We start from the raw sequence: 44,461 nt of genomic DNA on the forward strand, positions 1-44,461 counted from the left end.
CGACGACATCGACCCACGCAGGCGGCCGAGCGCACTGTTCAGAGCCGCGCCCATCGCCCCGATCTCGTCGGTGCTGTCCACCTCGAGGGTCTGGTCCAGCCGGCCCTCGGCCAAGTCGCGGAGCACTGCAGCGGTGTGCTGCAGCGGGCGAGTGAGCAGTCGCGAGATTCCCCACGTGAGCCCGAGCGCTGCGAGGACCCCGATGGCCAGGCTCCAGGTGACCCCACGACGCAGGGTTGCCTCGTCCGCGGCCGCCTGCTTCACCGAGGCCGCGACCAGGGTGTCGGTCTCGGCCCGGACCTTCTCCAGGGTGCCGTCCAGCTTGTGGTTCTCCTCGGCGACCTGCGGCTCCAGGCGGCGTGCCGCTGCCGGGTCGCTCGCCGCGGTCTTCACGAACCCGGCGATGAAGTCGTTGTTCACCTTCAGATCGGCCTCGAGCTGCGAGACCTGCTTGCTGAGGTTCGGCGAGAGCTTCATCGCCTTGAGCTCGGCCACGACAGCCTGGACCGACGCGATGTCGTCGGTGGTGTCCTTCTGGACCGCCGCCACGTCGGCCTCGAGAAGCGCTCGATAGGCGTCGGCCTTGAGCTCGCTGTTGCGGTTGTCGAGGTGGTAGAGAGTCCCGGACAGCAGCTTCATCTCACCCCGCGTCTTCGTCGAGTTCGAGAAGTTGGTCAGCTGCGTCAGTGCGACCCAGCTGATCACCACACTGGGGATCAAGCAGATGAGCGCCAGCACCGCGAGCTTCTGGGCGGTCTTCAGGTTGCGGAACAGCCCGGTGACCCTGCGGGCCGGTGCGAGGTTCGTGGAGGTCATGGCAGTGGGTCCTTCGTTCGGGGGGTGGGTGGTGCTGGTCAGGGGTGGGGCGGGGTCAGGCAGCGGCGACCACGCCGGCGGCGCGTTCGGTGTCGAGCACGAGCAGAAGACCGTCGTCGAGCTTGCAGACCTGCTCGACGAGCGCGCGGACGGCGGCCGGCACGGTGTCGGGCGCCGGCTCGAAGCTCGCCGCCGGCGGCTCGAGCACGTGCCCGATCCGGTCGACGACGAGGCTCACGGCGCCGTCGACGGTGCGGACCACGACGTTCACCGCCGAGGACTCGTCGTCGTTCGGCGGCAGGCCCAGCCGGGTGCGCAGGTCGATCGTGGTGACGATCTGGCCACGCAGGTTCAGCAGCCCGCGGATCTCGGCGGGCGCGAGCGGTACGGCGGTCACGCGCTGGCTGCGCAGGACCTCCTGGACGTTCTCGACCGGGACCCCGAAGAGGTGGCCGTCGAGCAGGAACGTGCAGAACTTCTCGGCCATGTCAGACCCCCACTGTCTCGGGAACGTCGCCGAACACGGCCGGGTCGAGACCCGCCACCGCCCGGCCCATGTCGACCAGCTCGGTCACCTTGCCGTTGATCACCGCGGATCCGCGGTGACCCCCGGTGTCGAGCCGGCTGCGCACGCTGAGCTCCGCGTCGACGGTGTCGAGGATCTGCCGGACCACGAAGCCCACCTGGACTCCCCGGTGGTCGCACACGACCACGTTGACCGGAGCGTCCTCGTCGCCCTGCGACCCGTGCGCACCGAACACGCCGTCCATGTGCACCAGCGGAAGGAGCCCCGCCCGGTACTGCACGACGTCCTGGTGGCCGATCCGCTCGATCCGCTCGCGCGGGAACTCCTCGAGCCGGTCCACGTGGGCCAGCGGCAGCGCCGCCTGGCGGCCGTCACCGAGCCCGACGAGGAGGAGCTGGGAGCGCTCGTGCGCGGCCTGGCGCTCGGCCGCCTCGCGGTCGGCCTTCTGGACAGCCGCGTCGGAGAGCACACCGGCGCCACGGGCCAGCGCGATCGCGTCGAGGATGAGCGCGACCTGTCCGTCGCCCATGATCGTGGCGCCCGCGAAGAGCCCGAGGTGCCGCAGGTGCTTGCCGAGCGGCTTGACCACGATCTCCTCGGTGTCGTTGATGTCGTCGACGACGAGACCGAACTGACGGTCATCGGCCTGGAGCACGGCGATGTAGGTGGTGCCGGCCTCGGCCTCGGGCAGGCCCAGCTGCTCGCGCAGCGACACCAGCGGCAGCAGCCGGCCACGCAGCCGGTAGACCGGCGTGCCCTGGATGTCCTCGACCAGGGTGCCCTGGGTGCCGTCGATGCGGACCAGCTCCAGCAGGTTCACCTGCGGCATCGCGTAGCGGTTGCCGCCGGCCGAGATCATCAGGGCCGGGATGATCGCGAGCGTCAACGGGATCTTCACCCGGATGGTGCTGCCCGCGCCGGGCTCGCTGTGGACGTCGACCAGGCCGCCGATCTTCTCGATGTTGGTCTTGACCACGTCCATGCCCACACCGCGTCCGGAGACGTTGGTGACCTTCTCCGCGGTCGAGAAGCCGGGCGCGAAGATCAGCCCGAGCGCCTCGCGGTCGGTCATCCGCGCCGCCGCGTCGGGGGTCAGGATGCCGCGGGAGACGGCCCGGTCACGGAGGCGCTGCGGGTCGATCCCGGCGCCGTCGTCGCAGATCTCGATGTTGACCTGGCCGCCCTCGTGGAACGCCCTCAGGGTGAGCGTGCCCTCCGCCGGCTTGCCGGCCGCGACCCGAGTCTCCGGGGTCTCGATGCCGTGGTCGACCGCGTTCCGGACGAGGTGGGTCAGCGGGTCCTTGACCGACTCGAGGATGGTCTTGTCGAGCTCGGTGTCGCGGCCCTCCATCTGGACCTTCACCTGCTTGCCGAGCTGGACCGAGAGGTCCCGCACCACGCGGGGCAGCTTGTTCCAGACGGTGTCGATCGGCTGCATGCGCGTCTTCATGACGCCCTCCTGCAGCTCGCCGGCGATCAGGTTGAGGCGGTGGGTGGTGCGCAGCAGCTCGGGGTCCTTGCGCGTCGCCGCCCGCTGGACCAGCTGGTTCCGGGTGAGCACGAGCTCGCCGACCAGGTTCATCAGGGAGTCGAGGAGGTCGACGTCCACGCGGATGGTGCTGTCCGCTGCACTGCGGCGTACGTCGGCGGGCGCGTCGGCCGCAGCATCCACGGGAGCCTCGACCGCAGCCTCCGCCACAGTCTCCACGGGAGCCTCCACCGGAGCCTCGACCGCCACGTCAGGGACGACGACGTCCTCGACCTCGGCGGTGGGCTCGGCCACGGGCTCGTCCACGACGTCCGGCTCGGCGGCGTCCTCGACGACGTCCTCGGTCGTCTGCGGGGTCTCCTCGACGTCGTCCTGGACGTCGTCCGTGGTGACCGCCGGCGGCTCGGCCGCGACCGCCTGCTTGCCCTCCTGGAGGGCGGTGAGCAGTGCGATCAGGGCGGAGTGGTCGTGGTCGCCCTCGGCGCCCGTCCGCTCGATGTCGCCCAGCAAGGAGCGCACGGCGTCGACCATCTCGAGCAGCCCGCTGGTGACCCGCGGGGTCATCGCGAGCTCGCCGTCGCGCAGCCGGCTCAGCAGGTTCTCCCCGACGTGGGTGACCGACTCGAGCTGGTGGAACGCGAGGAACCCGCTGGTGCCCTTGATCGTGTGGATCGTGCGGAACACGCTGGAGAGCAGGTCGCGCGAGCCCGGGTCCTGCTCGAGCTCGACCAGGTCGTGGTCCAGCTGGTCCAGGTTCTCGTGGCTCTCCACGAGGAACTCCTGGATGATCTCTGCCATGTCGTCCATGGCCGGGTCGATTGCCATGCTCAGCCGATCGTCAGGTCGAGAAGGTCGGTCAGGGTGTTCATCAGGAGGGCTCCCCCAAGGGCTCGGTGAGGCCGGCACGGGACCGGACGGTCGTGGAAGGTCAGGCAGCGACGAGGCCGAGAAGCGCGAGCTTCGCGGCGATCGCGTCCGGGGTGAACGGCTTGACGAGGTACTCGTGTGCTCCGGCCGCCAGGGCCCGCACCATCTGCGCGTGCTCGCTCTCCGTGGTCACCATCATCAAGGTGACCCCGCGGAACTCCCGTCGAGACCGCAGCTCCACGACGAACTGGAGCCCGTCCATGACGGGCATGTTCCAGTCCACCAGGGCGACGTCGGGAGCACCGTGCTCGACGACGTGCGTCAGGGCTTCCTGTCCGTTCGCCGCTTCCGAGACCTCGAAGCCGAGCTCGACGAGGACACGACGGAGAATCGAACGCATGGCGCGGGAGTCATCGATCACGAGTGCTTGCACGACTGGTCCATCGGCCGTGCCCACCGTCGGCTGAGCAACTTCCGGTACAAATCCGGGTCCGCCGGTTCAGCGGACCCGGGGCAGGCTCAGGCGTCGTCGTCGTCGGCGAGGGTCTCGCCGTGGGTGCCCGGGCGGGGCGCCCAGGGCAGCTCCTTGGCGGGCCGTACGACGATCAGCCGGTCGCCGCGGGCCAGCTGGGTGACCGTCGGGTCGAAGTAGCGGTAGACCCGCTCGTCGCGCAGCACCGCGATCACCTGGTCGGGCAGGGACTGGGGCGCCTTGCCCACCTCGGACACGAGCAGCTCCCGCTCGGCGACCTCGAGCCCCTCGCCGTAGGTGAGCAGGTCCTCGAGGACCGCGGCGAGCGGGGGCGAGATCGAGGACATCCCGACGAGCCGGCCGACGGCGTCCGAGGACGTCACGACGGCGTCGGCACCGCTCTGCCGCACCAGCGGCACGTTGTCCTGCTCGCGGACGGCCGCGACGATGTACGCCTCCGGGCTGAGCTGGCGGACGGTCAGGGTGGCCAGCACGGTGGTGTCGTCGCGGGGCGTCGTGATGATCACCTGGCGGGCGCGCTCGACACCGGCACGGCGGAGCACCTCGCGGCGGCTGGCGTCGCCGGTGACGACCGCGAACCCGCCGGCGTGCGCCTCCCCGAGAGCGACGCTGCTCGGGTCGACGATCACGATGCTCTCCTTCGGGACACCGTTGTTGACCAGCGTGTCGACCGCGCTCCGGCCCTTCGTGCCGTAGCCGATCACGACGACGTGGTTCTCCATGTGCTTCCTCCAGCGGGCGATGCGCAGGCGCTCGCGACCCTGCGCCGCCAGCACCTCCAGGGTGGTGCCGATCAGCAGGACCACGAACGAGATCCGGAGCGGGGTGATCACGAACGCGTTGATCATCCGGGCGTGGTCGTCGACCGGGACGATGTCGCCGCTCCCGGTCAGGCTCAGCGTGATCGCGGCGTAGTAGATCGCGTCGACGATGCCCACTCCGTGGCCGCCCGGGGCCGCGTTGTCCCGATAGGCGCTCCGATCGACGTACACGAGCGTGGCGGTGACGACGAGGATCAGCACGGCCAGACCCAGCCGGCGGCCCAGCTCTCCCCAGAGCGAGCGGGACGAGGCGGGGAGCTTGAGCTGACCGGGGATCAGCTTCGCGTCGGAGTCCGGCACCCCGTTACTCCTGGACCACGGTGCCGTAGATCACGACCCGGTCCACCGGCTTGGCGCCCTTGACCCCCGAGGTGTCCATCGTGACGAAGCGGAAGGTGTCGCCCTTGCGGGGCGTCGTCGAGCCGGTCGAGTGGCTCCAGGTGCCGCAGAGCACGCCCTTGTCGCTCGCCGCGGGCTCGTCCTTGACGGAGTCGCCCTCCAGGCACAGCTTCGCGGTTCCGCTGTCGAAGCTCACCACCTTCGCCGTGGTGCCGTGGTGGTGGTCGGGCCCGACGACGGCGCCGGCGAGGTAGCCCGCGAGGAGGCAGAACGCTCCGCCGGCGAGGAAGACCGGAGTCGGCAGGGTCACGTTTCCCACAGGCAGAGCATGGCACGCAGGGTGCGGGCGCTCGCGCACCGACCCGGCCGGTCGCGCCCGAGTACGTCCGGAGAGTCAGCGCGCGCTCAGCGCCGGCGCGGACGCAGCTGGATCACCGTGGCCGGCGTCGGCCGCTGCCAGGTGTCCTCGATCGTGATCCGGTCGTCCGCCCAGCGGCGCAGCACGACCCAGTGGCCCGGTGCCGGCAGGCAGGTGCGGTCGCAGGCGATCCGGGCGAGCATCGCGCCGCCGTAGCTGGCGCGCACCTCGCCCGCGTCGGTGAGGACCCGGGCGACGCCGGGCTCTCCGCCCACCACGCAGCCCACCCACGGCTCGAGGCGGGAGACTCGTTCGGCGCTCACGGCCGCGCCGCTCCTGCGGGAATCACGCCTCAAATGTAAGCCCGCCGGCACCCGGTTGCATGTGATTAACCCGTGCTCTCGTCATCCGGACCACGCCACGGCAGGACCGCGTCGAGGCTCAACCGGCGCAGCAGCTCGGAGCGGGCCGAGGTGACCTCCTTCTGCGGCCAGAGCTGGTCGAACGCGGCATTGAGAGCGGCACCGATGAGTACCGCAATGGAGAGGATGTAGAGCCACAGCAGCACCGCGATCGGCGCGGCCAGCGGCCCGTAGATCGACGTCGAGCCCTGGGCCGTCCCGACGAGCACCCACCGGAGCACCGCGGAGCCCACGATCCAGCAGAACATCGAGAAGACCGCACCCGGCACGTTGTAGCGCCAGGCGGTGCGCACCGGCACCGACACGTGGTACAGCGTGGCCAGGAAGCAGACGCACAGGATCACGACGGTCGGCCAGTAGAGGTGGTTGAGGACGTCGAGGCGCTGCGGCAGCGTCCGGGCGACCACGCGCGGGCCGGCGACGACCAAGGGGATCGTCACGACGCCGGTGACCATCCCGAGGACGTAGAGCAGGAAGGACAGCGCCCGTGTGCGGATGATCCCTCGGTGTCCACCGAGGCCGTACATGATCGTGATCGTGTCGACGAAGACGTTCAGCGCGCGTGAGCCCGACCAGAGCGCGAGGACGAAGCCGATCGAGATCACGTCGTACCGGCCGCCGCGGAGCACGTCGTTGAGCGTGGGGCGGATGATCTTGTCGACCGTCTCCGGAGTGAGCGCACGCGACGCGAGGTGCAGCACGGTGTGGCGCACGTCGTCGATCTGGCTGTTGTCGAGCTGGGCGAACACGTAGCCGATCGAGCCCGCGAGGGCGAAGATCAGCGGCGGCAGCGACAGGATCGCGAAGAAGGCCGCCTCCGCGGCGAGCCCGGTGACGCGGTACCTCATGCAGGTGCCGACCGTGGCCACGATGACGCGCCACGACGTGTGCCGGAAGGCGACCAGCGACCAGGAGCGGGCGGGCGTGCCTGCGCCGCTCTCCGCTGCCATGCGCCCAACGGTACGGCCCCGTGCCCGCCTCGCCCGGCAGGCCGCCACCGGTCGGTCCGGGCCGCGGGTCAGGTGCCGTACACCGGCTCGGGGTTCGCGCCCTCGGCGATGAGCGCCCTGATCGCCTCGCCGACCTCGGTTGCCTCCCAGCGCTTGCCGCGGTCGTTGCGCGGGCCGTGCGTCCAGCCCTGTTCGAGACAGATCTGCCCGCCGTCGATCTCGAAGACCCGCCCCGTCACGCCGGCGGCGTCCTCGGAGGCCAGCCAGGCGACGATCGGGGCGTTGTCCTCGGGAAGCGCCATCGCGGACGTGTCGAAGGCGCCCTCGGTCATGCGCGTCCTCGCCACCGGGGCGATCGCGTTCACCGTGACGCCGTACCGGCCCAGCTCGGCGGCTGCGACCAGGGTGAGCCCGGCGATGCCCGCCTTCGCCGCCGAGTACGTCGCCTGCCCGATGCTGCCCTGCAGACCGGCCCCGGACGAGGTGTTGATGACCCGCGCAGCGCGCGGGCGGCCCTCCTTGAACTCCGTGCGCCAGTACGCGCCGGCGTGGCGGAGCGGGGCGAAGTGCCCCTTCAGGTGGACCCGGATGACCGCGTCCCACTCCTCCTCGGAGGTGTTGACCAGCATCCGGTCACGCACGAAGCCGGCGTTGTTCACCAGGACGTCCAGGCCGCCGAAGGTGTCGATCGCCTGCTGGACCATCGCGGCGGCCTGCTCGAAGTCGGCGACGTCGGCGCCGTTGGCCACCGCCTCGCCGCCGAGCTCCTCGATCTCGGCCACCACGTCGTCGGCCGGTGAGTCCGCCTTCTCCCCCGCCAGCGAGACCCCGAAGTCGTTGACCACGACCTTGGCGCCCTGCCGGGCGAGCTCGAGGGCGTGCGCACGGCCGATGCCTCGACCCGCGCCGGTGACGATCGCGACGCGACCTTCGAGAAGACGACTCACTGCTGCTCCTTGGGGACGGACTGATCACTCAACGGGGACGAACAGGCGACTGAAGGGTGACGAACTGGCTACTCGACGTGCAGGCTCTGCTGGACGACGAGGAAGGCCGGCGGCTCGCCACCGCCGTGGCAGGCCACCTGCGCCCCGCTGACGTAGGAGGCGAGGTCGCTGGCGAGGAAGGCGACCACGTGACCGACCTCGTCGGGGCGGGCCATCCGGCCGAGCGGGATGGTGCGCTCGATCGCCGCGACCTGCTCGTCGCCGCCGTAGTGGTCGTCGGTGTGCTCGGTGCGGCACAGCCCGACGTCGACGGAGTTGACCCGCACCTTCGGGGCCCACTCCACCGCGAGCGACCGGGTCAGCGAGTCGACGCCCGCCTTCGCGGCGCCGTACGCCGCCGTGCCGGGTGAGGGTCGCAGCGCGCTGACGGAGGAGATGTTGACGATCGAGCCGCCGGTCTCCTGGCCCTGCATGACGGCGTTGGCGGCCTGGGCGACCAGCAGCGGCGCGTGCAGGTTGAGACCGAGCACCTTGTCGTGGAACCGGGGAGACGCGTCGGCGGCCAGCGCGTACGGCGACCCGCCGGCGTTGTTCACGAGCACGTCGAGCCGACCGTGCCGCTCGACGACGCGTCCCACGAGCGCGGCGACCTCCTCGGGGTCGCGCACGTCGCACTGCTCGTGGGTCGTGCCCGGAAGTGCGTCCGCCGGGTCGACGGCCGAGCGGGCACAGGTGACGACCGAGGCCCCGGCGGACACGAGCGCGGCGCTGATCCCACGGCCGATGCCGCGCGAGCCGCCCGTGACGAGCGCGACGCGACCGGTGAGGTCCAGGGGCAGAGCCATGCTGGTAGAGTACCAAGCAAGTGCTTGGTAGGGCGAGAGAGGTCCACATGTCTGCTGTCACCAGCGAGCTGCGCGACGACGGGATCCGCGTGATCACGATGAACCACCCACCGGTGAACGCGCTCACCGTGCAGGGCTGGTTCGACCTCGCCGCCGCGCTCGACGAGGCGAGCGCCGACCCCGCCACGAAGGTGGTCGTGCTGCGCGCCGAGGGCAAGGGCTTCAACGCCGGCGTCGACATCAAGGAGATGCAGAACACCACCGGCTTCGACGCCCTGATCGGCGCCAACAAGGGCTGCTTCGCCGCGTTCAAGGCGGTCTACGAGTGCGCCGTACCGGTCATCGCGGCGGTCCACGGGTTCTGCGTCGGCGGCGGAGTCGGCCTGGCCGGCAACGCCGACATCGTGGTCGCCAGCGACGACGCCTACTTCGGCGTCCCCGAGGTCAAGCAGGGCGCGCTGGGCGCCGCGACGCACATGGCCCGGCTGGTCCCCCAGCAGATGATGCGGGCGCTCTACTTCACCGCGCGGACGATCCCGGCCACCGAGCTGCACCGCTTCGGCACGGTCTACCGGATCGCGCCGCGCGAGGAGCTGCTCGACGTGGCCCTCGAGGTCGCCGCCGACATCGCCGACAAGGACACCCGCGTGATCCGTGCCGCCAAGGAGGCGCTCAACGGGATCGAGCCGGTGGACGTGAACAAGAGCTACCGCTTCGAGCAGGGGTTCACCTTCGAGCTCAACCTCGCGGGCGTCTCCGACGAGCTGAGGGACTCCTTCGCGGGCACCGACAAGGCCGGCACCAGGGCAGGGAGCAGATGAGCAAGCCGCGCACCAAGCAGATGACCGTGGACGAGGTGGTCGCCGAGCTCTCCGACGGCATGACGATCGGGATCGGCGGGTGGGGGCCACGGCGCAAGCCGATGGCCCTGGTCCGCGCGATCCTGCGCTCGGACCTCACCGACCTCACCGTGGTCACCTGGGGTGGTGCGGACGTCGGCCTGCTGGCGCGGGCCGGCAAGATCCGCAAGCTGGTCTACGCCTTCGTCTCGCTCGACTCGGTCCCGCTCGAGCCCAACTTCCAGCGGGCGCGCCAGAACGGCACGATCCCCGAGGTGGTCGAGCTCGACGAGGGCATGTTCCAGACCGGCCTGTACGCCGCGGCGCAGCGGCTGCCCTTCCTGCCGATGCGCGCCGGCCTCGGATCCGACGTGCTGGTGAACAACCCGTGGATCAGGACCGTCGCCTCGCCGTACGCCGACGAGAACGGCGACTTCGAGGAGCTGACCGCCGTGCCGGCGCTGAAGCTCGACGTCGCGCTGGTGCACCTCAACCGTGCCGACGCGCACGGCAACGCGACGTACCTCGGGCCGGACCCGTACTTCGACGACCTGTTCGTCCAGGCCGCCGACCGGGCGTTCGTGTCCTGCGAGCAGATCGTGGACACGGCGGGCCTGACCGTCGACACCCCCGTGCAGCGTCTGCTGGTCAGCCGGATGAGCGTGACCGGGGTCGTCGAGACGCCCCGCGGCGCGCACTTCACGACGTGCACGCCCGACTACGAGCGTGACGAGAAGTTCCAGAAGGCCTACGCCGCGGCGGCCGGTGGCAGCGACGAGGACTGGGCGGCGTTCGAGGAGCGCTTCCTGTCCGGTGACGAAGCCGCGTACCAGGCCGCGGTCGCGGCGTTCCACGCCGAGCAGGAGGCGACGGCATGAGTGAGGTTTCGGCAGGCTCGACCACCGAGGGCGCTTCGACCACCGGGGGCGCGTCGACCACCGAGGGCGCCTCGACCGGCGCCAGTCGTGCCGAGGTCTGCGCTGCCGCGATCGCGGACGCGTTCAAGGACGACGGCGAGATCTTCGCCAGCCCGATGGGCACGCTGCCGATGCTCGGCGTCCGGCTCGCCAAGCTCACCTCGAACCCCGACCTGGTGATCTCCGACGGTGAGTCGCTGTTCCTCGCCGGCGTGCCGCCGCTGTTCGCCAAGGGCGACGTGGTCGAGGGCTGGATCCCCTTCCGCCGGGTCTTCGACGTGGTCGCGTACGGGAAGCGCCACGTGATGATGGGCGCCACCCAGGTGGACCGGCACGGCAACCAGAACATCTCCGCGATCGGCGACTTCGCCCGGCCCCAGCGCCAGCTGCTCGGGTCCCGTGGCGCTCCGGGCAACACGGTCAACAACCGGACGTCGTACTGGGTGCCGCGGCACACCACGCGGGTGTTCGTCGAGCAGGTCGACGTCGTCAGCGGCGTCGGCCCGAAGCGCGCCAGGGAAGCCGGCCCCGCGGCGGCGAAGTACAACGACATCCACCGGATCGTCTCCAACCTCGGCGTCTTCGACGTCCGCGGCCCGGACGACACCGTGCGGCTGCTCAGCGTGCACCCCGGCGTGAGCGTGGACGAGGTCGTCGAGAGCACCGGGTTCGACCTCGCGGTCGAGGCCGACGTGCCCACCACCCGGGAGCCCACCGAGTCCGAGCTGATGATCGTCCGCAACGTGCTCGACCCCAGGAACCTGCGCGACCGAGAGGTCCCGCCCGTGGAGGTGGCTCGATGATCGAGCAGCTCCTCCGCACGCCGCTGACCGACCTGGTCGGCGTCCGGCACCCGGTCGTGCAGACCGGCATGGGCTGGGTCGCCGGTCCGCGGCTGGTCTCCGGCACCGCGAACGCCGGCGGCCTGGGCATCCTGGCGTCGGCCACGATGACCTTCGAGGAGCTCGAGAAGGCGATCGTCGAGGTCAAGGAGCGCACCGACCAGCCGTTCGGCGTCAACCTGCGCGCCGACGCGGGCGACGCCGCCGACCGCTGCCGGCTGCTGATCGACCACGGCGTGAAGGTGGCCAGCTTCGCGCTGGCTCCCAAGCCGGAGCTGATCGCGATGCTCAAGGAGCGCGACATCGTCGTGATCCCGAGCATCGGGGCACCCAAGCACGCGAAGAAGGTCGCCTCGTGGGGCGCCGACGCGGTGATGATCCAGGGCGGCGAGGGCGGCGGCCACACCGGCAACGTGCCGACCACCCTGCTGCTGCCGACCGTGCTCGACGCGGTCGACATCCCCGTGGTCGCCGCCGGCGGGTTCTTCGACGGCCGCGGCCTCGCGGCTGCGCTGTCGTACGGCGCGGCCGGCGTCGGCATGGGCACGCGGTTCCTGCTCACCCGCGACTCGACCGTGCCCGACGCCGTCAAGCAGCGCTACCTCGCGGCCGACCTCGACGGCACGGTCGTCACCGCCAAGGTCGACGGCATGCCGCACCGGATGCTGCGCACCGAGCTCGTCGAGTCGGTCGAGGAGGGCAACGCGCTGAAGCGGCTCGGGCCGACCGCCCGCCGCACGCTCGCGTTCAAGCGGATGAGCGGGATGTCGTGGCGCCAGCTGGTCGCCGACGGCCGCGCGATGAAGCACGGACAGGACCGCTCCTGGGCGCAGATGGTGCTCGCCGCCAACACGCCGATGATGCTCAGGGCCGGACTGGTCGAGGGCGACGCCGGGGCCGGCGTGCTCGCGTCGGGCCAGGTGGTCGGCGTGATCGACGACCTGCCCAGCTGCGAGGAGCTGATCGACCGGGTGGTCACGCGCGCGGCTGCCGAGCTGCGCCGCACGCAGGGCTACCTGGCCTGATCCGTCTCGAGAGGAGCCCCGCCGAAGCAGAGCTCGTTGCCGTCGGGATCCCGGTACGTCGCGTGGCGCACGCCGTTCGCGTAGGTCTCCTGCGCGGTCGGTTCGAGGCCGCGTGCGGCGGTCGCCGACAGGCGTCGGTCGAAGTCGTCGACGAAGAGCGTGCTGCGCGCGTGCCCGGCGTGCTCGGGCCGCACCTCGACGTACAGGTAGCGGTGCTCGGCGATCTCCCAGACCGCCTCCGTGTCGTTCGGGTAGAAGGCGGGCTCGGAGCCCAGGAGGCGCTCGTACCACGCCACGGCGCCCTCGAGCTCGCTCACCGGGACGCCCGCGAACAGGTCGACCGTCATGATCCGACGCTAACGTCTCTGCGAGGATCGGGCGCATGAGCGAGCTGCGCGGGACGGCCGTCAACGCCGCGGTTCGCTACGCGCTGGGCGCGGTCGGCGCCCGGCAGCTGCGGACGGTGCCCCGCACGGCGTTCTACGACCCGCCCGCCGAGGTGCCGGCCCGGCCGGGCACGCTGATCCGCAGCCAGGAGGCGAAGTTCTACCTCGATCCCTGGCGGCTGCTGCGCGCACCCGCCCGCGCCGAGCGGGTCATGTACAGCAGCACCGACCGGCTCGGTCGGCCGATCGCCGTGACCGGCACGGTGCTCTCCCCCACCCGCCCACGCAGCAAGCGCGCGGACCGCGGGCTGGTCGCCTTCGCCGTGGGCACGCAGGGCATGGGCGACCAGTGCGCGCCGTCGCGGCAGCTCGCCGCCGGGCGCGAGTACGAGTCGGTGTTCATCGCTGGGCTGCTCGCCCGGGGCTTCAACGTCGTGGTGCCCGACTACCAGGGGCTGGGCATGGCGGGCACCCACACATACATGTCACGCGAGGTGCAGGGGCACGTCGTGCTCGACGCCCTGCGCGCCGCGCAGGACCTCGACAACCCCGACATCCCCCGCGACGGCCCGGCCGCGATCGCCGGGTACTCGCAAGGCGGTGCGGCCGCGGCCTCGGCGGCCGAGCTGTGGCACGACTACGCACCCGAGGTCCAGGTGCTGGGAGCCGTCTGCGGTGCGGTGCCCGCCGACCTGCGGCTGCTCGCCGCCGCGATCGACGGGAGCCCGTACTTCGCCTTCCTGGGCTACGCGCTCGTCGGCCTCTCCGCGGACTACCGCGTCGACCTGTTCCCGCTGCTGAACGACCGCGGCAACGAGATCGCCGCGCAGCTGGAGAGCCAGTGCATGTTCGAGTCGCTGCGCCGGTACGCCTTCACGCGGTCGGAGACCCTCACCCGGGACGGCCGCACGCTCGAGCATGTGCTCGCGCAGGAGCCGTTCGCCCGGATCGTCGAGGAGCAGGAGCTGGGCAACGGCCGGGCCCCGCGGATGGACACGCTGGTCTCCCACAGCAAGCTCGACGACGTCGTGCCCTACGAGTGCGGCCGGGCGCTGGCCGAGCGGTGGGCCGCCCTCGGCGCACACGTGCGGTTCTCCACCAACTACGCGCCCACCCATGCGGCAGCCGCGGTCGCGTCGTACGGCAGCGCGTTCACGTTCCTGCACCGCCGGTTCCGCGGCCTCCCCACCCAGGCCAACACCGCGGCGTACCTGCACGGCCTCAAGGACGACGACCCGGCTCGTTGAGTTGGGGGAAACTGCCCCTCGAGTTCGGCGAAAGCGTCATCACGACACACCTGCACCGGGCGGTTTCCCCCCACTGGCAGGGCGATTTCCCCCAACTCAACGGAGGCGGCGCTGGAACTCGACGGTCCGGCCGACGGGGCGGTAGCCCAGGGCCTCGTTGACCGCGATCATGTGCCGGTTGGACTCGGCGTTGTCGGTGTAGATCCGGGTGAGCTGGGGCTCCACCTCGGCGAGCCAGAGCAGCATCTCGGCCTTCATGAGCAGGCCGAGGCGGTGGCCGCGGTGGGCGCGGACGACGCTGGTGTCGTGCTGCTCGCCGATCTCCGGCTGCTCGGAGTCCACGACGACGACGGTGTGGCCCGCCAGCTCACCGGTGGGCCGGTGCCGGGCGACCACGCGGCGGAACCGGAGCCCCGACTCGACCTGCGCGCGCTCGTAGGCGCGCACCCGGTCGACGCTGTAGACCTCGTCCTCCCACTCGAGGTCGTCGACCGGGGCGTCGTTGATCGCGGCGGTGAGGTCGACCAGCGCGGGCAGCAGGTCGTCCGGGGAGCTGCCCTCGACGCGGAGCAGCTCGTAGTCCTGCGCGTGCGCTGCCGCGGCGTCCCGGATCGGCCCGAGGTCCGGCGCCTCCGCGACCACCTGGAGCCGACGGATCTCCGCGCTCCTGCGCTCGTAGCCGAGCGCGGTCGCCACCCGGTGCAGGCCCGGCTCGTCCCAGCCGGACAGATGGATCAGGGGTCGATCCATCGCGGCGGCCAGCTCCTCCAGACCGTGCAGCATCGCAGCACCGTGGCCCCGGCGCCGGAGCCCTGGTGCGACCGTGAGGCGCAGCCAGGCCAGGTCGAGGTTGTCGTAGTCGCTGGCGTCGATCGCCGCCGCCCCGACCGGCGTGGCGCCGTCGTAAGCGACGAACCAGCGGCCGGGCTCGCCCTCCCAGCTGTGCCGCATGTACTGCACCTGCCGGTACGCCGTGCGCACCGGCTCCCACGGCGAGTCGACCGCTCTCGCACGGTTGGCGACGTCGAGGAAGGCGGTGAGGTGGTCCGCCTCGTCAGGTCCGAACTCGACCAGCTCCATGATTCGAGTGTCGCGGAGCCGCCCGGCCGGGTCGAACGGGTTTCTAGAGTCGCTCGATGATCGTGACGTTGGCCTGGCCACCGCCCTCGCACATGGTCTGCAGCCCGTAGCGGCCGCCCGTGCGCTCGAGCTCGTTGAGCAGGGTGGCCATGATCCTGGTGCCGGTCGCACCGATCGGGTGGCCCAGCGCGATGCCACCGCCGTTGACGTTCACGTGATCCAGCGGCACGTGCAGCTCGTCGGACCACGCCAGCACGACCGAGGCGAACGCCTCGTTGCACTCGAAGAGGTCGATGTCGTCGACGGAGAGGCCGGTCTTCTCGAGCGCGTGCTGGGTCGCGCGGATCGGCCCGGTGAGCATCCAGACCGGGTCGTCGCCGCGCACCGAGAGGTGGTGGATCCGCGCCCGGGGAGTCAGTCCGTGGTCCTGGAGAGCCCGCTCGGAGGCGATCAGCATCGCCGACGACGCGTCGCAGATCTGCGAGGCGACCGCGGCGGTGATCCGGCCCCCCGGCGCGAGCGGCTCGAGCGCGGCCATCTTCTCCAGCGAGGTCTCGCGCGGGCACTCGTCGGTCGAGAACACCGTGCCGTCGGGCAGCGTCACCGGCTCGATCTCGCGCTCGAAGCGGCCCTCGGCGATCGCTGCCCTGGCCCGCGTGTGGGAGGCGAGCGCGAACTCCTCCATCCGCTCGCGGCTGATCGCCCACTTCTCGGCGATCATCTCGGCGGAGTTGAACTGCGAGACCTCGACGTCGCCGTACCGCGCGCGCCAGCCCGGGGACTCCGCGAACGGTGTGGTGAAGCCGTACCGGTCGGCGACCAGCATCGCCGCGGAGATCGGGATCGCGGACATGTTCTGCAGGCCGCCGGCGACCACGAGGTCCTGGGTGCCCGACATCACGCCCTGGGCGGCGAAGTGCACCGCCTGCTGGGAGGACCCGCACTGGCGGTCGATGGTCACGCCGGGCACGTGGTCGGGCAGCCCGGCCACCAGCCACGCGGTGCGCGCGACGTCCCCGGCCTGCGGGCCGATGGTGTCGCAGCAGCCCATGATCACGTCGTCGACCGCGCCCGGGTCGACGCCGGTACGACGCACCAGCGCCGCGATCGAGTGCGCGCCGAGGTCGGCGGAGTGCATCGCGGCCAGGGAGCCGCCACGCTTGCCGACCGGCGTGCGCACGGCGTCGACGATGTAGGCCTCGGGCATTTCAGACTCCTTGTCGTGCGGTGGTTTCGAGGTGGTTCCTGAGGAGGGCGCGCAGCGACCGTCTCGAAGGGCTCGCTGGCGCTCGCACCTCAACCATCGGTCTTCGCGATCCCCTCGAGGAGGATGGTCAGGTACTGGTCGGCGACCTGGGACGGGGACAGCTCACCGCCGGGGCGGTACCAGCGCACCGCCACCCAGACCGTGTCGCGCAGGAAGCGGTAGACCAGCTCGACGTCGAGGTCGGCGCGCAGCTCTCCGGCCTCCACGCCGGCCTCGAGCAGGCCGGTCCAGAGCCGGCGGAACCGGACGTTGCGCTCCTCGAGGTAGCCGAACCGCTCGAACCCGATCAGGTAGGACGCGTCGTTCTGGAAGATCGCGACCTCGCTGTGGTGGTGGTCGATCGCGTCGAACGAGGCCCGCACGACCGCCTCGAGCTTGGCCCGCGGCGACAGGTCCGAGCCGGTGATGGCGTCGTACTCCTTCCACAGCTCGCGCTGGAAGGTGTCGAGCAGCTCGTCGACCATCGACTCCTTGGAGTCGAAGTGGTGGTAGAGGCTGCCGGAGAGGATGCCGGCGGCGTCGGCGATGTCGCGCACCGTGGTGTTCTTGAACCCGCGCTCGGCGAAGAGCCTCGCCGCGATCGCGAGCAGCTCCTCGCGGCGGCCTCCGGCCGGTCGCTCAGGCGTGCTGGCTGCTGACACTGATCACCTCACCGGTCAGGTACGACGAGTAGTCGCTGGCCAGGAACACCATCACGTTCGCGACCTCCCACGGCTCCGCCGCGCGGCCGAACGCCTCCCGCTGCTTCAGCTCGTGGAGCAGTTCGTCGGAGGTCACCTTGGCCAGGAACGGGTGCATCGCCAGCGACGGGGAGACCGCGTTGACGCGGATGCCGTGCGGGGCGACGTCGAGCGCCGCGCACCGGGTGAGGGCCATCACCCCGGCCTTCGCTGCGGCGTAGTGCGCCTGCCCCTCCTGCGCGCGCCAGCCGATCACCGACGCGTTGTTCACGATGACCCCGCGGGTGCCGTTCGCGATCATCCGCTTCGACGCCGCGCGCACGCAGCGGAAGGTGCCGGTGAGCGTGATGTCGAGGACCGTGCCCCACTGCTCGTCGGTCATCTCCAGCACGCTGGCGGTGCCACCGAGGCCGGCGTTGTTGATCATCACGTCGACGCCGCCGTGGGCGTCGGCGATGTCGAGCAGCGCGGTCACCTGGGCCTCGTCGGTCACATCGGTGACCGTCGCCGCGACCCGGTCGGCCCCGAACTCCGCGGCGAGCGACTCACGGGCCTCCGCGACGCGGCGCTCGTGCGTGTCGCTGAGCACCACGACCCGCGCGCCCTCCTCGAGGGACCGGCGCACCGCGGACGCGCCGATGCCGGCTCCGGCGGCGGCCGTCACGACCACCACCTTGTCCTGGAGGAGGCCGTGGCCCGGCACGTACGCCGGCGTGGGCTGCTCGGGACGGGTCGCGGTCATGCTCGTGCCTCCTTCGGGAGGCCGAGCACGCGCTCGGCCAGGATGTTGCGCTGCACCTCGTCGGAGCCGCCGTAGATGGTGTCGGCCCGGCTGAACAGGAACAGCCGCTGCCACGGGTCGAGGTCGTAGCCCGGCCCGGCGGTCAGCGCCTCGGTGCCGCGCACCAGCATCGCCAGCTCGCCCAGGGTGCGGTGCCAGGTCGCCCAGAGCAGCTTCGCGACGCTGGCCGACCCGACGGACTGCTCCGCCTCCCCTTGCTGACTCAGGGTGCGCAGCGCGTTGAGCCGGATCACCTCGAGCTCGACGTCGGCGCGGGCGAGCCGGTCGCGCACGACCGGGTCGTCGAGGCTGCCGTTGCCACGCGCGACCTCGAGCAGCGCGTCCAGCTCGCGGCGGAAGCCGACCTGCTGGCCGAGCGTCGACACGCCCCGCTCGAAACCGAGCAGGCCCATCGCGACCGCCCAGCCCTGCCCGGGCTCACCGACGACCAGGTCGGCCTCGGTGCGGGCGGCGGTGAAGAAGACCTCGTTGAACTCCGCTCCCCCGGTCAGCTGCTCGATGCCCCGGATCTCGACGCCCTCCTGGCGGGTCGGGACGAGAAGGAAGCTGAGCCCGTGGTGCCGCTGCGAGCCCGGTTCGGTGCGGGCCAGCACGAAGATCCACTCCGAGAACTGCGCCAGGGACGTCCACACCTTCTGGCCGTCGATCACCCACTCCTGGGTGGTTGAGCCTGCCGAAACCAGCCGCGCCTTGGTCTGCACGTTGGCGAGGTCGGAGCCGGCGCCCGGCTCGGAGTAGCCCTGGCACCACAGCTCCTCGACCGCACGGATGCCCGGGAGGAAGCGCTGCTGCTGCTCCGGCGTACCGAACGCGATCAGGGTCGGGCCGAGCAGCTCCTCGCCGAGGTGGTTGACGCGCGCAGGGGCGTTCGCCCGGGCGTACTCCTCGTGGAAGATGACCTGCTGCGACAGGCTCAGCCCGCGGCCCCCGTGCTCGACCGGCCAGCCGATGCAGGTCCAGCCGTGCCGGGCGAGGTGGCGGTCCCACTCCAGGCGCTCGTCGTGCGCCTCGAGGTCCTTGCCGGAGCCGCCGAGGCCCTTGAGCGCCGCGAAGTCACCCACCAGGTGGTCCTCGAGCCATGCGCGGACCTCGGCGCGGAAGGCGCGGTCCTCGGGGGCGTCGGTCAGGTCCATGTCTGTTACCCTACCAAGCACTTGCTTGGGTCGCGACCGCCCGACGTGAAGGAGGTCCCGTGTCGACGCCCGGAGACCAGACACCTGGCGACCAGCCACGCACGCTCCCCGGCGTGCTCCGAGCCGCGGCGCACCGCTTCGGCGACCACCCGGCGTACGTCGAGGGTGAGCGCAACGTGTCCTTCCAGGCCCTGCTCGACCACGTGCGCGACGTGGCCCGGGGCTACCTCGCCTACGGTCTCGAGCCCGGGTTCCGGGTCGTCGTCTGGGCGCCGAACAGCATCGACTGGGTGGTCGCCGCGCTGGCCGTCACGTACGCCGGCGGCACCCTCGTGCCCGCCAACTCCCGCTACACCGGTCACGAGGTCGCGGACCTCGTCGACCGCACCGGCGCCGCCCTCGTGGTCGTCGACGACGGGTTCCTCGGCCGCACCCAGGTGGCGGACCTGCGGGCGGCGAGCGCCCTCCCCTCGGTGCGCGACGTGATCGACATCAAGTTCCTGCAGGTCGACGTCGGCGACGTGGACGCGCACGACGTCACCCTGGACGAGGTCGAGGCGCGCGCCGACGCTGTGTCCCCCGACGACGTGGCCGACATCCTGTTCACCTCCGGCACCACCGGCCGCCCGAAGGGCGCGATGTCCGCGCACCGCCAGACCGTCGGCGTCGCCCGGGCGTGGGGCGAGCTCGGCGGCGTCACCGCGGACGACCGCTACCTGGTGATCAACCCGTTCTTCCACTCGTTCGGCTACAAGGCCGGGATCGTGGTGGGTCTGACCACCGGCGCCACCCTCTACCCGGTCAGCACCTTCGACCTCGACCGGACGATGCGCCTGATCCAGGACGAGCGGATCACGGTGCTCCCGGGCGCCCCGACGATCTACCAGTCGCTCCTGGGCGCCCCGAACCGCGCCGACTTCGACCTCTCCTCGCTGCGGCTCGCCGTCACGGGCGCCGCGGTCGTCCCCGTCGTGCTGATCGAGCGCATGCGCGCGCCCGAGCCGGAGGGTCTCGCGATCGACCACGTCGTGACCGCCTTCGGGATGACCGAGGCCGTGGTGGTGACGATGTGCCGCGAAGGCGACTCGGCCGAGGTCGTCGCGACCACCTGCGGTCGGGCGATCCCTGGCATGGAGACCCGGATCGCGGAGAACGGTGAACTGCTCCTCCGCGGGGAGTTCGTGATGCTCGGCTACCTCGACGACCCGGCCGCCACGGCCGAGGCCATCGACCCCGACGGCTGGCTGCACACCGGCGACATCGGCAGGCTCGACGAGCAGGGCAACCTGACGATCACCGACCGGCTCAAGGACATGTACATCAGCGGCGGCTTCAACGTGTACCCCGCCGAGGTCGAGCAGGCCCTGATGCGGCTCGACGGCGTCCAGGACGTCGCCGTGGTCGGCGTACCCGACGAGCGGATGGGCGAGGTGGGCAGGGCGTACGTCGTGGTCTCGGCAGGCTCGACCGCCACCGTCGATGCGGACGCCGTGCTCGCCTTCGCCAAGGAGCGGCTCGCGAACTTCAAGGTGCCGCGCCAGGTGGTGCTGGTCGACGCACTCCCCCGCAACCTCGGGGGCAAGGTGCTCAAGAACGAGCTGCGCACCCGGGCTGTCGAGGCTGCCGGGACCCAGCGAACCGACGAGGAGCGTTGATGGACCTCACCCTGTCCGACTCCGAGCGTGCCTTCCAGGAGGAGGTGCGCGCGTGGCTCGCGGCGAACGTGCCGACCACCCGCCTGCCCTCGATGGACTCCGCCGAGGGCTTCCTCGCCCACCAGGAGTGGGAGGCGCGGCTCGCCGAGGCGCGCCTGTCGGTGGTCTCCTGGCCCGAGGAGCTCGGCGGGCGAGGAGCCTCGCTGGTCGAGTGGGTGATCTTCGAGGAGGAGTACTACCGCGCCGGTGCTCCGGGCCGGGTCAGCCAGAACGGCATCTTCCTGCTCGCGCCGATCATCTTCGAGCACGGCACCCCCGAGCAGCAGCAGCGCTTCCTCCCGACGATGGCCACCGGGGAGAAGGTCTGGGCCCAGGCCTGGTCCGAGCCCGAGGCCGGCTCGGACCTGGCGTCGCTGCGCTCCACCGCGACCAGGGTCTCGGCAAGCTCGACCACCGGCGGTCGTTCGGGCTGGCTGCTGAACGGCCAGAAGACCTGGTCGTCGCGCGCGGCGTACGCGCACTGGGGCTTCGGGCTGTTCCGCAGCGATCCCGAGGCCGAGCGGCACCACGGGCTCACCTACTTCGTCTTCCCGCTGGACGCCGAGGGGATCACGGTCCGGCCGATCGCCCAGCTCGACGGCGAGCCCGGCTTCGCCGAGCTGTTCTTCGACGACGTCTTCGTGCCCGACTCCGACGTGCTCGGCGCTCCCGGGGACGGCTGGCGGGTCGCGATGAGCACCGCCGGCAACGAGCGCGGGCTCTCGCTGCGCTCGCCGGGACGGTTCTGCGCCGCGGCCGACCGGCTGGTGGAGCTGTGGCAGTCCACGGAGGGCGAAGAGGTTTCGCCGCTCGCGGGCGCTCGCACCTCGACCACCAAGGCGGCCGACGGCGTCGTCGACGCCTGGATCAAGGCGCAGGCCTACCGCCTCTACACCTGGGGCACGGTGACGCGCCTGGCCGGCGGCGGCGACATCGGAGCTGCGGGGTCGGTGAACAAGGTGTTCTGGAGCGAGCTGGACGTCGCCCTCCACGAGACCGCGCTCGACCTGCTCGGTGCGGAGTCGGAGCTGGCCGACTCCCCGTGGATGGACGGGTACCTCTTCTCGCTGTCCGGACCGATCTACGCCGGCACCAACGAGATCCAGCGCAACATCGTGGCCGAGCGGATCCTCGGCCTCCCCCGCGAGCCCAAGGGCAGTGTCGCGAAGGAGGGGCAGAAGTGAGGTTCGAGCTCACCGACGAGCAGGCCGGCTTCGGCCGGGCGCTGGGCGACCTGCTGGCCAGGGCCGACACGGTCGGCGTCGCGCGGGCCTGGGCCGAGGGCGACACCGGTCCCGGCCTCGGGCTGTGGAAGCGGCTGGCCGACCAGGGCGTCAACGCCCTCGTGGTCCCGGAGGAGGCCGGCGGCATGGGCGGCTCGCTCGTGGACCTGGTGGTCGCCCACGAGGTCCTCGGCCACCACCTCGCCGTGGGCCCGTGGATCGAGGCGTCCGCCTTCCTCGCCACGGCCCTGACCGGCGAGGCCCTGGAGGCGGTCGCCGCCGGCGCCGTCGCCACCGTGGCCCTGCCGCCGCACGTGCCCTTCGCGCTCGACGGCGACGTCGCCGAGGTGGTGTACGCCGGGACCGCGGACGGGCTCCTCCGCGCACGAGTCGGCGAGATCCGGGCGTCGGTGGACACGACCCGGCGGCTCGCCGAGGTGAGCGCGGAGGCGGGTGCTGACCACGCCGCGGGGCCGGAGGTTTCGAGGCTCGCTGGCGCTCGCACCTCAACCACCGGGGAGGTGGCAGCGTTCGACGTCGCGGTGCTCGCCTGCTCTGCCCAGCTGGTCGGCTGCGGCGAGCGGCTGCTGGCCGACACGGTCGCCTACGCGAAGCAACGCCGCCAGTTCGGTCGCGAGATCGGCTCCTACCAGGCGGTCAAGCACCAGCTCGCCGACGTGCGGATCGCGCTCGACTTCGCCCGGCCGCTGGTCCTGGGCGCGGCACTCGGGGAGGTGCCCGCGTCTGCGGCCAAGGTCGCCGCGGCCGATGCCGCCTACCTCGCCTCGCGGGTCGGCCTGCAGGTCCACGGCGCGATCGGCTACACCCGCGAGTTCGACCTCGGCCTGTGGATCACCCGCGTCCGCGCCCTCGTCGGCGCGTGGGGCACGCCGGCGTACCACCGCGGTCAGGTGCTCGCCACCCTCACGGGATCGGCGCGCTGATGCACCTCGCCCGGACCGAGGAGCAGCAGGAGCTCGCCACCACCGTGCGCGCGCTGCTGACCCGCCGCTCGGACAGCGCTGCGGTCCGCGCGGCGATCGAGACGCCCGAGGGCTACGACACCGGGCTGTGGCAGGCGTTGTGCGAGCAGGTCGGGGTCGCCGCCCTCCCCATCCCCGAGCAGTACGACGGCTTCGGCGCGACCCTCGTCGAGACGGCCGTGGTGCTCGAGGAGCTCGGCGAGAACCTGACGCCCGCGCCCCTCCTCGCCGGCACGCTCGCGGCGGTGCACACGTTGCTCCACGGCTCGGAGTCGGAGCGCGAGGAGCTGCTGCCGGACCTCGCGGCCGGACGCGTCGTGCCGTTCACGCTCGGGCGCGTGGTGCTCGAGCCCGCCGACCGCACCCCGGCGATGGACCAGACCCTGCGGCTGGCCCTCGCCGCCGAGCCGGTCGAGCCGCCCGAGGACGTGCGCGACATCAGCATCGCGCTGGTCTCGGCGCTGCAGGTCGGTGCGATGCAGCGCGGACTCGACATGACCGTCGCCTACAGCAAGGAACGCGTGCAGTTCGGGCGGCCGATCGGGTCGTTCCAGGCGCTCAAGCACCGGATGGCCGACCTGCACGTCCTCCTCGAGGCGTCGCGGTCGGCGAGCTGGGGCGCGACCGCGGCCGCCGCGGCGTACCTGGCGGAGCCCAGCGAGGACCGCGGCGACGCGCTGCACCGGCTGGCGGCCGTCGCCGGCTCGTACTGCTCGGACGCGCTGGACCGGATCGCCGGTGAGACCGTGCAGCTCCACGGGGGAATCGCGATCACGTGGGAGCACGACGCCCAGCTGCTGTTCAAGCGAGCGCACGCGCTCTCCCAGCTCAACGGGCCTGCGCACCGGCACCGCGCTTCCGTGCTCACCTGACCGCAGGCTGACAGCTGAGCGGAGGCAGGGAACTCTCCGAGCTTCTCCTGAGAACCCTCGGGTGCGGCCCAGGCCGCGGCTAGCGTGGGCTCGACCCTCGGAGAACTGCCCGCCAGGAGGGACCAGATGCTCTCGCTGACCGGCCGCCCGCTGCTGGTGCTCACCATCATCCTTGCCGTCGTGGCGATCCTCGGTCTCGTGTTCCTGGTGCTCCGGGCGAGCGGGATGCCGCCGATGGCGCGGCGTCGCCGGGTCGCCTTCGTGGTCGCCGCCGCCGTCCTCGCGCTGCTCGGCCCGGCGTTCGCCGTGGGCGCCACCGCCCTCGTGGTCAACAACGACTACGGCTTCTACACCAGCTGGGCCGACCTCACCGGCTCCGGGCCGGCCCAGGTCGCGATCACGACCGGCAGCCTGGTCCGGCCGGGGCAGGGCACCCTCGAGGTGAGGACGGTGCACGCCCACGCCGGCGGGCTCGACGACCGGGTGATCGTGTGGCTGCCGCCGGGCTACGACCCCCACGCTGCCCGCGCCTACCCGGTCGTGATGTTCCTGCCCGGTCAGCCGAGCTCACCGCAGGGCACGTTCCGCCACTTCCAGTTCGCCCGGATCGCGACCCAGCTGGTGCAGAACCACCAGCTGCCGCCGTTCGTGGCGGTGTTCCCGACGCTGATGATCTCCCCGCCGCGCGACACCGAGTGCACCAACATCCCCGGCGGCATCCAGGCGGAGAGCTGGCTGAACACCGACGTGCCGGCGTACGTCGCCTCGCAGTACCACGTGCAGCAGCCCGGGCCGGACTGGTCGCTGATCGGCTGGAGCACCGGCGGGTTCTGCGCGGCGAAGCTGGTCACCGCCCACCCCGGCCGGTTCGGGTCGGCGACCGCGTTCGGTGGCTACTTCAACCCGATCCAGGACCAGACCACGGGCAACCTGTTCGGAGGCCTGCCGCAGCTCTACGACCAGAACTCACCGCTGTGGCTCTACCGCCACAACGGCGGGCTCGGCGGGTCGCGCCTGCTCGTGGTGGCCGGGCGGCAGGACGCCGAGACCTGGCGCGAGAGCCAGCAGATGCTGGCGCTGACCTCCCAGGACCCCAACGTCAGCCACCTGGTCTTCCCGACCGGCGGGCACAACTACAAGAACTACCGCAGCTACCTCGGCCAGGCCCTCGTCTGGGGCGCCCGGTCCTGGAGCCGGTGAGCGTGCGCAGCCGCGCCGCCGTCGGCGCTCTGCTCCTGCTCGTGTGCGCCGCCTGCGCCGGTCCGGCCGGAGGCGCGAGGGCCGCCCGTACGTCGAGCCGCCCGGCGAGCCCGTCGGCCCCGGCCCCCGCGGCCCCCTCGACCACCGAGACCGGGTCGACGGACCCGGCCGCGCGGACGGTCCGGGTGGTCGGGCTCGGCGACTCGGTGATGGCCGGCACCAACTGCGGCTGCGCCGGGCTCGCCGAGGAGTACGGCAGCGCGCTCGGGTCGCGGGACGGCGACCACGTGCTGGTCACCAACCTCGGAGTCGGCGGCACCGTCACCGACGACCTGCTCGAGAACCTCCAGGGAGACACGGCCACCCGGAGCGCGATCGCGGCCGCCAACGTCGTGCTGGTCACCATCGGCGCCAACGACCTGCTCCCCGAGCTCGACGAGTGGCGCTCCGAGGGGTGCGACGACGCCTGCTTCTCTGGTCCGGCCGCGCGCATGGGGCGGAACCTCACGAAGATCCTGGCGGCCGTGGACGCGGTTCAGGCGGGACACCGTGCCACCGTGCTCGTCACCGACTACTGGAACGTCTTCACCGACGGGGACGTCGCCCGCAGCACCGGCGGGCAGGCCCAGGTCGAGTGGTCCGCCGACATCACCGCCGCGGCGAACGACCAGATCTGTGCCGCCGCCCGCAGCGCCGGCGACACCTGCGTCGACCTCGTGCCGGTGTTCAAGCCCAGCGGCGCGGACCCCACGCGGCTGCTCGCCTCGGACGGCGACCACCCGAACGCCGCCGGCGTGCAGGCGATCGTGGCTGCCCTGCTGGCCGCGACGCCCGCCCAGCGATGAGGCCGCACCGCGTGGCCTCAGGCGTCGGGGCTCGACTCCAGCTGGGCCACGAAGCTCTCGAGGCGACGGTCGGGGACCAGCCAGATGAGGGCGACAACAGTGAACAGCGTCATGCCGATCCAGGGCGTCACGAGCGTCCCGGCGATGCCGGTCACGTAGAGGAGCGGGGACAGCTTGCCCTTGGCGTCCTGCCCGATCGCCTTCTTCAACCGGGACTCGGGACCCTCCAGGCCGATGATGGCCCGCTGGAGCACGACGTACGCGATCGCAGCCGCGAGCAGGTTGACGCCGTAGACGAGCACGGGCACCCGGGCGACGTCGGTCTCACCCATCCAGTCGGTGGTGAACGGGAACAGCGAGAGCCAGAACAGCAGGTGCAGGTTGGCCCAGAGCACGCCGCCGCTCACCCGGTCGCACAGCTGCAGCATGTGGTGGTGGTTCGACCAGTAGATCCCGACGTAGACGAAGCTGAGCAGGTAGATCACCAGGGGCGTGGCGGCGTGGCCGAGCGCCGCCCAGGTCGGGTCAGCCGGCCGGTGCAGCTCGAGCACCATGATCGTGATGATGATCGCGAGGACGCCGTCCGAGAACGCCTCGAGTCGCCCGGTTCCCATGGCTCCGCAGCCTAGGGCCTGGCGGTGTCCACCGGGCCCGGGTCAGGCGACCAGTGTCAGGCGACGATGCGCGGGTCGTCCTTCCGCGGGCGGCCACGGCCGCGCTTGTGCTCGACGACCTGGCCGCCGACCAGGATCTTGCCGCCCCAGACCCCGTGCGGCTCCCGCCGCTCGAGCGCACCGGCCAGGCAGAGCTCCTGCACCGGGCACCCGGCGCACAGCGCCTGCGCCTGCTCGAGCACCCGCGGAGACTCGGCGAAGAACAGGTCGGGCTCCTGGCGGCACGGCAGGTGGGACATCGACGGCACCTCTTCGACTCTCGCGATGTCAGTCGGGGGCGGGTCTCGCCGGACTGACCGGAGTCATCAGATTGGCCGTCTGAGGTAGGTCCCTGCATCGGGAGAATTCCCTAAGGTACCCCTGAACTTCCCGGTCACCCCCGGCTGCTGCGCGGGGAACGACCGCGAATGATCCCGATGAACGCCTGAATGTCCGGATCGTCGGGGTCCCCCGGCGCGGGTCGCACCCAGGCGAGCCCGACGGGCGACTCCTCGACGCCCGTGACCGGCCGGAAGGCCACGTCCTTGCGATGGTGCAGCCGCGCCAGCGACATCGGTACGACCAGGATCCCGGTGCCGGCCGCGACGGTCTCCACGGCCTGCGCCAGGGCGAGCCCCGGGTGCTCGTGCAGCACGTCGTGCTCGTCGGCGAGCTCGGCGATGTCGATCTCGTCGTACGCCGTCACCGGGTGGTCGGCCGGTACGACGACCACGGGCACCTCGCGGTACAGCGGGATCAGGTGGAACGTCTCGCGATCCACCTCGCCGCGGACCAGGCACATGTCGACGCGGCCCTCCCGGAGCGCTTTCTCCTGGTCGGACACCTCCACGGTCACCAGCTCCAGCGGCCGGCGCATCCGCTCCCGCCACGCCCGCTCCCACTTGCCCGGCATCACGCCGGGCACGAAGCCGACCCGGAACGCGCCGGACGGGGCGCCGGGAGGTGTGACCTTGTCCACGCCGGCCACCCTAGGCCGTCGTGTGATGCGTCATACCGGCAGCCGGATCGGCGCTGTTAGCCTCCGCCCCATGCGACCTGCCAAGGACTTCTTCGCGCCTCTCGCCGTCGGGGCGCCCGCGCCTCTGCGCGAGATCCCGGCCCGCCCCAGCCGCGCGATCCACTTCTTCGACCCCGGCAACCCGAAGATGGCCGCGAAGGTGCCCGACATGGTCGGCACCGTCGACGTGCTGCTCGGCAACCTCGAGGACGCGGTCAAGGCGGAGAACAAGGAGGTCTCGCGCGAGGGCCTCGTGAAGATCGGCCAGGACGTCGACTTCGGGCCGACCCAGTTCTGGACCCGGATCAACTCCCTGGACTCCCCCTGGGTGCTCGACGACCTCACCACGCTGGTGCCCGCGATCGGCCACAAGCTCGACGTGATCATGGTCCCGAAGGTGCAGGGCGCCGAGGACATCCACTACGTCGACCGGATCCTCGCCCAGCTCGAGGCCAAGGCCGGCCTCGACCGGCCGATCCTGGTGCACGCGATCCTCGAGACCGCGCGCGGCGTCGCGAACATCGAGGAGATCTGCGGCGCCTCGCCGCGGATGCAGGGCCTGTCGCTCGGGCCGGCCGACCTCGCCGCCGACCGGCGGATGAAGACGACGCGCGTCGGTGGCGGACACCCCGGCTACCTGGTCCGCCAGGACCCCGTGGACGGGGACATCGAGGGGCCGCGGACGACGTACCAGCAGGACCTCTGGCACTACACGATCGCGCGCATGGTCGACGCGTGCGCGATGCACGGGATCTACCCGTACTACGGGCCGTTCGGTGACATCGCCGACGTGGTGGCGTGCGAGGACCAGTTCCGCAACGCCTTTCTCCTCGGCTGCGTCGGCGCCTGGTCGCTGCACCCCAAGCAGATCGCGATCGCGAACAAGGTCTTCTCCCCCAGCGTCGAGGACGTGCGGCACGCGCGCCGCGTGATCGCCGCGATGGGTGACGGCACCGGCGCGGTGATGCTCGACGGCAAGATGGAGGACGACGCGTCGGTCAAGCAGTGCAAGGTGATGGTCGCGCTCGCCGAGGAGCTGGCCGCGATCGACCCGGAGCTCAAGGCGCAGTACGACGCGATCTCCCTGGAGGACTGATGAGCGACTTCACTCCCCTCCGCTCGGTGCTCTACATGCCGAGCTCGAACGAGCGCGCCCTGGAGAAGGCGAAGACGATCCCGTGCGACGGGCTGATCCTCGACCTCGAGGACGCCGTGGCTCCCGACGACAAGCCCGCGGCCCGCGAGGCGGCGTGCGCTGCCGCGGCGTCGGGTGAGTACGGCCGACGCACGGTCACGATCCGGGTCAACGGGATCGGCACGGAGTGGCACGACGACGACCTCGCCGCCGCGTCGGCCGCAGGTCCTGCCGCCGTGGTGGTGCCGAAGGTGAGCAGCGCCGACGAGGTGCAGCAGCTGGTCGCCGCGATGGAGAAGGCCGGCGCCCCGGACCACACCCGCCTCTGGGCGATGATCGAGACGCCCGTGGCGATCCTCGACGCGCTCTCGATCGCGCGGGCCTCCGACCGGCTCTCGGTGCTGGTGATGGGGACCAACGACCTCGTCAAGGAGCTGTACGCCGAGCACGTGCCCGGCCGCGCCCCGATCCTGCCCTCCCTGCACACCGCGCTCCTCGCGGCGCGGGCCGCGGGCATCGCGATCGTCGACGGCGTCTACAACGACGTGAAGAACCTCGACGGCTTCCTCGCCGAGTGCCGGCAGGGCCGCGAGATGGGGTTCGACGGGAAGACGCTGATCCACCCCGGCCAGGTCGAGGGCGCCAACGAGGCGTTCGCGCCGTCGGAGCAGGCGATCGAGGACGCCCGCGGGATCCTCGCGGCCTGGGACGCACGCGACTCCGGCGTGGTCACCTACAACGGCCGGATGATCGAGAACCTCCACGTGGAGTCTGCCCAGCGCACGCTGGCGATCGCGGAGGCGATCGCAGCGCTCTGAGCCGGGAGCCAGCGAGGCGCCGTACTGAGCCTGCCGAAGTGAACGAGCTGGGACCCGACGCGAAGAGGTTGATTTCGGCAGGCTCAATCCACGGAGCGGGGCGCGGGTGAGCGTGCGCTTGTCCTGAGGTGCGAGCGCAGCGAGCCTCGAAGGGAACCCGCGACGGCGGCTCGAAACCTGCCCCGGTCAGGCAGGCGGCTTGCGCCCCGCGCGGACGCCGCGCCCGGCCGGCTGGAAGCCCCGCGCGCGGTAGAGGCGAGCCGCGTCGCTGCCGTCGTCGGCAACGATCACCCACCTGTGCGCGCCGTGCTCGGCTGCCCAGTCGGCTGCGACGCCCAGCAGGTGGCCGGCCAGGCCGCGGCGCCGGTGGTCCGCGGCGGTCACGACGCTCTGGTAGCGCGCCACCCCGTCACCGCACAGGACGATCCCGAGCTCGGCGACCAACCGGTCGCCGAAGAACGCTCCGAACCACGCGGCCTCGCCGGTCGCGGAGGCTTCCCTCCGTGTGCCGGTCGAGCGACGCTCGAACTCCGCCTCGTGCGGGTCGTCGGCGGCGAACTCCTGGATCCGCAGCCCCGTCGACTGCTCCCACTCGATGGCGTCGGCCAGCTGCTTGAACAGGTAGCCCTGCGGCACCCTCGTCTGCGCGGGCGGGGTCGTCGTGGCGAGGACGTCGTCGCGGTCCAGCTCGAGGTCGAGGGCCTGCCAGGCCTCGGGATCGCGCGGATCGGCGACCAGCCCGATCGAGCGGTGCCTGGCCTCCGGCAGCTCACGCTCGAAGACCTCGAGCCAGTGCTCGGGCTCGTCGACCCGCTCCGCGTCGGTGACGAGGACGAGGTTGCCCCAGTGGTGCAGTGGGTTGGCGGGGCTGCGCACGACCAGGTGATCGGGGCGCTCGTCCACGGTCGCCCCGTTGAGGCGGAGGACGGCGAGATCGGTGTGCCAGGCGAGCGGAAGGTCCATGGCGGGGAACCTACCCACCGGGGCAGGAGTCATCCGACCTGGTCGAGCAGGTGCAGGTGGAACTCACGCTCCAGGTGGCCGGTGACCAGGGCCGCGTCGCCGCGCAGCACCCGGTCGGGGCCGAGGACGACGATCCGCCAGCCCAGGGCCGAGAGCGTCGCGAGGTCGGGCTCGCCCTGGCCACCGGTCAGCAGAGCTCCGAACCGATGCGCCTCGAGGCCCAGCGCGAGCCGCGTGCCGCCGGGGCGCACGACGAGGCCGGGGCTCGGCGTCGGCAGACGGCCGTGCAGCCAGCGCAGCCGCAGCACCGACTCGGCCGCACCGTCGGCACGGCCGTCGCAGATCGCGGCCAGCTCGCGCAGCTGCACGATGCCTGGCTGACCACCGAAGCGCGGGAGCTCGGCGAGCAGTGCTGCGTGACCGAACGCGCCGAGCCGGAGCAGACCGTCGAGCGCGGCGAGCGCCCGGTCGGGCGCGAGCTGGCGGCCGAGGTCGAGCGCCGTTCGCAGCGGGGTGGTGCAGCGGACACCGGCCACCACGGCGAGGTCGCGGTCGGCGTAGCGCACCGGCCGGTCGGCGTACCGGTGCCGGCTGCGCCCGTGGACCTCGATCGGCGCGGGGGCCTGCGGATCGGCCCTCGGGAGGTCGACGCCGTGCAGCCAGGCAGCGGTGGTCCCGACGACGACCTGCTCCCCGACGACGAGGCGGAGGGCCCGGGCGCGTACGGCGACCGACAGCGGCACGGTCGCGTCCACGTACACGCCTCGCAGCAGCCGCCGCACCCGTCCGGAGCGGTGCAGCCGGTCGAGCACACCCCGGCCGAGGCCGGCACGCGCGGCCATGGCCGCGGTGAACGGCTCCTCCACCGGGAGACGTGGCACGACCGGACCGAGGGGCAGAGCGACCAGGGGCGCGGGTGAGGTGTCCATCGGCCCACGATGACCCACGCGGCACGCTGCCCGCCGACGCAATCCACAGGCTCCCGGAGCACGCCCGGATGTGAACGCGCACACGGTCGCGGTCCCGCGGCCCAGCGCGCTGAAACCGCGTCCTCACGGGGAGTCCGGGGCCGCGATCGAGGGGTTGACGGAACCTGATGTTAGCGCGAACATTCCGTCTTGTGCGCCTGTGACCTGCGTTACACCCGCACTCTTTCGCCACTCGGGAAGCAAGGAGTCGCCATGCCCAGGCACGCGTCCAGGAACGTCCGGCACCGTCCGATCCACCTCGTCGCCGTGCTCCTCGCGGCCCTCGCGCTCATCGCCGGCGCGACGCTCGTCGCGCCGGCCCAGGCGGCGCAGCAGGCGCCGGCCCGGCCCGAGGGCCCGTGCGACCTCTACGCCGCCGGCGGCACGCCGTGCGTCGCCGCGCACAGCACCACCCGGGCGCTGTACGCCGGGTACCACGGGCCGCTCTACCAGGTGCGCCGGCTCTCGGACGGCCGGAGCCGCGACATCGGCGTGGTCGAGCCGAGCCTCAAGCCGGCGCCGGACGCGGGCGGCTACGCCGACTCCGCTGCGCAGGACACCTTCTGCGCGAACACCACGTGCTTCATCACGACGCTGTACGACCAGTCCCCCCGGCACAACGACCTGACCCAGGCGCCGCGGGGGGCGTTCAGCGGTCCGGCCATGGGCGGCGCGAACAACCTGCCGATCTCGGACATGGCCCCGATCACCGTCTCCGGGCACAAGGCCTACGGCGTCTTCATCGAGCCCGGCATGGGCCTGCGCAACAACGACACCCGCGGCATCGCCGTCGACGACGAGCCCGAGGGCATGTACTGGGTGGTCAACGGCCAGCACTACAACGACGGGTGCTGCTTCGACTACGGCAACGGCGAGACCGACAGCCGCGACGACGGTGACGGCACCATGGAGACGTCGTACTTCGGCAACGCGCCGTGGTGGTACCACGGCAACCCGCCGGGCCCCTGGGTGATGACCGACCAGGAGAACAACCTGGTCGGCTGCGTGAACCCGGGCAGCACCTCGAAGCTCTGCGCCGACCTGCCGACGATGACCTCGCGGTTCGTGACCGCGGTCGCGAAGGGCGAGCCGCACCACTGGGCCTCCCTCGGTGGTGATGCCCGGTCCGGCAGCCTGACCACGATGTACGACGGCCCCCGCATCGGGCCCAGCTACGACCCGATGCGCAAGCAGGGCGCGATCGTCCTCGGCAACGGCGGCGACAACAGCGTCGGGTCGCAGGGCACGTTCTACGAAGGCGTGATGACTGCCGGCTACCCGAGCGACCGCACCGACCAGGCGGTGCAGGCCAACATCGTCCACGCCGCGTACGACGGGCCGCAGCTGACGCTTGCACCCGGGTCCGCGACCGACACCCCGCCCGGCCTGCAGACGTTCGCCCCCGGAGCTGGCCAGCAGGTCACCGAGACGTTCACGAACACGACGGGCGCCGCCGCGGTCGGGGTGAAGCTCGGCCTGACGCCGCCTGTGGGATGGACGTCGGTGGTGACCGGCACGGAGGACACGTCGACGACCTTCGACTCGGTGGCCACCGGTGCGAGCGTCAGCGCCACCTTCACGGTGACGCCGGGGCCCAGCCCGTTCAACGGTGACCTCGTCGGCGAGAGCTCCTGGACGACACCGGGTCAGGGCAGTCGCCGGACCACCCGGACCACCGAGCGGGTCCGGAACACGAGCCCGGTCAAGATCAACGAGTACCGGACCGGCACGGACGGCAACCCGACCAACGCGTTCATCGAGCTCTACAACGCCGGCGACAGCACGGTGGACCTGTCCGGCTGGACGCTGACCGAGCACCCCTCCGAGCAGGCCGTGGACTCCACGATCACGATCCCTGCCGGCACGAAGCTCGGCGGCGGCAAGACCTACCTGCTGGGGCTCGCGGCCTCCGGCCTCGCTGCTCCGGCTTCGGCGGGCGACCGCACCGTCAACGTCCGCAGCACAGCCGGGCTCGCACCCGGGCAGCAGGTGCGGATCGGCACCGGCCCGAACGCCGAGACGCGCACGATCTCCTCGATCACGAGCACAGGCGCCACCGGGCCGCGCGTGCCGGGCAAGCTCGGCAACGCGGTGCGACTGTCGGGCAACGGTGAGTACGTGACCCTGCCCCAGGGCATCGTCGGCGGCCTCGACGACTTCACGATCTCGGCCTGGGTCGACCTGGCGGCGACGAGCACCTGGTCGCGGATCTTCGACTTCGGCAGCGGCACGGGCACGAACATGTTCCTGACCGTCGACGGTGGAGGGGCCGGGCTGCGGTACGCGATCACCAAGAGCGGCAACGGAGCCGAGCAGCAGCTCACGGGCGGCGGCCAGCTGCCGTTGAACACCTGGTCGCACGTGGCGGTCACCCTCGCGGGCAACACCGGGCGGCTCTACCTGAACGGCACGCTCGTGGCGACCAACCCGAACATGACGCTGCACCCGTCAGCCCTCGGCAGCACGACCCAGAACTGGATCGGGCGCTCGCAGTACCCCGACCCCTTCCTCAACGCGATCGTGGACGACTTCCAGGTCTACGACCGCGCGCTCTCCGACTCCGACGTCGCCGCGCTGGCGGGCGGGCAGGCCGGGGCGGGCACCGTGGCGTCGTACCGGTTCGACGAGGAGTCGGGTCCCACCGCGCTGGACTCATCCGGCAACGGCAGGGACGCGACCATCGTCAGCGACGCGACCGCGGCGAGCGCCGGCACTCCCCTGTGGCAGCCGCTGCCGGACGGTCCGGTGATCACGGTGCCCGCCGGGTCGACGAACGTGCCGGTGACCAGCACGTCAGGCTTCACCGTCGGCCAGAAGCTGTCCGTGGGCTACGGCGACCGGATCGACACCGCCACGGTGACCGCGGTCGGCAAGCGCGGCACCCAGGCCTACCTCGCGGCCGCGGCTCCGGCTGGTGCGACGACGCTCAAGGTGACGTCCACGAGCAACATCTCCGCCGGTGACACGATCCGCCTGGACATCGACTCCCGGATCGAGAAGGTCACGGTCGCGTCCGTCGGCACCCCCGGGGCCGGGGGCACCGGCCTGACCCTGACCGCGCCGCTCGAGTTCGCGCACTCCTCGAACCTGCCCTTCAGCGACCGGGGCACCGGCGTCACCTTCAGCCCGGCGACCCGGTTCGCCCACGAGAGCAACGAGCCGGTGCGACCGCTCGGCAGCGGCCTCACGCTCGACCGGCCGCTCGACAACGGCCACCCCGTCAACGCGGCGATCCTCGACGACGCGGTGACCGGCGCCGGCTACCAGGGCTCGCCCGCCCCGGACCAGTGGTTCGGCGGCCCGGCACTCGCCGGCGCCGGTGCGATGGTGCTCCGCGACGCCGACGGCCGCGTGACCGACAGCCTCGACTACGGCCGCCTGGTCGACCCGTGGCTCGCCGAGGGCTACCAGGCGGCGTCCGGCTCGGGCCGGTCCGGCTGCACGGCGCTCGTGCCCGCGGTGACCTCGGGGGCGGGTACGAGCGCCGCGCGGTACCCCGACGGGGCGGACACGGACAGCAACTGCGCCGACTTCGTCACCACCCGCAAGCCCACACCGGGAGCGGCCAACCAGAGCGTGCTGAGCGCGGGTCCGCGGGTCTCCCTGCAGCCGTCGGCCGGAGGGTCGACGTACCTGCGCCACGACGACGCCAGCAACGACGTGCTGCTGTCGACCGTGACGGCGTCGAGCACGGCCGCGCTCAAGGCGGACGCGACCTTCGTGAAGGCTGCGGGCCTCGCCGACACGAGCTGCGTGTCCTTCGAGTCGGTCAACCGGCCCGGCAGCTACCTGCGGCACGAGAACTTCGTGCTGCACCTGCAGCCGGACGACGGCAGCTCGTTGTTCGCCCAGGACGCGACGTTCTGCCCCCGGGCCGGCAACAGCGGCTCCGGCACGTCGTACCAGTCGGTGAACTTCCCGACGAAGTTCGTCCGCGCCTTCCAGGGAGCTGCCTACCTCGCGAGCGATGGCGGCACAAACCCGTGGGACGACGCCGCCTCGTGGGCCGAGGACTCGACGTGGCTCGAGGCGACACCGTGGGCGCCCGGCCCGTGACCGGGGCCCGCACGGGCCCGGTCAGGAGCCCCTGAGGGTCGCCCGGATCGCGGGAGCGAACTGCCGCACGATCTCGTCCGCGGGCGCGGAGGCGACGGGCTCGACCTGGAGCACGTAGCGCATCATCGCCAGCCCGACGAGCTGTCCGCAGACCAGCTCGAAGCGCAGCGCCGAGGCGTGCACTCCCGTGGCCCGGGCGGCCGGGTTGACGACCGTGCGGTTCAGCACCTGGTAGAAGGCCCGGCCGGCGCGGGCGCTGCCGACCGAGGACCGCACCATCCGCAGCATGCCCTGGCGGGTGCGCGGGTTCTCGCACAGGCCGAGGAAGCTGCGCAGCAGCCGTTCGCTGAAGTCCACGGCCGTGTCCACCGCCACGTCGGCGGTGGCGGCGACCATCCTCGCCTCGGCGGCCCGGCAGGCGGCCAGCACCGCCGGCGAGTCGGGAAAGAGCGGAGCGCTCACCGGACCACGGTAGCGGTGGTCAGGGGCGCGGTGGCTCCCGCGTCCCGTCGCCGGACTGGTCCGGGAGCAGCCGGCGGTGCAGCTCGGTCGTGAGCGTGTGGATCGCCCGGGTGATCTCGGTGTTGGTCTTGAGCTCGAGCTCCTGCTCGACGAAGTCGTGGTCGGCCTTCGCCTGCTGGTACGCCGACTGCCGGTTCTGCCCGATCATGACGAACGTGGACAGGAAGATCGCCTCCAGGGACACCACGAGCGTGAGCGTTGGCCAGGGTGAGGACTCGACCAGCAGCATCCAGCCCGCGAACACCACGACGTGGATGTAGACGAACGCCATCGACCCGGCGAACTTCGTGATCGCGTCCGCCACCCGCAGCTGCAGCTGCGCCGCCCGGCGCTCCGCGACCCGCTGGTACGCCGGGTGGGCCGGCGTCGGGCCGGGCTGCCCGTCCACCCGGGCTGCGGGAGTGTCGATGCCGCTCATCCTGACCACCTCCGGAGTCGTCGGTGACCAGCATGGCCCGCCGGCCGACGCGCGGCGGGCACGACACGACGCCGGTCGCCGACGAGGCGCCCAGGAGCCGCCCCGGAGTCAGTCCACGCGAGCGGTGGTGTCGTAGCCGCCGCGGTAGTACAGCAACGGCTTGCCGTCCTCGCCGAAGCCGAGCTCGCGCACGCGGCCGAGCACCACGTAGTGGTCCCCCGCCTCGTGCACGGAGTGCACCGTGCAGTCCACGAACCCGATGGCGCCCTCGATCAGCGGGGCGCCCGTGGTCGCGGGCCTCCAGTCGATGCCGTCGTACTTGTCGGTGCCCTTGGTGGCCATCGCCTGGGAGACGTCGGCCTGGTCGGCGGCGAGGAAGTTCACGCAGAAGAAGCCGGCGCGCTGCATCAGCGGCCAGGCGCGGGAGGTCTTCGCCGGGCAGAACATCACCAGCGGCGGCTCCAGCGACACCGAGGAGAAGGACTGGCAGGTCATGCCGACCGGCGAGCCGTCCGACATCGAGGTCACCACGGTCACCCCGCTGGCGAACAGGCCCAGGACGTCGCGGAACCGCCGGGCCCGGGCCGCGGACTCCGGGTCGTCGGGGATCGGCGTGTGCTCGCCGAGGCGCATCTCGAAGTCGAGCTCGTTGCCGAGCCACGACCGGATCAGCTCCTGGCTGGGCCAGGTCTCCCGGGCGTCGTCGCTCATCCCCTCCGGGATGTCGCCCTGGGATTCCTTGGTCACCGGACCATTCTTCATGTCGCCCCCGTCGTCCTCGTCACCGGCCGGTCACTGAGCACTCACTGGCCGCCGAAGTCGTGACCCCAGTAGGACACCGCCGTGCTCTCGCGGGCGACCCAGCGGGCGTCGTCGACGCGCAGGCCCTCGCAGCCGAACTCGACGTCGAAGCCACCGGGCGACCTCACGTAGAAGGACACCATCTCGTCGTTCATGTGCCGCCCGAGGGTCGCCGACAGCGGCGCCTTGTGCTTGCGCACCCGCTCGAGGGCACGACCCACGTGGTCGAGCTCGTCGACCTCGAGCATCACGTGCACGCACTTGGCCGGGTTCGGCATCGGCAGGAACGCGAGGCTGTGGTGGCGCGGGTTGACGCCGAGGAAGCGCAGCCAGACCTTGGAGCCGGGCTCCTTGCCGACGAACTCGCCCGGCATGCTCATCGAGTCGCGCAGCCGGAAGCCGAGCACCTCGGTGTAGAACCGGAGCGCCTCGACGTCGTCGGTCACCGGGATGACGATGTGGCCCATGCCCTGGTCGCCGGTGACGAACCGCGCAGCGTACGGCGTGACCACGGGCCGCGACTCGTAGGTGATGCCGTGGAACAGCTCGAAGACGTTGTCCCACGGGTCGGAGAAGCGGACCAGCTCCTGGACGCGGCGGTCGGCGAGCTCGTCGGGCGTGCCCTCCTCGAAGACCACGCCGGCCTCCTTGAGGTGGAGGCGGGCCGCCTGCAGGGCCTGGTGGTCGGCGACCTCCCAGCCGGTCGCGGAGAGCTGGTCGACCTCGGCGGGGAACACGACCACGCGGGCCGACACCTCGTCGATCCGGTAGTACAGGTGGTCGGGGTTCGGGCCGCGCCCGACGGCCAGCCCGAGCACCTTCTCCGCGAACGTGCGCCAGGCGTCGAGGTCCGTGCTGGCCACCCGGATGTAGCCCATGGACTTGATCTCGATCGTCATGCGCGTGGCCTTTCCACGTGTCGTGCCAGGAATGCCGTGCAGATCTCGGCGAACTCGTCGGCGGCCTCGATCTGGGCCCAGTGACCACAATTCGGGAAGACATGCAGCTGGGCCTTCGGGATCAGCTTGAGGGCCACCATCGCTCCGTCGAGCGGGTTGACCCGGTCCTCCCGGCCCCAGGTGAGCAGGGTGTGCTTGCGCAGCGTGTGGGCCTCGCGCCAGAGCATGCCGTCCTCGGCGGTCTCGGGGTTCCAGAAGGACATCCCCATCGAGCGCATCGCCTCCTGGGCCCCGGGTGCGGTCGCGTCGGCGTACCGCTCCTCGACGAGCTCGTCGGTGACCAGCGCCTGGTTGACCACCATCGTGGAGATGAACGCGCGCAGCGTCTCCCGCGACGGGTTCGCGCCGAAGTCCATCAACCGCTGCACCCCCTCCGTGGGGTCGGCGTGGAAGAGGTTCAGCGAGAGCCCGCCGGGCCCCATCAGCACGAGCCTGCCGACCCGGTCGGGGTGGCTCAGCGCGAGCCGCATCGCCGTGCCACCGCCGAGGGAGTTGCCGAGCAGGTGCACCCGGTCGATCTGGAGCTCGTCGAGCAGCTTCACGACGTACTCGGCGGAGTGGCGGTAGTAGTTGCCGACCACCGGCGGCTTGTCGGAGCCGCCGAAGCCGGGCTGGTCGACGAGCAGGGTGCGGAAGTCGGCGGCGAACCGCGGAAGCGCAGGCCCGAAGTTGCTCCAGGCGGAGGCTCCGGGCCCACCGCCGTGCAGCATCACCAGGGGCAGGCCCCCGCCGATCGCGCCTGAGGTCCCTGAGCCTGCCGAAGGGCCGGCCTCGTAGTAGTTCAGCGTGATGTCGCCGGCCTTGGCCGACCTCTGCACGGACTCCTTGTCGAAGGCCATCGGCTCAGTACATCCCCGGGTCGACCTTGTGCCCGAACTCGTGCGCGCCGTACATCTGCAGGGCGCGCTCGGGGTCGTTGGCCGCGTGCACCCGCCCGGCGTGCGCGTCGCGCCAGGCCCGCTGGAGGTAGGTGCCCTCGGCCAGCGCCCGGCCACCGGAGGCCTCGAACAGCGCGTCGATGGCGTCGATGGCCCGCTGCGTGCCGAGCACCTGGTCGCGACGGACCTTGAGGCGCAGGCCGAGAGGGATCTGCTCGCCCTTCCCGACCAGCGCCATCTCCTCGCGGATGTTGTTCATCGCCAGCGCCCAGGCGGCGTCGATGTCGCTGGAGGCGCGTGCGATGCGCACCGCGGCGAACGGGTCGAGCGACGCCTTCTCCCCCAGGTACGCCGCCCGCACGCGCTTCTGCTGCATGTCCACGTGCTCGGCGTACGCGCCGTAGGCCATGCCGATGATCGGCGTGCAGATCGTCGTGGTGAAGATCGAGTGGAAGGGCAGCTTGTAGAGGTTCGAGGTGTTCACCTCCTGGCCGGGACCCTTGCACTGGCCGGTCTCGCTCATCGACAGCGTGAACGCCTCGGGGATGAACACGTCCTCCACGATGATGTCGTTGGACCCCGTGCCGCGGAGGCCGACGACGTTCCAGACGTCCTCGATGCGGTACCGGTCGCGCGGCACCATGAAGGTCTTGAAGTCCACGACGTTGCCGTCGGCGTTGAACACGAGCCCGCCGAGCAGGACCCAGGTGGCGTGGTCGCAGCCGGAGGAGAAGCTCCACTTGCCCGACAGCGTGTAGCCGCCGTCGGTGATCGTCGCCTTGCCGGTCGGCGCGTACGACGAGCTCAGCCGCACGTTGGTGTCCGAGCCCCACACCGCCTGCTGCGCGTCGTCGGCGAAGAGCGCGACCTGCCAGGGGTGCACGCCGAGCACGCTGGAGACCCAGCCGGTCGAGCCGCACGCGCCGGCGATGTCGCGGACCGCGGTGTAGAAGTCCACCGGGTCGGCCTCGAGGCCGTCGTACCGCTTCGGCTGGAGCATGCGGAAGAAGCCGGTCTCCTCGATCTCCTTGATCGAGGCCTCGGGCACCACCCGCAGCCGTTCCGCCTCGTCCGCGCGCTCGCGGATCGTGGGCAGCAGGTCCCGGATGCCGTCCAGCACTGCCTGACTCATGACTTCTCCTCGGTGTTCGGGTGCGCCACCAGCAATACTAGAACACGTTCTAACTCTGCGGCAATGGAACCACGCGGGGGCATCACGTGCCGCATCACCGGGCATCACCGGCGACCGGGCCCGGATCGGGCGTTTGCGACACGCGGGACGTCCCGGACACCTACGCTCGTCCGGTCATGGACCACCCACCGCCTCGCCCGACCCACGACCTCGGGGTCACCGACGTCGGGTACGAGCGGATCCTGCGCGACCTGCACCGCCGCGGGCACCGCAACGTTCCTCCGCCCCCGGTCGCGCCGCCCCCGGTCGCGCCACCTCCCGGACGCGGGAGGTGGGGAAGGCGAATCGCCGCCGCGGCCGTCGCCCTGGTCGGCGTCCTGGCCCTGCTCGTGCGGTGGAGCAGCAGCCACCAGGACCCGGCCTACGCCTTCCTGGACTCGGTCGGTGGCCATCCGGTGACCTACAGCTCCTGCCAGCTGATCCAGGTCGCGGTCTACCCGGCCGGCGGTCCGCCGGACGCCGAGCAGCTCGTCCGCGAGGCCGTGGACACGATGCGCTCGGCGACCGGGCTCAAGATCGTGGTCGCCGGGACCTTCGGCGGGCACGCTCCCAACTGGAACTTCAAGGCCGGGCCGGTGTACCCCGACGACCCGATCGCCGTGTCGTGGCAGGACGGCGACGCGATCGCGGAGCTCACCGACGAGATCGCCGGACTGGGAGGCAGCCGGGAGGTCATCGGTCGCGGCGGGAGCAAGCGCTACGTCGCGGGCACGATCGCCCTCTCCCGCGACTACTACGCCTACCTGGACAAGCACCACAACCACGCGGAGGCACTCGCCGTCCTGCTGCACGAGTTCGGCCACGTCTTCGGCCTCGCGCACGTCGACTCGTCCGGTGAGCTCATGTACCGCCACAACATCGGCCGCACGGCGCTCGGCCCCGGCGACCTCGAGGGCCTCCAGCTGCTCGGCAAGGGCCCCTGCACGTAGCCCGAGAGCCGGCCAGAGAAGCGGTCAGAGCGGATCGGGGAGCGCGAACCCCAGCTCGGCGCAGCCGGCCTCGAGGTGCGCGATCACCGACTCGACCACCTTGACACGGGCGTAGCGCTTGTCGTCGGCCTCGACCAGCACCCAGGGCGCCTGCGGGGCGTCGGTCTCGCGGAGCATGTCCTCCACGGCCTCGACGTAGTCGGCGCGTCGGGCCCGGTTGCGCCAGTCCTCGTCGGTCAGCTTCCAGGTCTTGAGCGGGTCGGCGTCCCGCTTGCGGAAGCGGCGCTCCTGCTCCTCGTCGGAGACGTGCATCCAGAACTTCAGGACGAGCACACCCTCGCCGCGCAGCATGCGCTCGTAGGAGCAGATCTCGGCGTACGCGCGACGCCACTGCTCCTCGGTCGCGAAGCCCTCGACCCTCTCGACCAGCACGCGGCCGTACCAGGTGCGGTCGAGCACCGCGAAGCCCCCGAGCCCGGGAACGGCCGGTGCGAAGCGGTGCAGGAAGTGGTGCCGCTTCTCGTCGGCGGTCGGCGCGGCGTACCCCTTGACCCGGACGTGGCGCGGGTCCATCGGCGCCACCAGGCGCTTGATCGCCCCGCCCTTGCCGGACGCGTCCCAGCCCTCGAAGAGCACGAGCATGCCCGGGCCGATGTCCGGGTGTCCTGGGAACTTCCCGCCGATGGCGAGCCGGATCTGGGCCAGTCGGTTCGAGGCAGCGGCGAGCCGCTCGTTCTCCTGACGCTTGGTCAGCTTGTGCGAGAGGTCCAGCTCGTCGAGGCGCCCCATGGGTCGATGCTAGGAGACCACCGGTCGCGACGCTGCCCACGGCAGATCCGCCGGCGGCAGCACGGCCTTCGGCGGGCGCACGCCGGCGGGCACCGTGGTGCCATGACCAGTACGACGCTCGCCGCCGGCGTGGACGACCTGCTCGCCCAGCGGCTCATGGCCCAGCGCATCATCGTCCTCGGCAAGCCGCTCGAGGACGTCGACGCGAACCGACTCTGCGCGCAGCTGCTGCTCCTCTCCGCCGAGGACGCGCGCTCCGACATCAGCCTCTGGATCAACTCCCCCGGCGGCTCGGTCACCGCGATGCTGGCGATCCACGACGTGATGCGCCTGATCCCGAACGACGTCAGCACGCTCGCAATGGGGATGGCCGCGAGCGCCGGGCAGTTCCTGCTCTCCGCGGGCACGCCGGGCAAGCGCTACGCGCTCCCCCACGCCCGGATCCTGCTGCACCAGGGGTCGGCCGGCATCGGCGGCACCGCCGTGGACATCGAGATCCAGGCCGAGGACCTCCGGCACACCCGCGACACCGTGCTCGGCCTGATCGCCGAGCACACCGGGCAGGACGTCGCGACCGTCGAGCAGGACTCCCGCCGCGACCGCTGGTTCACCGCCACCGAGGCGCTCGGCTACGGCTTCGTCGACAAGGTGATCGAGGCGGTCGACGACGTGGCGCCCGCGCGGACCCACCGGATGGGGCTGGTGCGGTGATGCACCCCACGACGTTCCGCTCCCCCGCTTCGCTCCTCCGCACAACGCCGCAGGGACCCCGCTGATGAGCCAGTACACGATCCCCTACGTGACCACCCGCACGCCGCGGGGCGAGCGCACCGTCGACCTCTACAGCCGCCTGCTGGAGGACCGGATCATCTACCTGGGCACCGAGATCGACGACGGCGTCGCGAACGCGCTGATCGCGCAGCTGCTGCACCTCGAGTCCGACAACCCGGACCTGCCGATCAACCTCTACCTCAACTCCCCCGGCGGCAGCATCACCGCGATGCTCGCCGTGTACGACGCGATGCAGTACGTCGCGCCGCCGGTCGAGACGACGTGCGTGGGCCAGGCGGCGTGGACGGCAGCCGTGCTGCTCGCCGGCGGGGCGCCGGGTCGGCGGACGATCCTGCCGCACGGCCGGGTGGTGCTGCACCAGCCGGCGACGCAGGGCCGCGGCACGATCCCGGACCTGATCCTCGAGGCCGAGGAGATCGCCCGGGTCCGCACGCTCCTGGAGGAGATCCTCTCCCGGCACACCGGCCGGACGCCCGAGCAGGTGCGCGCCGACACCGACCGCGACCTCGTGCTCACCCCGCACGCGGCCCTGGAGTACGGGATCGTCGACGAGGTGCTCCAGCCGCGCCGCGTGCCGGGGGCCTGAACGCGGGCGGTCAGGCGGCGAGGCAGAGGGCGCTGCCGGCGGAGAACCCGCCGCGCGCAGCACGCGTGCTCAGCTCACGCACGGTGAGGTCGAGCGCGCCCGCGACCGCGGCGAGCATCTCGGACGAGGGGTCCTTGAGCCCGCGCTCGACCTCGGAGAGGTACTGCGGGGAGACTCCGGCGCGCTGCGCGACGTCGACGAGGCGCTCGCCGCGCTCGAGCCGGCGGCCGCGGAGCTCGCCTCCGACCAGCTCGCGCCAGAGCGGCTCGGTCCGCTCGACAGGCGCAGCGGGGTCCGGCGTACGTCGAAGGGACACGATCTCGCCCATGGGACCAGCGAAGCACGCCCCTCCCGGACCCGTCACGCCGTTCCGCTCAGAGCAGAACGCTCAAAGCGCTCCTGGTCGAGGTGCGAGGGCCAGCCTCGAAACCACCGGCCGGTGCTCACCGAGGCACGAGCCGTCGGTTGGTTGAGGTGCGAGCGCCAGCGAGCCTCGAAACCCCCGGCCCGCGCTCACCCAGGCGCGAGTCCCCCGCTGGTTGAGGTGCGAGCGCCAGCGAGCCTCGAAACCCCCCGGCCCGCGCTCACCGGCCGGGCCGCAGATGTCCTCGCCGCGAGAGCGGAGGGAGCGCGCCGAAGTCGCCCCGGATCAGCGCCTGCCGCTTCGCACGCCCCCACCCCTGGACACGCTTCTCGAAGTTGAACGCCTCGACGATGCTGGGGAACTCGCCGGCCCAGACCAGCGTCACGGGCCTCCGGCGCCGGGTGTACTCGGCGCCACCGACCTCCGCGTGGTTGTGCTCCCACAGCCGCCGGTCGAGGTCGGTCGTGCTGCCGACGTAGTAGGAGCCGTCGGCGCACTCGACGAGGTAGGTCCAAGGCACGGCACCGAGGGTCGCAAGCCATGGGTGCTCACGTCACCGGAGCCCTTCTGCCTGTGGAGAGATCGCCGACGACGGCTCCTGGGACCCAGAGGTGGTTTCGAGGCTCGCTGGCGCTCGCACCTCAACCAGCCAGACGTTGCACCCCAACCAGCCGATGGTTGAGGCGCGGTTGCGCAGCAACCGCCTCGAAAC

47 protein-coding genes are annotated in these 44,461 nt (G+C 71.8%); 17 read left to right on the top strand and 30 right to left on the bottom strand.

The genetic code is table 11. The features are described from left to right. From EFL26_RS10605 to EFL26_RS10650, 10 genes are all read right to left on the bottom strand, one after another. Nucleotides 1-816 (bottom strand): HAMP domain-containing protein (locus EFL26_RS10605; RefSeq protein ID WP_123222874.1); only part of this gene is annotated, 816 nt, incomplete at its 3' end. A gap of 55 nt (nt 817-871) precedes the next feature. Next, nucleotides 872-1,303 carry a chemotaxis protein CheW gene (locus EFL26_RS10610; protein ID WP_123222875.1) on the bottom strand — a complete coding sequence of 144 codons (432 nt, stop codon included), beginning with the start codon at nt 1,301-1,303 and terminating at the stop codon, nt 872-874. A gap of 1 nt (nt 1,304) precedes the next feature. Further along, on the bottom strand, nt 1,305-3,656 hold the full coding sequence (locus tag EFL26_RS10615) for a chemotaxis protein CheA (protein ID WP_246000136.1): 2,352 nt from the start codon (nt 3,654-3,656) through the stop codon (nt 1,305-1,307). Nucleotides 3,657-3,759: 103 nt separating this feature from the next. Next, entirely contained in the window at nt 3,760-4,155 is a 396-nt protein-coding gene (locus EFL26_RS10620; RefSeq protein ID WP_281273721.1) for a response regulator, read from the bottom strand. Nucleotides 4,156-4,217: 62 nt separating this feature from the next. Next, on the bottom strand, nt 4,218-5,312 hold the full coding sequence (locus EFL26_RS10625) for a potassium channel family protein (protein ID WP_123222877.1): 1,095 nt from the start codon (nt 5,310-5,312) through the stop codon (nt 4,218-4,220). Nucleotides 5,313-5,316: 4 nt separating this feature from the next. Further along, nucleotides 5,317-5,670, bottom strand: a complete 354-nt coding sequence (locus EFL26_RS10630; protein ID WP_148046684.1) for a hypothetical protein — start codon at nt 5,668-5,670, stop codon at nt 5,317-5,319. 86 nt (nt 5,671-5,756) lie between these two features. Then, nucleotides 5,757-6,032, bottom strand: coding sequence for a hypothetical protein (locus tag EFL26_RS10635; protein WP_123222879.1), 276 nt, complete (start codon nt 6,030-6,032; stop codon nt 5,757-5,759). A 65-nt stretch (nt 6,033-6,097) separates the two neighbouring features. Continuing rightward, a complete protein-coding gene (locus EFL26_RS10640) occupies nt 6,098-7,081 on the bottom strand; it encodes a YihY/virulence factor BrkB family protein (RefSeq protein ID WP_246000138.1) in 984 nt (327 codons plus the stop codon). A 68-nt stretch (nt 7,082-7,149) separates the two neighbouring features. After that, a complete protein-coding gene (locus EFL26_RS10645; RefSeq protein ID WP_123222880.1) occupies nt 7,150-8,028 on the bottom strand; it encodes an SDR family oxidoreductase in 879 nt (292 codons plus the stop codon). A 68-nt stretch (nt 8,029-8,096) separates the two neighbouring features. Next, on the bottom strand, nt 8,097-8,873 hold the full coding sequence (locus EFL26_RS10650; RefSeq protein WP_123222881.1) for an SDR family oxidoreductase: 777 nt from the start codon (nt 8,871-8,873) through the stop codon (nt 8,097-8,099). 47 nt (nt 8,874-8,920) lie between these two features. On the opposite strand from EFL26_RS10650, the gene EFL26_RS10655 reads away from it, so the two are divergent. Genes EFL26_RS10655 through EFL26_RS10670 form a run of 4 tightly spaced genes read left to right on the top strand, consistent with a single transcriptional unit; the run spans nt 8,921 to nt 12,496 of the window. Next, on the top strand, nt 8,921-9,694 hold the full coding sequence (locus EFL26_RS10655; protein WP_123222882.1) for an enoyl-CoA hydratase family protein: 774 nt from the start codon (nt 8,921-8,923) through the stop codon (nt 9,692-9,694). Beyond that, entirely contained in the window at nt 9,691-10,590 is a 900-nt protein-coding gene (locus EFL26_RS10660) for a CoA transferase subunit A (RefSeq protein ID WP_123222883.1), read from the top strand. The genes EFL26_RS10655 and EFL26_RS10660 overlap by 4 nt, the downstream gene beginning before the upstream one ends. Continuing rightward, nucleotides 10,587-11,432, top strand: coding sequence for a CoA-transferase subunit beta (locus EFL26_RS10665; protein WP_246000139.1), 846 nt, complete (start codon nt 10,587-10,589; stop codon nt 11,430-11,432). The genes EFL26_RS10660 and EFL26_RS10665 overlap by 4 nt, the downstream gene beginning before the upstream one ends. After that, nucleotides 11,429-12,496 carry an NAD(P)H-dependent flavin oxidoreductase gene (locus EFL26_RS10670; protein ID WP_221176928.1) on the top strand — a complete coding sequence of 356 codons (1,068 nt, stop codon included), beginning with the start codon at nt 11,429-11,431 and terminating at the stop codon, nt 12,494-12,496. The genes EFL26_RS10665 and EFL26_RS10670 overlap by 4 nt, the downstream gene beginning before the upstream one ends. Here the strand turns inward: EFL26_RS10670 and EFL26_RS10675 are convergent. Then, nucleotides 12,484-12,843: a VOC family protein gene (locus EFL26_RS10675; RefSeq protein WP_123222884.1), complete on the bottom strand. Its 360-nt coding sequence runs from the start codon at nt 12,841-12,843 to the stop codon at nt 12,484-12,486. The genes EFL26_RS10670 and EFL26_RS10675 overlap by 13 nt on opposite strands. A 35-nt stretch (nt 12,844-12,878) precedes the next feature. Here EFL26_RS10675 and EFL26_RS10680 point away from each other — a divergent pair, with 35 nt between their 5' ends. After that, nucleotides 12,879-14,129 (top strand): lipase family protein, encoded by a 1,251-nt coding sequence (locus EFL26_RS10680; protein ID WP_123222885.1) that lies wholly within the window; start codon nt 12,879-12,881, stop codon nt 14,127-14,129. A 96-nt stretch (nt 14,130-14,225) separates the two neighbouring features. Here EFL26_RS10680 and EFL26_RS10685 read toward each other — a convergent pair whose 3' ends face one another. The 5 genes from EFL26_RS10685 to EFL26_RS10705 form a co-directional block, all read right to left on the bottom strand. Beyond that, on the bottom strand, nt 14,226-15,209 hold the full coding sequence (locus EFL26_RS10685; protein WP_123222886.1) for a GNAT family N-acetyltransferase: 984 nt from the start codon (nt 15,207-15,209) through the stop codon (nt 14,226-14,228). A 43-nt stretch (nt 15,210-15,252) separates the two neighbouring features. Further along, nucleotides 15,253-16,416, bottom strand: coding sequence for an acetyl-CoA C-acetyltransferase (locus tag EFL26_RS10690; protein ID WP_123222887.1), 1,164 nt, complete (start codon nt 16,414-16,416; stop codon nt 15,253-15,255). A gap of 89 nt (nt 16,417-16,505) precedes the next feature. Beyond that, the gene (locus tag EFL26_RS10695) at nt 16,506-17,117 is read right to left on the bottom strand and encodes a TetR/AcrR family transcriptional regulator (protein WP_123222888.1); all 612 of its coding nucleotides are present in this window, start codon (nt 17,115-17,117) and stop codon (nt 16,506-16,508) included. Beyond that, nucleotides 17,095-17,898, bottom strand: a complete 804-nt coding sequence (locus tag EFL26_RS10700) for an SDR family oxidoreductase (protein WP_123222889.1) — start codon at nt 17,896-17,898, stop codon at nt 17,095-17,097. Before EFL26_RS10700 ends, EFL26_RS10695 begins: the two co-directional genes overlap by 23 nt. Then, nucleotides 17,895-19,091, bottom strand: coding sequence for an acyl-CoA dehydrogenase family protein (locus EFL26_RS10705; protein WP_123222918.1), 1,197 nt, complete (start codon nt 19,089-19,091; stop codon nt 17,895-17,897). The genes EFL26_RS10700 and EFL26_RS10705 overlap by 4 nt, the downstream gene beginning before the upstream one ends. A 59-nt stretch (nt 19,092-19,150) precedes the next feature. On the opposite strand from EFL26_RS10705, the gene EFL26_RS10710 reads away from it, so the two are divergent. The 6 genes from EFL26_RS10710 to EFL26_RS10735 all read left to right on the top strand — a co-directional run bounded on the left by EFL26_RS10710 (nt 19,151) and on the right by EFL26_RS10735 (nt 25,908). Then, nucleotides 19,151-20,746 carry a FadD3 family acyl-CoA ligase gene (locus tag EFL26_RS10710; protein ID WP_183408143.1) on the top strand — a complete coding sequence of 532 codons (1,596 nt, stop codon included), beginning with the start codon at nt 19,151-19,153 and terminating at the stop codon, nt 20,744-20,746. Beyond that, nucleotides 20,746-21,969 carry an acyl-CoA dehydrogenase family protein gene (locus tag EFL26_RS10715; RefSeq protein ID WP_123222891.1) on the top strand — a complete coding sequence of 408 codons (1,224 nt, stop codon included), beginning with the start codon at nt 20,746-20,748 and terminating at the stop codon, nt 21,967-21,969. Before EFL26_RS10710 ends, EFL26_RS10715 begins: the two co-directional genes overlap by 1 nt. Then, on the top strand, nt 21,966-22,952 hold the full coding sequence (locus tag EFL26_RS10720) for an acyl-CoA dehydrogenase family protein (RefSeq protein ID WP_123222892.1): 987 nt from the start codon (nt 21,966-21,968) through the stop codon (nt 22,950-22,952). Before EFL26_RS10715 ends, EFL26_RS10720 begins: the two co-directional genes overlap by 4 nt. Next, complete coding sequence (locus tag EFL26_RS10725) at nt 22,952-23,863, top strand: acyl-CoA dehydrogenase family protein (protein ID WP_123222893.1); 912 nt, start codon at nt 22,952-22,954, stop codon at nt 23,861-23,863. Before EFL26_RS10720 ends, EFL26_RS10725 begins: the two co-directional genes overlap by 1 nt. A gap of 126 nt (nt 23,864-23,989) precedes the next feature. Then, a complete protein-coding gene (locus EFL26_RS10730) occupies nt 23,990-25,063 on the top strand; it encodes an alpha/beta hydrolase (RefSeq protein ID WP_123222894.1) in 1,074 nt (357 codons plus the stop codon). Next, on the top strand, nt 25,060-25,908 hold the full coding sequence (locus tag EFL26_RS10735) for an SGNH/GDSL hydrolase family protein (RefSeq protein ID WP_148046685.1): 849 nt from the start codon (nt 25,060-25,062) through the stop codon (nt 25,906-25,908). Before EFL26_RS10730 ends, EFL26_RS10735 begins: the two co-directional genes overlap by 4 nt. 17 nt (nt 25,909-25,925) lie before the next feature. On the opposite strand, the gene EFL26_RS10740 is transcribed toward EFL26_RS10735, so the two are convergent. From EFL26_RS10740 to EFL26_RS10750, 3 genes are all read right to left on the bottom strand, one after another. Beyond that, on the bottom strand, nt 25,926-26,522 hold the full coding sequence (locus tag EFL26_RS10740; RefSeq protein ID WP_123222896.1) for a TMEM175 family protein: 597 nt from the start codon (nt 26,520-26,522) through the stop codon (nt 25,926-25,928). A gap of 56 nt (nt 26,523-26,578) precedes the next feature. Then, nucleotides 26,579-26,821: a WhiB family transcriptional regulator gene (locus tag EFL26_RS10745; RefSeq protein ID WP_123222897.1), complete on the bottom strand. Its 243-nt coding sequence runs from the start codon at nt 26,819-26,821 to the stop codon at nt 26,579-26,581. Nucleotides 26,822-26,955: 134 nt separating this feature from the next. Further along, the gene (locus EFL26_RS10750) at nt 26,956-27,540 is read right to left on the bottom strand and encodes a LysR substrate-binding domain-containing protein (RefSeq protein ID WP_246000140.1); all 585 of its coding nucleotides are present in this window, start codon (nt 27,538-27,540) and stop codon (nt 26,956-26,958) included. Nucleotides 27,541-27,610: 70 nt separating this feature from the next. Here EFL26_RS10750 and EFL26_RS10755 point away from each other — a divergent pair, with 70 nt between their 5' ends. Both EFL26_RS10755 and EFL26_RS10760 read left to right on the top strand, forming a co-directional pair. After that, nucleotides 27,611-28,675: an HpcH/HpaI aldolase/citrate lyase family protein gene (locus EFL26_RS10755; protein ID WP_123222898.1), complete on the top strand. Its 1,065-nt coding sequence runs from the start codon at nt 27,611-27,613 to the stop codon at nt 28,673-28,675. Continuing rightward, nucleotides 28,675-29,532 carry an HpcH/HpaI aldolase/citrate lyase family protein gene (locus EFL26_RS10760; protein WP_123222899.1) on the top strand — a complete coding sequence of 286 codons (858 nt, stop codon included), beginning with the start codon at nt 28,675-28,677 and terminating at the stop codon, nt 29,530-29,532. The genes EFL26_RS10755 and EFL26_RS10760 overlap by 1 nt, the downstream gene beginning before the upstream one ends. 186 nt (nt 29,533-29,718) lie before the next feature. Here EFL26_RS10760 and EFL26_RS10765 read toward each other — a convergent pair whose 3' ends face one another. Together EFL26_RS10765 and EFL26_RS10770 are read right to left on the bottom strand one after the other, a co-directional pair. Next, on the bottom strand, nt 29,719-30,495 hold the full coding sequence (locus EFL26_RS10765) for a GNAT family N-acetyltransferase (RefSeq protein WP_183408144.1): 777 nt from the start codon (nt 30,493-30,495) through the stop codon (nt 29,719-29,721). Between the two features lie 29 nt (nt 30,496-30,524). Then, nucleotides 30,525-31,424 (bottom strand): type IV toxin-antitoxin system AbiEi family antitoxin domain-containing protein, encoded by a 900-nt coding sequence (locus EFL26_RS10770; RefSeq protein ID WP_123222901.1) that lies wholly within the window; start codon nt 31,422-31,424, stop codon nt 30,525-30,527. 252 nt (nt 31,425-31,676) lie between these two features. Between EFL26_RS10770 and EFL26_RS10775 the strand changes: the two genes are divergently transcribed. Further along, the gene (locus EFL26_RS10775; RefSeq protein WP_123222902.1) at nt 31,677-35,519 is read left to right on the top strand and encodes an arabinofuranosidase catalytic domain-containing protein; all 3,843 of its coding nucleotides are present in this window, start codon (nt 31,677-31,679) and stop codon (nt 35,517-35,519) included. Nucleotides 35,520-35,540: 21 nt separating this feature from the next. Here the strand turns inward: EFL26_RS10775 and EFL26_RS10780 are convergent, their stop codons facing one another. The 6 genes from EFL26_RS10780 to hsaA form a co-directional block, all read right to left on the bottom strand. Next, the gene (locus EFL26_RS10780; RefSeq protein ID WP_123222903.1) at nt 35,541-35,981 is read right to left on the bottom strand and encodes a TetR/AcrR family transcriptional regulator; all 441 of its coding nucleotides are present in this window, start codon (nt 35,979-35,981) and stop codon (nt 35,541-35,543) included. A 19-nt stretch (nt 35,982-36,000) separates the two neighbouring features. Continuing rightward, nucleotides 36,001-36,459 (bottom strand): DUF1003 domain-containing protein, encoded by a 459-nt coding sequence (locus EFL26_RS10785; protein WP_123222904.1) that lies wholly within the window; start codon nt 36,457-36,459, stop codon nt 36,001-36,003. A 108-nt stretch (nt 36,460-36,567) separates the two neighbouring features. Next, a complete protein-coding gene (locus EFL26_RS10790; RefSeq protein WP_246000141.1) occupies nt 36,568-37,206 on the bottom strand; it encodes a flavin reductase family protein in 639 nt (212 codons plus the stop codon). Nucleotides 37,207-37,262: 56 nt separating this feature from the next. Further along, nucleotides 37,263-38,159, bottom strand: a complete 897-nt coding sequence (hsaC, locus tag EFL26_RS10795) for an iron-dependent extradiol dioxygenase HsaC (RefSeq protein WP_123222905.1) — start codon at nt 38,157-38,159, stop codon at nt 37,263-37,265. Beyond that, nucleotides 38,156-39,058 (bottom strand): 4,5:9,10-diseco-3-hydroxy-5,9,17-trioxoandrosta-1(10),2-diene-4-oate hydrolase, encoded by a 903-nt coding sequence (hsaD, locus tag EFL26_RS10800; RefSeq protein ID WP_123222906.1) that lies wholly within the window; start codon nt 39,056-39,058, stop codon nt 38,156-38,158. Before hsaD ends, hsaC begins: the two co-directional genes overlap by 4 nt. 4 nt (nt 39,059-39,062) lie before the next feature. Beyond that, nucleotides 39,063-40,229, bottom strand: a complete 1,167-nt coding sequence (hsaA, locus tag EFL26_RS10805; RefSeq protein WP_123222907.1) for a 3-hydroxy-9,10-secoandrosta-1,3,5(10)-triene-9,17-dione monooxygenase oxygenase subunit — start codon at nt 40,227-40,229, stop codon at nt 39,063-39,065. 176 nt (nt 40,230-40,405) lie between these two features. Here hsaA and EFL26_RS10810 point away from each other — a divergent pair, with 176 nt between their 5' ends. Next, nucleotides 40,406-41,218 (top strand): matrixin family metalloprotease, encoded by an 813-nt coding sequence (locus tag EFL26_RS10810; protein WP_123222908.1) that lies wholly within the window; start codon nt 40,406-40,408, stop codon nt 41,216-41,218. A gap of 24 nt (nt 41,219-41,242) precedes the next feature. On the opposite strand, the gene EFL26_RS10815 is transcribed toward EFL26_RS10810, so the two are convergent. Next, nucleotides 41,243-42,007 (bottom strand): polyphosphate kinase 2 family protein, encoded by a 765-nt coding sequence (locus EFL26_RS10815; protein ID WP_123222909.1) that lies wholly within the window; start codon nt 42,005-42,007, stop codon nt 41,243-41,245. Nucleotides 42,008-42,109: 102 nt separating this feature from the next. On the opposite strand from EFL26_RS10815, the gene EFL26_RS10820 reads away from it, so the two are divergent. Both EFL26_RS10820 and EFL26_RS10825 read left to right on the top strand, forming a co-directional pair. After that, nucleotides 42,110-42,718 carry a ClpP family protease gene (locus tag EFL26_RS10820; protein ID WP_123222910.1) on the top strand — a complete coding sequence of 203 codons (609 nt, stop codon included), beginning with the start codon at nt 42,110-42,112 and terminating at the stop codon, nt 42,716-42,718. A 64-nt stretch (nt 42,719-42,782) separates the two neighbouring features. Next, complete coding sequence (locus EFL26_RS10825; protein WP_123222911.1) at nt 42,783-43,385, top strand: ClpP family protease; 603 nt, start codon at nt 42,783-42,785, stop codon at nt 43,383-43,385. Between the two features lie 10 nt (nt 43,386-43,395). Here EFL26_RS10825 and EFL26_RS10830 read toward each other — a convergent pair whose 3' ends face one another. After that, nucleotides 43,396-43,713: a helix-turn-helix domain-containing protein gene (locus EFL26_RS10830; RefSeq protein ID WP_123222912.1), complete on the bottom strand. Its 318-nt coding sequence runs from the start codon at nt 43,711-43,713 to the stop codon at nt 43,396-43,398. A 256-nt stretch (nt 43,714-43,969) separates the two neighbouring features. Next, entirely contained in the window at nt 43,970-44,269 is a 300-nt protein-coding gene (locus tag EFL26_RS10835; RefSeq protein WP_123222913.1) for a GIY-YIG nuclease family protein, read from the bottom strand. Between the last annotated feature and the right edge of the window lie 192 nt (nt 44,270-44,461).

Source organism: Nocardioides pocheonensis, assembly GCF_003725535.1.
Taxonomy (GTDB): domain Bacteria; phylum Actinomycetota; class Actinomycetes; order Propionibacteriales; family Nocardioidaceae; genus Marmoricola; species Marmoricola pocheonensis.

What these genes read in the sequence shown, in the direction of transcription:
- EFL26_RS10825 (WP_123222911.1), top strand. Translation starts at nt 42,783, where the DNA reads ATGAGCCAGTACACGATCCCCTACGTGACCACCCGCACGCCGCGGGGC.
- EFL26_RS10610 (WP_123222875.1), bottom strand. Translation starts at nt 1,303, where the DNA reads ATGGCCGAGAAGTTCTGCACGTTCCTGCTCGACGGCCACCTCTTCGGG.
- EFL26_RS10680 (WP_123222885.1), top strand. Translation starts at nt 12,879, where the DNA reads ATGAGCGAGCTGCGCGGGACGGCCGTCAACGCCGCGGTTCGCTACGCG.
- hsaD (WP_123222906.1), bottom strand. Translation starts at nt 39,058, where the DNA reads ATGGCCTTCGACAAGGAGTCCGTGCAGAGGTCGGCCAAGGCCGGCGAC.
- EFL26_RS10660 (WP_123222883.1), top strand. Translation starts at nt 9,691, where the DNA reads ATGAGCAAGCCGCGCACCAAGCAGATGACCGTGGACGAGGTGGTCGCC.
- EFL26_RS10740 (WP_123222896.1), bottom strand. Translation starts at nt 26,522, where the DNA reads ATGGGAACCGGGCGACTCGAGGCGTTCTCGGACGGCGTCCTCGCGATC.
- EFL26_RS10815 (WP_123222909.1), bottom strand. Translation starts at nt 42,007, where the DNA reads ATGGGGCGCCTCGACGAGCTGGACCTCTCGCACAAGCTGACCAAGCGT.
- EFL26_RS10755 (WP_123222898.1), top strand. Translation starts at nt 27,611, where the DNA reads ATGCGACCTGCCAAGGACTTCTTCGCGCCTCTCGCCGTCGGGGCGCCC.
- EFL26_RS10820 (WP_123222910.1), top strand. Translation starts at nt 42,110, where the DNA reads ATGACCAGTACGACGCTCGCCGCCGGCGTGGACGACCTGCTCGCCCAG.
- EFL26_RS10685 (WP_123222886.1), bottom strand. Translation starts at nt 15,209, where the DNA reads ATGGAGCTGGTCGAGTTCGGACCTGACGAGGCGGACCACCTCACCGCC.
- EFL26_RS10760 (WP_123222899.1), top strand. Translation starts at nt 28,675, where the DNA reads ATGAGCGACTTCACTCCCCTCCGCTCGGTGCTCTACATGCCGAGCTCG.
- EFL26_RS10730 (WP_123222894.1), top strand. Translation starts at nt 23,990, where the DNA reads ATGCTCTCGCTGACCGGCCGCCCGCTGCTGGTGCTCACCATCATCCTT.
- EFL26_RS10785 (WP_123222904.1), bottom strand. Translation starts at nt 36,459, where the DNA reads ATGAGCGGCATCGACACTCCCGCAGCCCGGGTGGACGGGCAGCCCGGC.
- EFL26_RS10775 (WP_123222902.1), top strand. Translation starts at nt 31,677, where the DNA reads ATGCCCAGGCACGCGTCCAGGAACGTCCGGCACCGTCCGATCCACCTC.
- EFL26_RS10675 (WP_123222884.1), bottom strand. Translation starts at nt 12,843, where the DNA reads ATGACGGTCGACCTGTTCGCGGGCGTCCCGGTGAGCGAGCTCGAGGGC.
- EFL26_RS10765 (WP_183408144.1), bottom strand. Translation starts at nt 30,495, where the DNA reads ATGGACCTTCCGCTCGCCTGGCACACCGATCTCGCCGTCCTCCGCCTC.
- EFL26_RS10810 (WP_123222908.1), top strand. Translation starts at nt 40,406, where the DNA reads ATGGACCACCCACCGCCTCGCCCGACCCACGACCTCGGGGTCACCGAC.
- EFL26_RS10725 (WP_123222893.1), top strand. Translation starts at nt 22,952, where the DNA reads ATGCACCTCGCCCGGACCGAGGAGCAGCAGGAGCTCGCCACCACCGTG.
- EFL26_RS10650 (WP_123222881.1), bottom strand. Translation starts at nt 8,873, where the DNA reads ATGGCTCTGCCCCTGGACCTCACCGGTCGCGTCGCGCTCGTCACGGGC.
- EFL26_RS10670 (WP_221176928.1), top strand. Translation starts at nt 11,429, where the DNA reads ATGATCGAGCAGCTCCTCCGCACGCCGCTGACCGACCTGGTCGGCGTC.
- EFL26_RS10700 (WP_123222889.1), bottom strand. Translation starts at nt 17,898, where the DNA reads ATGACCGCGACCCGTCCCGAGCAGCCCACGCCGGCGTACGTGCCGGGC.
- hsaC (WP_123222905.1), bottom strand. Translation starts at nt 38,159, where the DNA reads ATGACGATCGAGATCAAGTCCATGGGCTACATCCGGGTGGCCAGCACG.
- EFL26_RS10770 (WP_123222901.1), bottom strand. Translation starts at nt 31,424, where the DNA reads ATGGACACCTCACCCGCGCCCCTGGTCGCTCTGCCCCTCGGTCCGGTC.
- EFL26_RS10665 (WP_246000139.1), top strand. Translation starts at nt 10,587, where the DNA reads ATGAGTGAGGTTTCGGCAGGCTCGACCACCGAGGGCGCTTCGACCACC.
- EFL26_RS10830 (WP_123222912.1), bottom strand. Translation starts at nt 43,713, where the DNA reads ATGGGCGAGATCGTGTCCCTTCGACGTACGCCGGACCCCGCTGCGCCT.
- EFL26_RS10690 (WP_123222887.1), bottom strand. Translation starts at nt 16,416, where the DNA reads ATGCCCGAGGCCTACATCGTCGACGCCGTGCGCACGCCGGTCGGCAAG.
- EFL26_RS10640 (WP_246000138.1), bottom strand. Translation starts at nt 7,081, where the DNA reads ATGGCAGCGGAGAGCGGCGCAGGCACGCCCGCCCGCTCCTGGTCGCTG.
- EFL26_RS10705 (WP_123222918.1), bottom strand. Translation starts at nt 19,091, where the DNA reads ATGGACCTGACCGACGCCCCCGAGGACCGCGCCTTCCGCGCCGAGGTC.
- EFL26_RS10615 (WP_246000136.1), bottom strand. Translation starts at nt 3,656, where the DNA reads ATGGCAATCGACCCGGCCATGGACGACATGGCAGAGATCATCCAGGAG.
- hsaA (WP_123222907.1), bottom strand. Translation starts at nt 40,229, where the DNA reads ATGAGTCAGGCAGTGCTGGACGGCATCCGGGACCTGCTGCCCACGATC.
- EFL26_RS10745 (WP_123222897.1), bottom strand. Translation starts at nt 26,821, where the DNA reads ATGTCCCACCTGCCGTGCCGCCAGGAGCCCGACCTGTTCTTCGCCGAG.
- EFL26_RS10655 (WP_123222882.1), top strand. Translation starts at nt 8,921, where the DNA reads ATGTCTGCTGTCACCAGCGAGCTGCGCGACGACGGGATCCGCGTGATC.
- EFL26_RS10715 (WP_123222891.1), top strand. Translation starts at nt 20,746, where the DNA reads ATGGACCTCACCCTGTCCGACTCCGAGCGTGCCTTCCAGGAGGAGGTG.